The sequence below is a fragment of the Tsukamurella sputi genome, from assembly GCF_007858445.1.
Lineage (GTDB): Bacteria > Actinomycetota > Actinomycetes > Mycobacteriales > Mycobacteriaceae > Tsukamurella > Tsukamurella sputi.
The window spans coordinates 1,016,211-1,059,543 of the sequence record NZ_VIGV01000001.1 but is presented as its reverse complement, the minus strand read 5'-3'; the positions used below and the strand labels follow the sequence as shown (position 1 = coordinate 1,059,543).

Sequence of the window (43,333 nt, the reverse complement as noted above, 5' to 3'; positions counted from 1 at the left end):
CGGTCACGACGTCGTCGAGCGCGGCCATGAGGACCCGCATGGCCTCGTCGTCGATCTTCTTGGCGATCGTGTTCGCGAGCTGTGTGGTCTGCTGGTCGAGGTAGTCGACGTCGTTGCGGGTGCGGCGTTCGTCCTCGATGCGGAACTTGGCGCCCCAGTCCTTGACCTTGGCGAGCTTGACCTCGGGGTCGACGCCCTGCAGCTGCTTGTACTCGCCGCCGGGGGCGCGCTCTTCGAGGTCGCCGTCGAGGTACTGGTCGGTGGCGCGGGTGACGCTGTAGAGGATGCCGCCTCCGGTGACGCCCTGGCCGCCGGCGGGCCGGTAGAAGGCCGGGGCGACCATGAGGTTGTCGGCGAGCGTGGCGATGCGATCGCGGATGATGGTGGGCCGCGCGAGGGCCTGGTCGACGGTGAGTGTGCGGCCGTCGAGCGCGGGGACGAGCGTCGGGTTCTGTACGGGCATAGTCGTTTTCCTTACGCGAGGGGCTTGATCTCGGCGAACTTGCCGGAGGTGGTGGACGAGACGGCGAAGCCGATGACCTTGCCGGTGGTGGCCTTGACGACGGTGCCGCCGGCTCCGACTTCGACGTCGTCGCCTGCGGTGATAGCGCCGCCGGCGATGACGCGGAGGACGCCGCCGCTGTAGGCGACGACGAGGTCGCCGGTCTTGGCGTCGGATCCGGCGACGCCGAGGGTGCGGCCGCCTGGGGTGGCGTGGGCGACGGCGATGTTGCCGTTGCGGGGCCCGGAGACGCCGACGAGGTGCCCGAGGGTGATGTCGGCGGTGGCGCGGCAGGTGATTTCGTCGCCGTCGTCGTAGACGTACGGCTGGTACAGGGTGGTGCTGGGCACGGGGTGCTCCTTCTACTGGTGGTGTGCGCGGCGACGGCGTCGGGCGCGGGCCGCGGCCACACGGCGCGCGGTGGTCTGGGTGCGGCTGGCGGTGACCAGTTCGCGGATCTCGTCGAGGTTCCCCATCGCCGGGGTGGTGGCGCCGAGGAGCGCGAGCCCGTCGAGGACCCACGGCCAGCGGGTGCCGTCGGCGTCGATGTACCCGCGCACTGCCTCGATGGACCGGGACGGGTACGCGGTGGGCATGGCGTCGGCGAGCCATTGGGGTACGCCTGCGAGGTCGCCGACGAGGCAGGCGCCGCCCTCGGTGAGAGCGAGGTTCTCGATCCAGCCGAACGACGGCGCGCCGTCGTTGACGGGGTCGGCGTGGCCGATCTTGAGGACGGGCCGGCGGGCAACGTTCGCGGTGTAGGCGTCGAGCATCGCTGCGAGGTCGGCGGCGGTGAACGCGACAGGCCCGGTGGATGCGTCGAACTGGCCGACGCGGGCCAGCTCGACCCCCGGGATGGTGACGCGGCTACCGGGCGCGGCGTTCGGCGCGGCGAACCACGTCCTGCGCGGGGTAGAGCCAGCGTTCGCCGACGCGGTACGCGGGGACGGTGCCGCGGCGGGCGAGGGCGCGGGCGGCGTGGGGCTTGATCCCGAGAATCCTTGCCGTTTCGGCGCTGTCGAGGAGGTCATGCGGTAACGGTGTGCCAGATCCGCCGCTGTCGATGCTCTTGGTGACGCCCGCGTCACGTGTTGGTGACTCGAATCGGGCTGCCGCGTCACAGATTCGGGCGGTGAGGAGCTGCGCGGGCGGTGACCACGCCGCGTTCATCCGCGACGTGGCCGCCCGGAGCATCCCGGCGAGGAGTGTCACGTCGGCCTCGTCGAGGAGGACGCCGTCGAGGTCAAGGCGTTGCATCGCCAGCCGCCTCACGGACCGTGTGCCGTAGCGGGCTCGACACGCGGAGGTCGCGGCCGAGGTGGTGGACGATCTTCGACACCTGCTGCCGAGTGAAGACTCCCGACAGGCTGCTGCGGATACCCGTGGACTCGTCGACGCGGTGGAACGTGATCTCGATCTTGCCCTCGCGGGTCGGCCGCGATTCGATCCTGCAGGTCACTTCGTTGTTGTCGCTCATCGGACGGCCTCCGCTCCGTTCGGCTGCGCGGCAGGTCGCCGGACGGTCGTCTGGGTGGTCTTGCCGGCGCGCTGGGAGCGGATCGCGGCGCGGTGGCGCGCCTTCTTGCCGCGGGCGCGGCCCTTGTGGGTGGGCCACAGGTTCGGCGATTTCACTGGTCGGTCCCTTCGGGTCGGCCGCGGTCTGCGGCGGGGTAGGTCTGGGCGAGCTGCTCGCGCAGGGTGTCGATGCCGGCGTTGTGGACCATCGGGGTGCCGGCGCCGAGCACATGCAGAGCTTCGACGAGGGCAGGCACCGCTTCGAGGAACGTCATGTCGGGGTACGCGGTGTGGAGTTCGGCGAGCACATCGCCTTCGCCGGCGCCTGGCTGGAACGCAGCGAGGACGAACGCGGTCAGCAGGTGGCCGCGGCGGAGGTCGACGGGATGGTCGGTCATGCGGATTCCTTGGTGTAGTTCGGGTCGAGGGACCACTCCGTAGCGATGGAGGCCCCGCGCTTCAGGATGTGTGCGGCCAGGGCGGCGGACTTGATCGCCGAGCGGCCGTAGCGTTCGGAGCCTGCGGTGTAGACCTCCGAGGCCGGTACCCAGCCGCCGCGCTCACGGAGGTAGGTCACAATCCACTCAGGGCACGGCACGTACGTGGATTGCACGCCGTCTCCGATGGCCCATGTGACGCCGTCGGTGCGCTTCTCCGCGATCGCGATCAAGGGGCTCTTGGAGGCGACCTTGCGGAGGTTCTGGATACCCCAGCCGGCGGCCTCACCGAGCGGGTACACCACGGCGCTGTCGGCCGTCATGTGGCCCTCAGCGATGAGTCCACGGACGTGACGTTCGAACCACTCACGACATGTTCGTGGCGGGCCAGGGTGTTCGTCGGGTACGGCGTGTAGAGCCCGCGCCGGAGGTGTTTCGTTCTCCGAAGCGTTCTCCAGAGGACTAACAATTGGGTTTACCCCTGATACCCCTGATACCCGCTGTTCAGAGGGTATTTCGGTAGCATCTGCCACCCCTGCTACGACAGGATCGACCGCGGCGGCGTGACTGGCGGTATCCAGGATGGGCAGCTGCTCGGAAATACCGTCTGAGCTGGGCGTATCAGGGGTATCAGGGTTCTTCTCAATTGTTAGTGCTTTGGAGGGTTCTTCGCCTCGCTGACGGATACCTCGGTACCCCGTCTTCTGCGCTCCCCGTGGCCCGGACTTCGCGGCCTGCAGTCGATAGCCCTGCATCGGTGCGGCCGCGACGAGATCCCGGGCGAACACGTTCCGGCTGCCGGGTGACTCCCCGGCGACCTCGCACCACGCTCGCCACTTGCCGTAGAGCATGTCGGTGGACATCCAGCCGGTCATGTCAGGCTCGAAGCCCTCGTCGAGGAACATCGAGATCGGCGACGCCAGCGCAGTCAGTGCGTCCCGCTCAGCCTTCGATCCGTCGGACTCGGTGAACCGGCCCGCCGCGATCAGACTCTCCAGCCCCGCCAGTGCCCAGTTGAAGATCCCGGGCAGCTCCGCGTGCAACCGGGCCTCGAGCCCCTTGTCCTCCTTGCCCAGGAACGACTGCGTGGTGCGGGCTACGAGGAACCGGGAGGCGATCGCACCGGAGGCGTCACCGAACCGGGGCAGCTCGTTGGACAAGATCATGAACCGCGCGCCGATCTTCCCCGTCCACGCCTCCTTGTACTTCACGTCCACGGTCAAGTTGTCCTCACCCGTGATCGTCAGCAAGCGCTCGACAACCTGGCGTTCACCGCCGCGGCCCACTCGGGCGTCGCCGATGACGGCGAGGGGCTTGCCGATGATCGGGGTGATGCCGAAGTGTGTGCCGATGTCGGCCATCGTCGGCGCTGCCACATGGCGGCGGCCTCCGAGTAGCTCGATGAGGACACGCACGATGGTGCCCTTCCCCGATCGGGGAGGTCCGGGGATCATCATGGCCTTCTGGAAGTCCGTGCGACCGGAGAGGACGTACCCGAACCACTGCTGCAGCATCGTGATCGTCGCGGTGTCGTGCCGCCACACCGAGCCCAGGAACCGCAGCCAGTTCGGTGCCTGCGCGGCGGCGTCGTAGTCGAACGGGATGCTGATGGTGTTGAACATCGCCGGGGTGTGCGCGATGATCTCGCCCGTGGGGATGTGCAGCAGGCCGTTGCGCATGGAGATGTACTCCCGGGCCGGGTGGCGATCTCCGGGGGTGATCCAGGTAGGGGCGTCCCGGTCCTCACGGAGGTAGACCGCTGAGCGCATGGCATCGAGGACGTCACCGACCTTGCGGGTGGACGGCGCCCAGTCGACGATGCCGTCCTTCTTGTGCTCGAACTTCGCGCTACGGAGCGTGTCGTACAGGCTCGCGCGGATCGAAGACTGCGGCACCACCGACCACACACCCGCGTGCCAGGCGTAGAAGTCGCCACGGTGATGCGTGAGGGTCTTGCCCTGCGCGGTGGTGTGCACCTCCTTGATGAACCGGTCCGCGACATCGAGCGGCGCGGACGGCGGCGGCCACATCTTCTCGTCGGTCACGCTGCAGAACTCCTTCGTGCTGGGGGATACAGAAACGGCGCCTGAGCGGCCTCAGCGGCTACGTGCCGGGCGCTCGACGCGGGTGTGGGCGTGGTGTCTCGAACGCCTTCCGCAACGGCCTGGGAGGCGTCGGACAAGGCGTCCTGCCGGACCTCGGTGTGCAAGGCCCACAACAGGGCGGCAACGAGGACGCCGACGAAGCGAACCTGCTCGTCGGGCTCGTCGATCCACTGCGGGCTGAATGCCGGCGGTGGGGCGCTCGGGCAGTTCTCGAGGAACGGTGCGATCCACCGCAACGCGATCGAGAACGACACCTCGCGCGAGCCGGCGCGGGCCGAGCCCGGGGTGGGCAGGAGGTTGTTCTCTGCTGCCCACGCCCGGATGCTCTCGACAGTGACCTTCTCCATTTACGCCGTCTTCCTGGCACACACCGGGCCGATACCACGCACCCGGGATGCCTTAGCGGTCAGTGGTGCACCGCAGCGTGAGCACAGCGGCACCAGGGCCCAGCCGTTGCCCATTGCCTCGAAGATCTGCGCATCGGTCGCGGCTATCCGGCCGGCGGGAAGATCGTCGTCCTCGATCACGGCGACTACACCTCCGCCCGGGTGAGCTTCTCGGCCTCGTCATCGAAGACCTCCATCGCTCGCGTCAAGGCGGCGATGAGGTCTGCGGCCTGCTGCCGCATACCCTGCAGGTCATCGCCGTCGAGGAACTCACGGAGGGTTTCGAGGCTCGGCGTCAGGGCTCGCAGCGTCCACTCAGCGGTGGGCGCGGTGCCGTCGTCGGGCCGGTAGTCGAACCGCTCCGGGACGAGGGACACATCGCCAGCCCGGACCGTCGCGAGGACTTCATGCCGACCGGTGCCGGGATCGACGAGGGGCAGCGACTCGGCCGGCGTACGCACCTTGTCCGGCACCTCGACGGCCACCGTGCTCGGCGTGCCAACCGTCCACGTGGCGTGCCGTGCCTGGTCCTGCAGAGCGGTGGCTCCCGCTTCGATGAGGTGCTGCCCGAAGTAGATCGCGGCCTCCGGGTCCAGCGTCATGTTCCCGTAGTCGCGGCCAGCGCCCCATTGGAAGAACACGTCGTACGACAGGGAGGGTTTCCCGAACCGGCTCTCGTTGTTCGCTGCCCGGGTCAGCGTGAGGTAGGTGTTGGAGTCTTGCGGGCGGTCGTTGACGGAGATTCCGTGCATCCAGCCCGACTCGACGGTGTGGTACCACTCGCCTTCTCCGGTGGTCGGCAGCGCGGGGATCTCGGCGAGCTTCTTGAGCCAGTCCGTATGCGCGTTGTTGGAGATGGGGCGACGGCGCGGTGCGCGTTCTGTATCGTTAGACATGATCGTTTCCTCGCTGGCTGGTGATGGTTCGGTCAGAAGTCCCGGTGCTGGTCTTGGCGGAGCGCACCGGGGCTTTCTGCTGTTGAGGGGTCGGATTTGAGATCGGACCCCGGTCTGTCGGGCGGGTGTAGCGTCGGGGGCCTTCGAACTCATCGGTGCCGAGGCCGGCGTCGGCGTGGTCTTCGAGCCGTCGGTAGCGGTTGTCCACCTCGGCGGCGACTGCGGCAAGCCACAGCGCGGCGAGGAAGCCGAGGAACATCGGGTACGTCATGCTGCGTCACCACCGACGGACTGCGCGTTCTCCCACGCGATGACGTCGGACAGCTTGTAGCGGCAATGGCGCCCGAACTTCGAGAAACGTGGTCCGAAGCCGCGCACAGCCCACGTAGCGAGGGTCTGTACGGGGACGCTGAACCGCTCGGCGACCTCCGCTCGGGTTAGCCAGATTGGCGTGTTCTCGGCACGCGGTTCGGGCTGACGATCCTCTACGGCACGTTCGGCAGCGGCCTCTGCTGCGAGCGCCTCGATCTGGGAAGTGGTGGACATAGGACCTCCTGACACTTATCGGAATCCAGTCAGAACCTGACGGATACTCGTCACGCTACACGACGCTGACGGATTTACAACTATGCTTGACGACATGGCGACAGACTGGGCCTCTGAACAGGCCAAACGTGTGGGCAAGAAGATCAACGATCTCCGAGGGAAGCGGTCGGCGCAGTGGTTGTCAGACCGGACTGACGAGCTGGGCATGCGGGTCGCGCGGACGACGATCAGTGAACTGGAGACCGGGCGACGGAAGCATGTCACGGTCGCGGAGCTATCCATCCTCGCTGCGGCACTAGACACGGCGCCGGTCGCCCTGCTCTACCCGGGTCCATACGACGCTCCCGTCGACGTTCTCCCGCAAGTTAAAGTCACTGAACTGGATGCAGCGCAATGGTTTTCAGGAGTGCGGACCATTAGCTACACACGGGACTTGTACGCAGACGAGGACGCCGCCGAGGCGGCCCGCAGACTCATCCTCGGCGACGGATCCAGCCTCGAAAACGCGATGCAGAACTTGCGACTGCTCCAACGCTGGCGCGACCTGGACGACGCGCGATCGGCCAAACTCCGCGGCCTGCGCGAGCTGATGAGGGCCAAGGATGACCTCAAGGCTCGGAAGGTGGCCGGTGACTCCATCCGCCACAGCGAGGAACTCATCGAGACCCTCGAAAGCGAGCTGCTCGATGGCCGGTAGGCCGCCGCTACGGATCGGCGCTCACGGCAAGATCACCCGCACGCAACTCGCCCCGGGGAAGTGGCGCGCGTACTGCCGATACCGCGGCACCGACGGCGTCACCCGCCCCGTTGAGCGCCGCACGCCCGACGGTGTCGACGACGAGTACGGCAAGGTCGCCGAGGATGCGCTCCTTGATCACCTGCAGCAAGTCGGCAGCCGGAACACCAGCTCGATCACCACCAGCACGCTGGTGCCGGCGCTCCTCGATTCCTACCTCGCTCGTGCGGAGACCTCCGGCGACTACGCGCCCCGCACCATCGACACCTACCGAGACGGCGTCAGGATCCTCAAGCGCGTAGCGGCCGGCGTCCGCGTCGGAGAGCTCGACGCGGCACTCGCGCACGATCTCCTGCAGGGCATCGAGCGGGACCACGGCGCCGCTCGCGCGAAGCAGTGCAAGATGCAGCTCCGCGCGATCATCCAGGACGCGGTCCTGGCGCGTGCGATCCCCACGAACCCGATCAACGACCTGCCGGCGGTCCGTAAGTCCCGGCGCAAGACGAAGCAGACGAAGGGGGCGCGCCCCGTCGACGGTGCCGACCTGCCGCGGCTGCTCAAGCGCGTCCGTACCTCGCACCGCTGCCGCCGCTGGGACCTCGCCGACGTGATCGTCCTCGCTGCGGCGACCGGCGCGCGCACGGGCGAGCTTCTCGCGCTCCGCTGGTCCGACATCGACCTCGAGCAAGCGGCCGTCACGATCGAGGGTCACATCTACCGCGCGACCGGCCAGGGGCTCACCTGGGAGGCCGGGACGAAGGCCGGCACCGGGCGACCGCTCGCCCTCCCGACGTTCGCCGTCGCGATGCTCAAGGCCCGCAGGGAGCGCGAGGGTATGCAGTACGGGTGGCTGTTCCCGTCGGCCGTCGGCACGCTGCGGGATCCGTCGAACGTCGCCGGGCAGTTCCGGGACACTCGGCGGTACCTCGGGCTCGCCGACGACGTGACGCTGTACTCGCTGCGCAAGACGGTTGCGACGGCCGTGGACAGCGCCGGGCTGTCAGCTCGAATTGCCGCTGACCAGCTCGGACACGCGAAGCCGTCGATGACGCAGAACGTCTACATGCAGCGGAACACGATGCACCGTGAGGTTGCCGCCGCACTGGATCGAGCCGCAGGCGTAGCCGCAGAATAAACGCAGAGTCGCCGGTGCCCGGGCAGGTGTTGCCCGGTATTCGTAATGGTCAGAGTGCCCCCGACAGGAATCGAACCTGCGACCTGATCTTTAGGAGAGATCCGCTCTATCCGACTGAGCTACGGGGGCGTGCGGCACGATTCTAGCCACGCGCGGCCCGCCGGGTACATTCGGATGTCCGAGTTCGCGTTCTCACAGGGGGTCCGTCGCGTGCCCAGCGGCATCATCGTCGTCCTGGTCCTCGTCCTGACGGCGCTGGCCGTCGTGCAGTGGCGCGTGGTGCGCCGGTGGCCGTCGCGCCCCGCACGGATCGCGGGCACCGCCGGTGTCGGCCTCGCCGCCGTGCTGACGCCCGCCGCCTTCGTGGGTCTCCTCGCGGGCGCGGGCTACATCGACCCCGACCGGGTGCGCTGGATCAGCGCCGTCGGCCTCACCTGGCTCGCGACGGTCTTCTACCTGCTGCTCACCCTGCTGGTGCTGGGTGTGCTGTGGGTGCTCACCCGTCTTGTCCGGCTCGCCCGGCCCGGGTTCGACGGTGCGCCCCTGCTCCGCGTCGTCGCCGTCGTCGGGGCGGTGGCCGCCGTCGGGACGACGCTGTACGGGCTGGTCGAGGCCGCGACACCGCGGGTCACGCACACGCAGGTGAAGCTCGCGTCGATGCCATCCGTGTTGGGAACGGTCCGGGTCGCTCTGATCACCGACATCCACGCCGGGCCGGTGCGCACCCGGGCGTTCGTGCAGGACGTCGTGGACCGGACCAACGCGGAGCAGCCCGACCTGGTGATCCTCGGCGGCGACCTCATCGACGGCACCGTCGCCCGCATCGGCGACGATCTGACACCGTTGCGGCAGCTCCGCGCCCCGATGGGCGTGCTGGCGGTGACCGGCAACCACGAGTACTACGCCGGCGACGCCGTGAACTGGGTGCAGCGCTGGCGCGACGTGGGAGTGCGGCCGCTGACCAACGGGTCGGTCCGGCTGTGGCGCGACGGCGCGAACGGTGGCGCCGCGATCACGGTGGTCGGCGTGAACGACCGCAAGGGCAGCCCGCCGCTGGCCGCGGACTACGACGCGGCCTTCCACGGCGTGCAGCGGTCGGAGTTCGTGCTCGCCGTGGCGCATGAGCCGCTGCAGGGGCGCGAGTTCGCCGAGCGCGGCGCGGCTCTACAGCTCGCCGGGCACACGCACGGCGGCCAGCTGTGGCCCTTCCGGTACTTCGTCACGCTGCAGCAGCCGGCGGTCGCCGGGCTCGAGCAGGTCGACGGGATGCCCGTCTACACCAGCCGCGGCGCCGGTGCGTGGGGGCCGCCGGTGCGGGTGGCCTCGCCGCCCGAGATCGCCATTCTGGAGCTGAGCGCGGCCTGACCGGCGCATGATCGGGGCATGGCCGGTCGGATGAAGGTGCGCGCGAGTACCGATGTCGGCCCTCTGCGCGTGAGCGTGGCCCCGGCGGCGCGGCGGCGCGCGCCCGCGACGAACGCCTCCCGCCGCGTGCCGGTGTTGACGCTGCCCACCGCCGTTCCCGCGCGGCTGCCTCTGCCCCGCAGGGCGGAGCTGCCGCCGCCCGTCGCGCCCGCGGGCTGGTACCCCGATCCGGCCGGCTCCACGCGGATGCGCTGGTGGGACGGCGCGAAGTGGACCCGACGGTTCGCCGCGCCTCAGGCCGCGAGGGTCACCGCCCGCGTGGCCGATGCGCCGCCGAAACTGCGTCCGGCCCGCCGCGGCCGCGTTCCGAAACTCGGGTTCTTCGACGGTCCGAAGCCGAATCCGGCCTCGGTGCCCCGCAGAACCCGACGTTCGGAACGGGGCTAGGAGTCGCGCGCCTCCTGGGCGCCGCGCGAGGCGAGCTGGTCGGCGAGTTCGTTGCCCTCGTTGCCCGCGTGCCCCTTCACCCAGCGCCAGTCGATCTCGTACTGCGCGGCGGCCTGTTCCAGGCGCTGCCACAGCTCGGCGTTCTTCACGGGCTGCTTGGCGGAGGTCTTCCAGCCGTTGCGCTTCCAGCCGGCGATCCACTTCGTGATGCCGTTCTTCACGTACGAGCTGTCGGTGTACAGCACCACCGGCATCGGCCGCGTGATGGCCTCGAGCGCCGAGATCGCGCCCATCAGCTCCATGCGGTTGTTCGTGGTGTCCTTCTCGGCGCCGTACAGCTCCTTCTGGTGCTCGCCGAAGCGCAGCACCGCGCCCCAGCCTCCGGGCCCGGGATTCCCCAGGCACGCGCCGTCGGTGTAGATCACGATCTCGTCCGCCACGAGGAGCCATCCTAGCGGGGCGGTCTACGGTGAATCCGTGGCGAACAATCACTACCACCACCTGGTCTTCGGCGACGACGCCCTCGAGCGGCAGCGCCGCAACGGCAGCTACGTGGCCTACGGCCGCCAGCTCGAGCGCGACGACGACGGCCCGCAGGCCCTGACCGACCGCGAGCTGCTCATGATCTCGCGCGCCGACCAGTTCTGCCTCGCCACCGTCACCCCGCACGGCTGGCCCTACCTGCAGTACCGCAGCGGCCCGGCGGGATTCGTGCAGCACGACCCGGAGACCGGGCGGCTCGGCTTCATCGACCTGCCGGGCAACAACCAATTCGTCACGCTCGGCAACCTGGCCGAGGACGACCGCCTCGCGATGTTCTTCGTGGACTACCCGCGGCGCGTGCGGCTCAAGGTCTTCGGGCGCGGCACGGTCCGCGAGAGCGAGCAGCGGCGGGTGATCGAGGTGTCCGTCGAGGCCTTCGACTGGAACTGCCAGCGCAGCATCATCCCGCGCTTCGACCGCGAGTACATCAAGCAGCTGGGCGAGGCCTATCAGAAGGTCGCCGCGGAGCGGGAGGCCGAGTTGCAGGCCGAGATCGATCGCCTGCGCGCCCGCGTCGCCGAGTTGGAGGGCTGAGTCACAGCGGCTCGGTGGGGGAGTCGTAGCGCGGGTCGTAGCGGGGGATCGCCTCGGTCTCGGGCTTCGGCGAGACCTTCACCGGGCGCGGCGGGCGCTTGACGATCTGCGTGTGCTGCTCCGAGGGCACCACGGGCCGGGACTCCGGCTGCGGCGGCACGGCCGACGGCCAGTTCCGGTCCCAGTCCGGCTGCGGCCGGCGGCGGGCCACCGGGGCGACCGCCGTCCGGGTCTGCGCCTCGGGCACCGCGTCGGGCGCGGGCGTGGGCGGCGGCAGCGCGACGGGCCGGGCCCAGACCTGCTCGACGGGCGGGAACCGCTGGTCCGACGGTGCGTGGGGCGGTACCGAGGTGCCGGATGCCGGAGCGGCGTGGGGCGGGGGAACAGGCAGGAACGGCGATACCGGCGGGTGCGGTGTCTGCGGCGTGGGTTGCGCGACGGAGCCGGCGGTGGACCGTAGGGCGAGGAGCGGGACGAGGGATCCGAGCACGGCGACTGCGGCGGCGGCCAGGGCGACGAACTGGCCGGGGCCGCCGGTGGTGGTGACGGTGAACTCGGCGGCTCCCACCCGGGTGGTGTTGGTACCGACGGGGACGACGAGGGCATAGCCGGCGACGCCGGCTGCGAAGGCGCCGCACGCCGCAGCGATGAGAGTCAGGGGCCGCCGCAGTCGCACGGGCCCGAACGCGGCGAGTCCACCAGCTACGAGCAGCGCCGCACCGAGCACCACGATCGTCCACCCGGCCCAGGCCGCGTCGGACGAGACGGCCACCGAGCCTTCCCGCTCAATAGCGCCGGCCGCCGGACCCGTCGCGGTGAACGCTACTGATCCGGTGCCGGTGACCTCGGCGTGCACATCGAGATTCTTGCCGAACAGGCTCGCCAGGTCGGGCTTGACGGTGAACCAGGTCAGAAACACCGAGGCGATCAGGCCGGCGGCACCGACGACGGCGAGCACGAGCCCGGCGATGCGCGGCACGGTGCCGGATCGCGGCGTGGCGGGCGTGGAATCGGGCATTGCGGTCCTCCTACGGCGTGATGTCGGCAACGCTAGGACCGGGCGGTTGGCGACCGCTGAAGTCCCGCTGAATCGATGGCTACCGACGGGTACACTGGGCGGATGACACAGCGACGCGTTTTCTGTCCCACGGGGACGGCGGAGTGACCGCGGCGCTACAGGCGACCGACGATCCGAAGGGTCGCGCGAAGACCCGGCGCAGGCTGATCCGCGCGGCGTACCTGGTGTTCGCGCAGCACGGCTACGGCTCGACGAACGTCACGATGGTGTGCGAGGCGGCGGGCTTCACCCGCGGTGCCTTCTACTCGAACTTCACCAGCCTCGAGGAGCTGTTCATCGAGGTCTGGCGCTTCCACGTGCAGTGGATCATGGACGTGATGGCCAAGGTCGTCGACACCTACGTGGTGCAGGGCGCCGACTACGGCAAGCTCATCGAGATGGCGGTCCGCGCGATCCCGGTCAACGAGCGCTGGCAGCGCGTCAACGGCGACTTCGTGGCGCTGTGCACCCGCACCCCCGAGCTCAACCAGACGGTCCGCGACGCGCAGCAGATGCTCCTCGCGAACATGATCCCCACGGTCATGCACGTCCTCGAGGCCGCCGGGCGCCGGGTGACCAAGCCCGAGGCGCTGGGCTACGCCCTGCTCGCGGTGCACGAGGGCACCGCGTCGTACTGCGTGATCGACCCGGACAGTGAGGTTCTCAAGCAGAACCGCATCGACCTGCTCACCGCCACGCTGAACATGTACAGCGAGCCGATCGCGTGACCCGCACCGCGCTGGTCATCGGCATCGGCGCCGGCGACCCGGGGCACATCACGGTGGGCGCGATCGACGCGATGCGGGAGGCGGACGCCCTCTTCGTCCTCGACAAGCCGACCGCGGGCACGCTCACCGGGATCCGGCAGGAGATCGTGGACCGGTACGCGCCCGGTGTCCCCGTCGTCCTCGTCCCCGATCCGCCGCGGGACCGTTCGGCCGAACGCGGCGCCTCCCGGCCCGACGGTGCCTACGCCACCAACGTCGCGGCCTGGCACGACGCCCGCGCCGCCGCGCTGGCGCAGGCGATCGCCGAGCACGTCCCCGGCGGCGGCGCGGCGGGCTTCCTGGTGTGGGGCGACCCGTCGCTCTACGACTCGACGCTGCGGGTGCTCGAGCGGGTGTCCGCGACGATCCCGCTGGCGCCGAGGGTGATCCCCGGGATCACGAGCGTGCAGGCGCTCACGGCCGCGCACGCGATCCTGCTCAACCGGGTGGGCGAGCCGATCCACATCACCACCGGTCGTCGCCTGCACGAGGACGACGGCCGCAACACCGTGGTGATGCTCGACGCCGATTGCACCTTCCGCGAGACCGCCGAGCCGGACGATCACATCTACTGGGGCGCCTACCTCGGCACGCCCGCCGAGATCCTCATCGACGGTCCCGTCGGCGAGGTGGGGGAGCGCATCGCCCGCACCCGCGCCGAGGCGCGCGAGCAGCACGGCTGGATCATGGACGTCTACCTGCTCCGTCGGCCGTAGACTCCCCGCGGCCGCTCGCCGTCAGGCGGTCAAGACGCCGTTGAGCAGGCGGGCCAACCGGGCGCCGCCGAGGCGCAGTTGCTTCTCCAGGACGGGCGTGTACTTCGCGACGTACGCGGAGTCGATCGTGGACGACGCCGGGTACACCGTGACGGCGATGTCGCAGCTCGCCTCGGCCCAGGCCACAGGGTCGGTGCTGCCGGGATCCGGTGCGGGCAGGGCGGCCACCGCGGCCGGCGTGGCGGCGGTGAGCAGGCCCGAGTCCCACAGCGCGTGCAGGTTCGTCGACTTCCCGTTGTAGGTCACGACGGTGCTGTTGCCGCCGCGATCCTTGGCGTAGCCGGTGTGCAAGGGCTGCTCGATGTCGCCGACGAAGTGGACGAGGTACTTCAGGGCGTTCGCACGGTCGGTGCGGGACTTGCTCCGGTCGGCGAGGATCGCGGTCTGATTCCGGATGGCGTCGATGACGTTGCTGCCGCCGTTGCCGTTCACCCCGGCGTTGTACTTGCAGCCGTTCTCGCCCATGTTGATGTAGTGCCAGGGTGCGGTGGCGGCCGATCGCGTGTCGTCCGCCCACGACGCGACGCTCGCGAGGTTCCCGCCGTCGAGGAGGGACGTGGCCTGCGCCGCAGCGGTCGGGGTGAGTTCGGCCTGGGCGACGTCGGCGACGATCCGGTGGCCCTCGACGCCCCACGCGGAGGCGGGCCCGGCGGCGACGGTCGCCGTCCCGGCGACCAGGACGGCGGCGACGGCTCCCACAGCGATTCGTTTCATGGCGTAACGATCTCGCATCGGCGCGTCCGCGGCAATCGGAGCCGCACGGGTTCGCCGATCCGTCACACAGCCTTCACCTCGTGGTCAGGCCGGCCAGGCCTCGAGGCGTTCCCACGTTCCGAAGGCGGGCGCACTCGCTCGCCGGATCACGAGCCCCGTCGTGCCGACGAGGCTGCGCGGGTCGTAGTCCTCGATGTCGCAGCGCGCGGCGCCGGCGTCGACCGGTACGTCGTCGGGGAAGTGCCCGTCGACGATCACCAGCGGCGCGAGGTCGGTGAGGTCGTTGCGGACGCTGGTGCGGGCACCGTCGCTGCGCCGGAAGACGCCGGAGTTCTCTGCGGAGGTCACGATGCTGTCCTACCAGCCTTCCGGGCGGGCGGCAGCGCATGCGACCGAGACGCGCGCGGAGAGCGCGATCAGTTCAGCGCTGCGAGCACCTTCTCGGCCAGCTCCGGGCGGCAGACGACCAGGTCGGGGAGGTACGGGTCGGGGTTGTTGTAGGTGAGCTCGGAGCCGTCGAGGCGCGAGCAGTGCAGCCCCGCGGCCCGCGCGACGCCGACCGGCGCGCACGAGTCCCACTCGTACTGGCCGCCCGCGTGCAGGTACACGTCGACCTGCCCGGTGACGACGGCCATCGTCTTCACGCCCGCGGAGCCGAGCGAGACCGGAGTGAGCCCCAGCTGCTCGGCGACCCGGAACATGCCCGGCGTCGCGCGACTGCGCGACAGCGCGAGATTGCCCGTCAGGGCGCCGGTGGGCGCGGTGACGGTGTCCGAGCGGAACACCCGGCCCATCGCGGGCAGCGAGACGGCGCTGTGCACCGGCCGGCCGTTCTGTGTGAGCGCGACGTGCACCGCGTAGTCCGGGCGGTGCGCCGAGTAGTCGCGGGTGCCGTCCAGGGGATCGATGACCCACACGCGCTCCGCCGACAGGCGCGCCGCGGAATCCTCGGCCTCCTCCGAGAGCACCGCGTCCTGGGGGCGGTACCGGCGCAGGACGCGCGCGATCCAGGCCTGCGCGAGGCGGTCGCCCGTGTCGCCCAGCACCCCGTCGTCGAGCAGGGAACCGTGCCGGATGGCCTGCAGGATCCGCCCGGCACCGTCGGCGATCTCGGCCGCGAGCTCGATGTCGGACAGGGCGCCACCGTCGGAACGGCCGAAGAAGGTCATACCCCCACATTAGATTGGAGCCATGCCGGAGCTTCCCGAGATCACCGCGATCGCGGACTACGTGGGCGCCAAGGCCGTCGGCACGCAGGTCCGGCGGGTCGACGTGGCCGCCCTGTCCGTGCTCAAGACCTACGCGCCGGGCCCGCACGATCTGGTCGGGGCCACCGTCACCGGCACCCGCCGGATCGGCAAGTACTTCATCCTCGACCTGCGCAAGGCCGACGAGGCCCTCGCCCTCGTCGTGCACCTCTCCCGGGCCGGCTGGCTGCGCTGGTCCGACAAGCTCTCGCCGACCCCGCTCAAACCCGGCGGCAAGTCGCCGATCGCGCTCCGCGTGCACGTCGGGCCGGAGGGCGAGGGGTTCGATCTCACCGAGGCGGGCACGCAGAAGCGGCTCGCGGTGTGGATCGTGCACGATCCGCAGGAGATCGAGATGGTCGCGACGCTCGGGCCCGACGCGCTGGCCGTCACCCGCGACGAGTTCGGCGCGATCCTCGCCGGCTCGCGCGCCCAGCTCAAGACCCTGCTGCGCGATCAGCGCACCATCGCCGGCATCGGCAACGCCTACTCCGACGAGATCCTGCACACCGCCAAGCTGTCGCCCTTCGCCGCGGCGAAATCGCTCGACGAGGCGCAGGCCGATGCCCTGTACGCCGCCATGCGATCCGAGCTCGAGGACGCCGTGCAGCGGTCCGTGGGGCAGCACGTGGCCACGCTCAAGGCGGAGAAGCGCTCGGGGATGAAGGTGCACGCCCGCACCGGCAGCCCGTGCCCCGTCTGCGGTGACACGGTGCGCGAGGTCTCCTTCGCGGACCGGTCCTTCCAGTACTGCGCCACCTGCCAGACGGGCGGCAAGGTGCTGGCGGACCGTCGGATGTCCAAACTGCTGAAATGAGCCCAAACCGCCCTGAGGGTAGGCATCACTTTGTGGTCTGCCATAGGCGTGCCTTACCTTCTAGGGATGAACTGGGGTGATGCCGTCCCGAACTTCCTCATCGGCCTGCGTGAAGGTCTGGAAGCGGGACTGATCGTGAGCATCCTGCTCGCCGCCGTGAAGAAGTCGGGCGGTTCGCGGGTGCCGGTGTGGTTGGGCGCGCTCGGCGCGGCCTCGTTGTCGGTGAGTTTCGGCGCGGTGCTGACCTTCACCACGTCGGAACTGTCGGCCACGGCGCGCGAGGTCGTCGCGGGCACGCTGAGCGTGCTCGCGGTGCTGCTCGTGACGATGATGATCTTCTGGATGCGGCGCACCGCGGCGTCCCTGTCCAAGGGGCTGCGCGGCGACGTCGAGACCGCGATGGCGCTCGGCGCGGGTGCGCTGGTGCTCACCGCCTTCTTCGCCGTCGCGCGCGAGGGGCTGGAGACCACGCTGTTCCTGTGGACCGCCGCGCGCGCCTCGGGCGATGCGGTGGGCCCGGCCGTCGGTGCGGCCCTGGGCCTCGCGGTCGCCTTCGGGATCTGTGTACTGCTCTACCGGCAGGCGGTGCGCCTGAACCTGGGCACCTTCTTCCGGTACACGGCGATCCTGCTCATCGTGGTGGCCGCGGGCGTGCTCGCCTATGGCCTCGGTGATCTGCAGAACGCCGGAATCCTCCCCGGCCGCTCGTGGATCGCCTTCGACCTGACGCGCAGTATCAGCACCGACTCGTGGTGGGTCGCGCTGATCGGCGGCATCACCAACCTGGCGCCCAAGATGACGGTGCTCCAGGTGTTCGCGTGGCTCGCCTACCTGGTGATCGTGCTCGGACTGTTCCTCGGCACGAAGCCCGCGCCGGCGACGCCGGAGGAGAAGGGCCGGTTCGAGGCCTGGGCCGCGCGCCTCGCGGGCACGCGCACCGGGCTCGCGGCCGCCGTCGTCGTGCTGGTGCCGCTGCTGGTGGCGGGCCTGATCATCGCGATCCTCCCGGCCAAGCCGGCCGCCGCGGGCGCCGTCACCGTCACGGAGGCCACCTGCGCCAAGGGCTTCACGGGCGCCTCCGCCGGGCAGCAGCGCATCACCGTCACCAACAAGTCCGGCAAGTCCGGCGAGATCACGCTCGTCGACAGCGGCGGCGCCGTCGTCGGCGAGATCGAGACCCTCGGACCGGCCACCACTGCGGACCTGTCGGCGACTCTGGGGGGCGGCGGCTACCAGTTCGTCTGTTACCTCGCCGGCCAGAAGGAGACCCGTTCCGAGCAGTTCACCGTCTCCGGTGGCGGGGCCGACGCGCCGAAGCCCGTCGCGCGGGTCACCAAGGGCGATCTCGACGGCGCGAATGCGAAGTACCAGGACTACGTGCTGACGGTGCTCCCCGCCGTCGAATCGGCGCTCGCCCGCGTCAAGGGCGCGCTCGGTGGCGGCGACACCGCGGGCGCGAAGGCGGCCTGGCTCGACGCGATGACCGCCTGGGAGAAGGTCGGCGCCTCGTACAACAGCTTCGGCGCGGCGGGCACCGCCGTCGCCGGCCTGCCCGACGGCTTCGCCGACGGGGTGCGCGATCCGGAGTTCTCCGGCATCCGGCGGATCGAGCACGGACTGTACGGCGGCGAACCGTCGGCGGCGCTGACGGCACAGGTCGACAAGACCCTGGAGGCGCTGGCCACGGTGCGCAAGGACCTGCGCACCGACGAGATCGCGGGCGATCCGATCACGCTCACCAAGCGTGCGCAGGAGATCCTCGAGGACGCCCTGCGCGATCACCTCACGGGCGTCAGCGACCAGGGCGCGCACGCCGGTTACGCGGCGACCGCCGCCGATGTCGAGGCCACCCGCGCCGTGCTCCGCGTGCTCGAGCCGCTGCTCGCGCCGCGCGTGCCGGACCTGCTGCCCACGGCCCGTCGCGAGCTCGACGACATCGTGAAGGCCCTCGACGCGGTGAAGCGGCCCGACGGTTCCTACCCGCCGCTCGAACAGCCCGCGCTGGCGCTGCGGCAGAAGATCAACGGCACCGTCGGACAGGCTCTCGAGACCCTGTCCGCCGTGCCCAACCTCCTGGAGATCCCCAAGCATGAGCGATAACGATCAGCGTCCGGCGGAGGAGTCCGGAACCGGCCGGCGGAGGTTCCTGCAGGGCGCGGCGGTGGGCGCCGTGGGCGTCGCCGCCGTCGGCGGTGTGCTGGCCGGGGGCGCGCGCAGCGATGCCGCACAGTCCTCCGGTCCGACGGTGCGCGATTCCTACCCGTTCGAGGGCGAGCACCAGTCGGGCATCCTGACGCCGCCGCCGGCGGAGAAGCAGGCGGCGCTCATGGTCGCGGCGTTCGACGTGATCACCGACCGCGCAGGGCTGGAGCGGCTGCTGCGCACCATCACCGACCGTGCGCGGTTCCTCACCGCGGGCGGCACTCCGGCGAACCTCGGCGTGGGGAAGGCGCCGTCGGACAGCGCGGTGCTGGGGCCCGTGGTCCCGGCCGACGGGCTGACGATCACCCTCGGCGTGGGCGCGTCGCTGTTCGACGACCGCTTCGGACTCGGCGGGAAGAAGCCGGCGAAGCTCAAGCCGATGACGGTCTTCCCCAACGACCAGCCCGATCCCGCGCAGATGCACGGCGACCTGGTGCTTCAGTTGTGCGCCAACAACCCCGACACCGTGCACCACGCGCTGCGCGACATCGCCAAGCACACGCGCGGCTCGATGCAGCTGCGGTGGAAGATGCAGGGCTACGGCGCGCCCCCGCGGCCGGAGGGGTCTTCGCGCAACCTGCTGGGCTTCAAGGACGGCAGCGCCAATCCCGTCGGCTCGCAGGCCGAGGAGCTGATCTGGGTGACCGGTGGCGGAGAGCCGGCCTGGGCGCACGGCGGCACGTACTTCGTGGTGCGGCTGATCCGGATGCTGGTCGAGTTCTGGGACCGCGTCTCGATCGCGGAGCAGGAGGGCATGTTCGGCCGCCGGCGCGATTCGGGCGCCCCGCTCGACGGTGCGGCCGAGGCCGACGAGCCCGACTTCGCCGCCGACCCCGAGGGCGACGTGATCCCCATGGACTCGCACATCCGTCTGGCGAACCCGCGTGAGGGCGAGAAGACGGAGAAGCAGCGCCTGGTGCGCCGGTCGTACAACTACGACCTGGGGCTGGACATGAACGGCAACATGGCCTGCGGCCACGTCTTCCTCTGCTTCCAGCAGGACGTGGAGGCGCAGTTCGAGGCGGTGCAGAAGCGCCTGATCGACGAGCCGCTCACCGATTACGTGACCCCCTTCGGCGGCGGCTACTTCTTCGCCGTCCCCGGGGTGCGCGGTGACTCGGATTTCCTGGGCGCCGGCCTGTTCCGGTAGTACGACGACGCCGCCGGACCCAGGGTGAGGGGTCCGGCGGCGTTCGACTTCTCGCGGCCGGTGAGTGCCGCGGCGGCGGGGACTACTTGATGAGCTTGTCCGCGCCGTCGTTCTTGCCCGTCTCCGGGTCGTAATCGCCGAGGATGACATCGCCCTCCGCGGACTCCTTCTCGATCTCCTCCGAGACGGCCTCGGCCTGCGCGAGTGCGGCGTTGCGGCGGGCGATGGTGATCGCGCCGCCGGCGACGGCGCCGCCGAGCGCGACCACGGCGAGCCACGGCTTGTTCAGGCGATCGCCCAGCAGGTGGTCGACGGAGTACTTGCCGGGGCCGGTCAGAGCCAGCGCGGCGGCGGCGACACCGAGGGTGATCGGGTACTCGTTGCCACCGCTCTGCGCTGCGAAGCCCTGCGGGCGGTGCACCTCGGCGGCGACGAGCATCGCGCCCACGCCGCCGGCCGCGGCCAGCGGGGTCGCGGCGCCGAGCGCGAGCGCGGCACCGGCTAGTTCGCCCGCGCCGGCGAGGGCGGCGTTCGGCTTGCCGGGCGCGAAGCCCATCGACTCGAAGCCCTGGCCGGTGGCCTCGAGGCCGTGGCCGCCGAACCACCCGAACAGCTTCTGCGAGCCGTGGTACGCGAGCGCGCCGCCCACGGCCGTGCGCAGGGCGAGAAGTCCGAGGTCACGTGCGGTGTTGTTCTGTCCCATGGGGGTGGTCCCTTCCAGCGGAGGTCGTCGGTTCTGCACGCTACAACCGGACCGCGGTCCCAGTGATTCCGGGGAGTGGCGAATGTGTCCGACGTCACTGCGGGTCGACAGGTGCGGAGCGGTGGTAGTTCCGGACGTGGCGGTAGCTGAGAGCCATCGCGCCGTTCGCGGCGACCGTGTACACCCCGAACGCCACGACGTCGAGCATCGTGGGTCCGCTGTGACGCAGGAACACTCCGGCGGTCAGGACCGCCAGTATCGCGGCGCCGATAGCGGGCCCCGTGGCGACGCGACGCGGCGTAATGAGCGCGACGAACGGCACCCATGTGCCGTCTCGGTTCATCGCGTAGTAGGTGGGTCGGCCGTCGCGCCGGCTTCCTGTTCCGATCGCCTGTGCAACGCATCCCGCCGTCGAGACGACGAAGAGGCCGATGAGGACGGCGGTGGTGGTGGCGCGCGATGCGGGGCTGACTGCCCAGGTCCAGGTGATCGCGGCGGCGTAGGCGGCGTACACCGTCAACGTGGTGTAGACGATCCACGTCGCGGAGCGGCTCCCGGGAGGAGGGCCGTAGTACTGCACCAAGGATCCGAAGGTCACGGGGACAATCTACGGTCTGGAATCCGGCGCGGAGTGATCGATCTGCGCGGCATGTTCGAGATCTGCTATCTACGGGCGACTATTTTTAATCCATGAGGGTGAAATCCGCGGTCGTGCTGTTGGTAGCCGCATTGATCTCGGCGTGTACGCATGACGCCGTTGTTGACTACGGGACCCCGCCCTCGGCATCCTCCACGGCGTCCTCGCTGTTTTCGCCGGCGGCGGATCTGGACCGCGTCCGGGACCTCGTCGTGGGGACCTGGGTGCGCACCGAGTCGCCGTCAGAGATCTGGGATCGATACCTCATCGATGGCACTGCGCAAACTCTGGACTTCTCCGGGCGCGTCCTCGGGTCGCACCGCTGGGAGCTGGTCTCGGTGACCGAATCGGACGGGGTGACCGTGGCTGCGGTGCAGACCGAGGGGGACCCGCGCACCCGCATGCTCATCGGCGCGATCGACTGGACGGCGATGACGCTGACGATCCCGAATCGCGGGACCTCGTACCACTATCTCCGCGTGCAGCCCTCGCTCCTCGCCGGGTGGTACGGCGGCCACGGCCGCGGTCTTACCGTCCGCGCGGACGGCACCGGTACCGGCTATTACCGGACTTTGTGCGACGACGCCGGCGCGAACTGCGCGAGCGATGTCACGTACGACTTCGTGATCAGGCACGAGACCCGCGGCGAGGGTTTCGCCACAGGGACGCAGGTCATCACCGCCGCGCGACCGCCGAGTGCGGTGTCCCTCGTGCCATCGGACGTACTCCGGCTGGACTCCGCTACGGACATCGTCTCGACCTCGGCATCCGGCGAGGGCGCAGCCTTCTGCGGCGCCCGCGCCCGCCCCTCCGCGTGCGGCGCGTAGTCACACCACGAGCTGCCGGTCCAGGTCCGTGCCGCCCGTCGCCCCGCCCGTCGCCGAACGATAGGCCGCACCCACGAGTTCGATCGCGCGCTCGAGTTGGTCGGCCGGCAGCGTGTACGGGACGCGGAGGTTGCGCTCCAGGGCACCGTCGACCCCGAAGGCGGAGCCGGCGGCGATGCGCACGCCGAGCCCCGCGGCGGCGGCCGCGGTGGCCGTCCCGACGGGGCGTGGCAGCGTGACCCACAGGCACAACCCGCCGACGCCGGGGGAGACGGTCGCGCCGGGCAGGTGTTCGGCGACGGCCCGCAGCGCGACGTCCCGGGAGGCCCGCAGCGAGTCGAGCCGCGCCGGCAGGAAGTCGGCGAGGTGGTCGAGGGCGTAGCCGGCGGCGAGCTGCTCGAAGACCGCGCCCGCGAGGTCCATGTCGTAGCGGGCCGCCGTCATCGAATCGGGCGCGGACTCGGTGCGGATCCACCCCACCCGCAGGCCCGCCCAGATGGTCTTGCTCGCCGAGCCCAGCGTGATGATCCGAGCACCCCGAGGGGCGAACGCGGCGACGGGCGGGGGCGCGGGCGCGTCGAGGGCCAGCTCGGCCATCGTCTCGTCGACGACGACGGGCACGCGGTAGCGCGCGGAGATCTCGCAGAGCCGGCGCCGCCCGGCCTCGTCGAGCAGCAGTCCGGTGGGGTTGTGGAAGTCGGGGATGGTGAAGATGATCCGCGGATTCTGCTGTTTGACCACCGCCTCGAGCTGGTCGAGGTCCCAGCCGTGCTCCGGGTGCAGGCCCACGGCGACGGGCCGCGCGTTGTGCCGGCGCAGGGCCAGGATGGTCCCGTGGTGCGTCGGCTGCTCGACGATCACGCGGTCGCCGGGGTGCACCACCGTGTCGAGGACGACGCGCAGCGCGTGCTGCGCTCCGGAGGTGACCAGCACCTGCTCGGAGTCGGTCGGCAGGCCGCGGTCGGTGTACCGGCGCGCGATCGCCTCGCGCAGTGCGCGCACCCCGTCGGGGTAGAGGCCGATGCCCGCGAGGTACGGCGGCGCGCACTCGAGGGCGTGCCGGTAGCCGTCGTGGACGATCTGATCCGGGGCCGACGGTGCCGCGATGTTCAGCCGGATCAGGTCGGCCTCGGGCCCGGTGTCCGAGGGCTCGGCGGGCACGACGTGCGGCAGCGTGAGCACGCTGCGCGCCCCCTGCCGGGACTGCAGGTGACCGCTGTCGCGGAGCTCGGCGTAGGCGGCGGTCACCGTCGTCCTGCTGACCTGGAGGTGGGCGGCGAGGGCGCGCTCGCTCGGCAGTGCGGTCCCGACGGGGACCCGCCCGTCGAGGACGAGCAGGCGCAGGGCTTCGGCGAGCGCGAGGTAGGCGGGGCGCGGACCGTCGGGCTTCCAGGAGCCGAGCTGACGGGTCAGGGCGGCCGCGCCGACAGTGCCAGTTGAGGGGAACACCAGGCCAGTATGTCAGAACTGGCTATGGATCATCAGTCCACTGGGCGTCACAGTGGACGACATGATGATGCGACTCGTGAAGCTCTTCGCCGGACTGTGGCTGTACGGCACCGCGATGGCGGCGATCGTGCGCGCGGGCCTGGGCAACATGCCCTGGGACGTGCTGCACCAGGGGATCGCCCGCCACCTCGGCGTGTCGGTGGGCGCGGTCATCATCGTGGTGGGCCTGCTGGTGCTGCTGGCCTGGATCCCGCTGAAGGAGCGACCGGGCTTCGGCACGATCGCCAACGTCTTCGTGATCGGGATCGCCTTCGACGTCATGTCCCCGTTCTTCCCGGCCTCGCCGGCACTGCTGATCGCAGTACCGATCCTGCTGGCCGGGATCGCGGCGAACGCCTTCGCGACGGTCCTCTACATCGGCGCCGGAATGGGGCCGGGCCCGCGCGACGGCCTCATGACCGGGTTGGTGCGGCGCACGGGCCTGTCGGTGCGTCTCGTGCGCACGTCCATGGAGATCGCCGTGGTCGCGATGGGATTCCTGCTCGGCGGCAATCTGGGATTCGGCACCCTGCTGTACGCGGTGGGGGTCGGCCCCCTGATCCAGATCTTCGCGCGCACGGGTCTCGGCGGCCCGGCGCTGGCCGCCGGCGGCGACGCGCACGGCACCGTCGAAGGCGGCGACGGAACCCACGGTGTGGATAGGGTGGGGGAATGCGGATCCTCATCACCGGAGCCAGCTCCGGTCTCGGCGAAGGCATGGCTCGGACGTATGCGGAGCGCGGCGAGGACGTAGGGCTCCTGGCCCGGCGCCTCGACCGGCTCGAGGCGCTCCGTGCCGAACTCACGCCGCTGCCGGACGCGGGCGCCGTGGAGATCGGCCGGCTGGACGTCACGGACTTCGACGCGGTGCCCGTCGCGATCGCCGACGTCGTCGAGCGGCTCGGTGGTCTCGACCGCGCCATCGTCAATGCCGGCATCGGCAAGGGGGCGCCGCTCGGCACCGGGAAGGCGCACGCCAACCTCGAGACGATCCAGACCAACCTGACCGGCGCGGTGGCGCAGGTCGAGGCGGTGCTCGAGGTCTTCCGCGCGCAGGGCCGTGGCCACCTGGTGCTGATCAGTTCCATCGCGGGACAGCGCGGCATGTCGAAGGCGCAGGCGGCCTACTCCGCGAGCAAAGCCGGGGTCACCGCCTTGGGGGAGGGGCTGCAGGCGGAGTTCGCGGGCAGCGACATCAGGGTCACCGTCATCAAGCCGGGCTTCATCGACACCGACATCAACAAGGACGTGAAGACCTCGATGAAGTCCTCCCTCGACGCCGGTGTGAAGGCGCTGGTCAAGGCGATCGACCGCGAGCCCAAGGAGGCCGCCGTCCCGTCGTGGCCGTGGACGCCGCTGGGCGCGGTGCTGCGCCACGCGCCCGACGAGCTCACTCGCAGGTTGGTCTGACGGCCGCCCCCCACCCGGGCGGGGTAGGGGCTCAGCCCTGAGGCGATTCCGCAGAACCCGGGGGTTCGGCCCGGATGTGCCGTCGCCTCGTCGTCCCTAGCGTTATCGGGGACGAAAGGTGGTGCGAAATGCGCACATTCATCAAGACGGCCACGATCGCCTCCGCAGCCGGAATCGCTCTCATCGTCGCGGCGGCTCCCGCCCACGCCGACCCTGATGTCAGTGATTACGCCCGCGGGAGCATCGGCGAGAGCTGCGCCGGATACCCGACGGGCAAGCTGGCCCTCGAGCGCAGCCAGGGCTTCGTGCTCAGCTGCAACTCGGACGGCACGTGGCAGATCCCGAAGTCCTCGTGATTCCTCCCGAGTGTCGTGGACCTAGCCCGCACCCGGCGTCCGCTCGGCGATGAATCGCCGGGTGACGGCCATGTCGCGCTCGCCCAGCCCGGCGTCCACGATCTCCTGGAACTCCGCCAGCAGCGCGGGGAGCAGCGCCGCCTCCGTGCCGGTGGCGGCCGCGACCTCGGCCCCGGACTTCAGGTCCTTGAGCAGGTACTTCGCCATCCCCGACGGCGCATCGTCGCCGGAGACGAGCTTCTCCTTGCGCGTGTCCAACAGGCGCGAGGCTGCGTAGCCCCCGCCGAGCAGGTCCCACATTGTTCGCAGGTCGATGCCCGATCGGTCGGCCAGCACCGTCGCCTCACCCAGCGCGGCGATCGTCGCGGCTACGACGAGCTGGTTGCAGGCCTTGGCGACCTGCCCGGCCCCCAGCGGTCCGAGCCGCACCGGGGTGCCGCACGGCGCCAGGACCGTCGCGGCCAGGGCGCAGTCCTCCTCGGTGCCGCCCATCATGATCGACAGCGTGCCGGCGATCGCGCCGTCCTCGCCGCCCGAGACGGGCGCGTCGACGACGCGCACGCGGCCGCCGGTCTCCCGGTCCAGACGGTCCGCGAGCGCCCGCACCCCGGGTGCCGACGAGGTCGAGCCGATGAGGAGCAGCAGGGGGCGGTCGCCGTCGAGCAGCCCGCCCGCGAGCACCTCCTCGACCTCGGGCAGGTCCGGCAGCATGAGCAGCACCACGTCGGCGACCGCCACGAGCGCGGCGGCGTCGGCGTGCTGGACGGCACCGTCGGCGACCAGATCGGGACGCGGCCGCCGGGCCGTGATGTGCACGGCGCCGTGCCCGCGCAGCAGGTGCCGCGCCATCGGGGCGCCCATGGCGCCCAGCCCGATCACCCCGACGACGGGGCGCTGCGTCGTCATGCGGTCAGACGGCCCGGCCGCGCTGGGTGCGGTACCAGCGCACCTGCGCATCGGTCGACGAGTCGAGGTCCGCGGCGGGGGCCTCGTCGGACGCGATGACGGGGAGCAGCTCGCCCGCCTGTACCTTGCCCAGCTCGACGCCCCACTGGTCGAAGGCGTTGATGCCCCACACGGCGGCCTCCGTGAAGACCTGGTGCTCGTAGAGCGCGATGAGCTGGCCCACGACCGAGGGCGTGAGCTTCGGCGCGAGGATCGTGGTGGTGGGCCGGTTGCCCGGCATCACCTTGTGCGGCACCACCTTCGGATCGGTTCCCTCGGCGGCGATCTCATCCGCCGTCTTACCGAAGGCGAGCACCTTGGTCTGCGCGAACAGGTTGCTCATGAGCAGGTCCTGCATCGTGCCGACGCCGTCCGTGGTGGGCAGGTCGTCGGTCGACTCCGCGAAGCCGAGGAAGTCCGCCGGGACCAGCCGCGTGCCCTGGTGCAGCAGCTGGAAGAAGGCGTGCTGGCCGTTGGTGCCGGGCTCGCCCCAGAAGATCTCGCCGGTGTCCGCGGTGACGGGAGTCCCGTCGATCCGCACGGACTTGCCGTTGGACTCCATCGTGAGCTGCTGCAGGTACGCGGGGAACCGCGCCAGATCCTGGGAGTAGGGGAGCACGGCGCGGGACTGCGCGCCGAAGAAGTCCGAGTACCAGAGTCCGATGAGGCCCAACATGATCGCCGCGTTCTCCGCGATCGGCGCGGAGGCGAAGTGCTCGTCGACGGCGCGGAAGCCGGCGAGGAACTCGCCGAAGCGCTCGGGGCCGACGGCGATCATCACGGACAGTCCGATCGCGGAGTCCACCGAGTAGCGGCCGCCCACCCAGTCCCAGAAGCCGAACATGTTCGCGGTGTCGATGCCGAAGGCGGCGACCCGGTCGGCGTTGGTCGAGACGGCCACGAAGTGCTTGGCGACCGCCTCCTCGCCGGTGCCCAGGCCGTCGAGCAGCCAGCGCTTGGCGGCGTGGGCGTTGGTCAATGTCTCCTGGGTGCCGAAGGTCTTCGACGCGACGATGAACAGCGTCGTCGCCGGATTCAGGTGCGCCAGCGTCGCCGTCACGTCCGCCGGGTCGACGTTGGAGACGAAATGACAGGTGATGCCGCGCTGCACGTAGGAGCGCAGCGCCTTGTAGACCATCGCGGGCCCCAGGTCGCTGCCGCCGATGCCGATGTTCACGACGTCGGTGATCGGCTCGCCCGTCGCGCCGCGCCAGCGCCGCGAGCGCACCTCCTCGCTGAAGGCGCCCATCTTCTCCAGCACGTCGTGCACGTCGCCGGTCACGTCCTGCCCGTCCACCCGCAGATCCAGGCTCGACGGTGCGCGCAACGCGGTGTGCAGGACGGCGCGGTCCTCGGTGGCGTTGATGTGCTCGCCCGCGAGCATCGCATCGCGGCGGGCGGCCACACCGGCCTCGTCCGCGAGCGCGGCCAACAAGCCCAGCGTTTCGCGGGTGACGCGGTGTTTGGAGTAGTCGATGTACAGGTCGCCGACCCGGAAGACGAACTCCGAGCCGCGCTGCGGATCGGCGGCGAACAGCTCCCGCAGGGAGGTGCCGGCGATCTCACGGTGATGGTCGACGAGGTTCCGCCAGGCGGTGGACGCGGTGATGTCGCTGTCGCTCATGGCGTCAGCCTAGTGTCCTGTCCGCCTCCCGCGGGCGGTTCGCGCACGACGTCACAGCAGGCCCGGGGAGAACGCCGTGCGCGTACGCGCGGCGCGGAGCTAGGGTGGCGGTATGGCAACCGAGCAGCGTATCCGTGACCTCCTCGACCGCATCCCCACCGGGATCTTCGTGAACGGTTCCTTCCGCGATTCGAGTTCGGGCGCAAGCTTTCCGGTGCACGACCCGGCCACCGAGGAGGTGCTGGTCGAGGTCGCCGACGCCACGCCGGAGGACGGCGCCGCGGCGCTGGATGCCGCCGTCGCCGCGGGTCCTGCGTGGGCCGCGACGCCCGCCCGCCAGCGCGCCGAGATCCTGCGCGCCGCCTACGAGGGGCTCATCGCCCGGACGGACGACTTCGCCCTGCTGATGACGCTCGAGATGGGCAAGGCGCTGCCGGAATCGGTGAACGAGGTCCGCTACGGCGCCGAGTTCTTCCGGTGGTTCTCCGAGGAGGCCGTCCGGATCGCCGGCCGGTACACGCCCGCGCCCGCCGGCACCGGCCGGATCCTGGTGAGCAAGGCCCCCGTCGGGCCGTGCCTGGCGATCACGCCCTGGAACTTCCCGCTCGCGATGGGTACCCGCAAGATCGGTCCCGCACTGGCCGCCGGCGCGACGATGCTGGTCAAGCCCGCCGGCCTGACCCCGCTGACGATGCTGCTGCTCGCGGAGGTGCTGCGCGACGCGGGCGTCCCCGACGGCGTGATCTCGGTGCTGCCCACGTCGAGGTCCGGGGCGCTGACGGGGCCGCTGCTCGAGGACCGGCGGCTGCGCAAGCTCACCTTCACCGGGTCGACGGAGGTGGGCGCCGCGCTGATCGCCCAGTCGGCGCCCGGCATCCTGCGCACGTCGATGGAGCTCGGCGGCAACGCGCCGTTCGTGGTCTTCGACGACGCCGACGTCGACCAGGCCGTCGCCCAGGCACTGCTCGCCAAGCTGCGCAACGGCGGCGAGGCGTGCACCGCGGCGAACCGTTTCCACGTGCACGAGTCGGTGGTCGAGGAGTTCACCGCCAAGCTCGTCGACGGGATGGCTCAGTACGTGCTGGGCCCCGGAGTGCAGGAGGGCGTCACGATCGGCCCGCTGGTCTCCGCGGACCAGCAGGCCATCGTCTCCGAGCTGGTGCAGGACGCGGTCGCCAAGGGCGCCTCGCTGCGGCTCGGTGGGGTCGCGCCCGAGGGGCCCGGCCACTTCTTCCCGCCGACGGTGCTCGCCGACGTCCCCGCCGACGCGCGGATCCTCACCGAGGAGGTCTTCGGTCCCGTCGCGCCCATCGTCTCCTTCGCCGACGAGGACGCGGGCGTGGCGGCGGCGAACGCCACCGAGTACGGACTGGCCGCGTACATCTTCACGAAGGATCTCGATCGCGCGCTGCGCGTGGCCGACCGGATCGAGGCGGGCATGGTGGGCGTGAACCGCGGCGTGATCTCCGATCCCGCCGGCCCGTTCGGCGGCGTCAAGGCCTCCGGCTTCGGCCGCGAGGGCGGCAGCGAGGGCATTGAGGAGTACCTGGAGACCCGCTACATCGCCCTGCAGTGACGGACGTCACTCTCAGCTCATTGTGAGTGCAAATCTCGCAGGAGCACGGTGAGCTGTGGCAACGTCGAGGTGTGGTGGAGAAGCAGGCGGGTACCGGCACCCGGGAGAACGTGATCCTGGTGCACTGGCACGACCTGGGCCGACACCTCACCTGTTACGGAGCCGAGGGCGTGGTCAGTCCGAACCTCGACCGCCTCGCCGCCGAGGGCATCCGGTTCACCGACGCCCACGCCACCGCCCCGCTCTGCTCGCCGGCCCGCGGCTCGCTCTTCACCGGCCTGCACCCGCATCGCAACGGTCTCGTCGGGCTGGCGCACCACGGTTTCGAGTACCGCGACCACGTGCGCACCCTGCCCGCGCTGCTCGGTGCGGCGGGCTACCGCAGCGCGCTGTTCGGGATGCAGCACGAGAGTGCCGACCCGACCCGCCTCGGATTCGACACCGTGGACGTCTCGGACTCGCTGTGCGACTACGTCGTCGCGCAGTCGCAGGCCTGGCTGACCGACCACGTCGGCGGCGGCGACGGGCGGCCCTTCTTCCTCACCGCCGGTTTCTTCGAGACGCACCGCCCGTACCCGGCTGACCAGTACACGCCCGCCGATCCCGGCGCGATCGGTGTGCCCGGTTTCCTCCCCGACACCCCGCAGGTGCGTGACGACCTGGCCGGGCTGCACGGCAGCATCACGCAGGCCGATGCGGCGGTCGGGCGGCTGCTCGACACCGTCGACGAGCTGGGGCTGGCCGAGACCACGTGGATCCTGTTCATCACGGACCACGGCCTGGCCTTCCCCCGGGCCAAGTCCACGCTCTACGGCGAGGGCACCGGCGTCGCTTTCATCGTGCGTCCCCCGCGGTCCCTCGGCCTTGCGCCCCGGGTCTACGACGACCTGTTCTCCGGTGTGGACCTGACCCCGACGGTGCTCGACCTGCTCGGCCTGCCGCTGCCGGAGGACGTCGACGGCGAGACCCACGCCGCGGAGCTGCTGGAACCGACGGGCGAGCAGGTGCGGGCCGGGCTGTTCACCCAGAAGACCTATCACGACGCCTACGACCCGATCCGCGCCGTGCGCACCAAGCAGTTCAGCTACATCGAGAACTACGCCGACCGGCCCGCGCTGTTACTGCCGCTGGACATCGCCGACAGCTCGTCCGCCGCCTCGCTCGACCCGTACGAGACCGCCGCGCCCCGCGCCCGGCGCGAGCTCTACGACCTGGTCGTCGACCCCTACGAGCGGCACAACGTGATCGACGAGCCCGCCTACCAGTGGGTGGCCCGCCGGCTCGCCGGGGTGCTGGCGAACTGGCGCGAGGAGACGGGCGACGTGCTGCCGTCCGAGGCCGAGGGGACGGCGATCGCCGAGGCTTTCATGGCCGCCTTCTTCGCGGGCCGCGCCGAGCCCGACGCCGACGAGACCCCGCTGCCCTCGCGTCGTCCGCAGGGCGCCCGCCGCGAGCTGGCCGCCCACGGGTCGGCCGAGCACGTCCCCGGTTCCGACGCCGTCAACGCCTGACCTACACGCGCACCTGCTGGAACTCGGGTGCCACCTCGGCGATCTGCTCGTAGTCGCCGTCGTGATGGACCACGATCGCACCGTGGCGGAGGGCGATCGCGGCGATCATCGTGTCGACGGGGCCGGCGGCGCGAACCTTGCCGGCGTGCCAGAGGCGACGTTGCAACTCCACGGAGACGGCGTGGGTTTCGATGCCGGGGTGGAGCACATCGAGGAACTCCCAATTCAGCGCGTACTCGGAATCCCATTCGCTAGGTGAGCGCGTGGAGCAGAGGGCCTCGAGGAGCTGCGGTGTACATGTTGCAAGAAGATTCCCTCCCGTCGTGAACGACTCCAGCGCGGTGATGGTGATCTCGCCGGTCTGGATTCTCGACCACACGGAGTTGTCGACGATGTGCGGAACGGGGCGCTCGACGGGCGAAGGCGTCACCGCCTCGCCTCCGTGAGGAACTCGGGATCGGCCAGCGCGGCGTAGGGACCGTCCGGATTCGACGCGATCCGTTCGATCATCGCCCGCTGGAGTTTCTGCTTGAGCGCCAGTTACACGAGGCTGACCACCATGTCCTGATTGGATGCGTAGCGCAACTCCTCCCGCGCCCGGTCGAAGCGGCCCTCAGGTGCACGCAAGGAGGTGAGTTTCAGCGGTACGTCGCGGAATTCGGGCAGCGTTACGGACATGTCGCACCTCCGGCGTATATCGAATCTATGGAATCGCGATATCAGAATCGGACACGGTGCGGAATCCGATGTTGCTCGCGGAGGACGACGGGGTGTTGTGGCTCCGGGCAGCCGTGCGATAGCGGTAGCAGTAGGAGTCGTGGCACAGGTGGCTACCGCCGCGGAGCACCCGGGCGGTCCCGCGGTCCGGTCCGGTAGGGGAGTGTTCGGGCGAAACCCGGTAGTAGCGGGCGGAGTACCGGTCGGCGCACCACTCCCACACGTTCCCCACCGCCTGGTACAGGCCGTAGCCGTTGGGTGCGTACGAGCGCGCCGCGACGGTGCCGACCGCACCGTCGGGCTCGGGGAAGTCCCCGACGAAGATGTTGCAGTCCCGTCCCGGTGCGGGGTGCTCATCACCCCAGGGGTAGCGCGCGCCGTCCAGGCCGCCGCGCGCCGCGTACTCCCACTGCGCCTCCGTCGGCAGCGCCCGCCCGGTCCAGGCGCAGTAGGCCAGCACATCCGCGTGCGAGACGTGCACGACGGGATGGTCGTCGAGGGCGACGGTGCCCGGACCGCCGGGCGTGCGGAAGGTCGCGCCCGGCACCGTCAGCCACCACGGGGTGCCCGGCACCGGCACCCCGCTCGACGGATCAGCCACGGACGCGTGGAAGACGGCCGACGAGCCGAAGCGCTCGGCGTCGGTGACGTACCCCGTGGCGTCGGCGAACGCCGCGAACGCGACGACGGTCACCGTCGTCGCGTCGATCTGGAACGCCGGCAGCGCGACGCGGTGCACGGGCAGCTCACCGTCGGCGCGGTAGCCGTCGCCGCGGGCGTCACCCATCGCGAAGGCCCCGGCGGGGATCTGCGCCTGCGCGATCGGGTGCACGCCCGGCGCCGCACCGCCGCCCGGCGCCGCACCGGCGTGCGGCGGCAGGTCCGGGCCCTCGGGCGTGCAGCAGCTCACTCCTCGAGTATTCCCCGTTCCACGAGCAGCGCGATCACCCGCTGCGCGAGCTCGTCGGTGTCGGCGCCGGTGGTGTCGAAGCGCAGGTCGGGATCGTCGGGCTTCTCGTAGGGGCCGTCCACGCCCGTCAGTCCCCGCAGCTCGCCGCGGTCCGCCCGGGCGTACAGGCCCTTCGGATCCCGCTTGCGGCACTCGCTGACGGGTGTGGAGACGTGCACCTCGAGGAAGTCGATGTCGGCCGCCAGGTTCAACTCCCGGGCGATCTCCCGGTCGGAGCGCAGCGGCGAGACCAGGGACGCGATGGCGATCACTCCGGCGTCCGCGAAGAGGCGCGTCAGGTGCCCCACCCGGCGGATGTTCTCGGCGCGGTCGCCGGGGGAGAAGCCCAGATCGTCGGAGATGCCGTGCCGGATGTTGTCGCCGTCGATCAGGTACGCCACGCGTCCCCGCGAGACCAGCGCGCGCTCCAGGGCGACCGCGACCGTCGACTTGCCCGAGGCGGGCAACCCCGTGAACCAGACGGTGGCCCCGCGCTGGCCGGTCTTCGTCCAGCGCTCGGGCCGGCCCAACGAGCTGGGGTGCCAGCGGATGTCGTTGCGGGTGGCCTTGCCGGGGATCACCTCGCGGGCCTCGCTGATCGTTCCCGCGCCGACGGTGTCGTTGCTGGACTCGTCGATGAGGATGAGCGCGCCGGTGTCCCGGTTCTGCACGTACGGGTCCGCCACCACCACCGACGAGGTCCGCAGCGTCACCGTCCCGATGTCGTTGAGAGCCAGCTCGCTGGGGCCGACCTGCTCGATCAGCGTCTCCGGGTCCAGGCGCCGCTCCAGCGACTGCACCGTCGCCCGGACCGTCGATGTGGCGTGCTTGAGCGCGACACGGTCGCCGGCGCGCAGCGGCTTCTCCGCGAGCCAGCAGACCGTGACCTCGAGCTCGCGCGCGTTCACCGGTAGGTGGGCGTCGGCCGCGCCCGAGACCAGCACGTCGCCTCGGCCCACGTCGATGTCGTCGGCCAGCTCCACGGACACCGACAGCGGCGCGACGGCCGTCGTCCGGTCGTCGTCGAGGGTGTCAAGGGCGGTCACCGTGCTCCGGCTGCCCGACGGGAGCACGAGCACCTCGTCGCCCACGGCGAGGGTGCCCGCCGCGATGCGGCCCGCGTACCGGCGCCGGAGCTGCGCGGTGGGCCGGGAGACCCACTGCACGGGGAGCCGCAGCTCGGTGGCCCGCGCCGACGGCGCCCGCAGCTCGACGCCCTCGAGGTAGTCGAGCAGCGTCGGGCCGCCGTACCAGGGGGTGTGCGCCGAGCGGTGCACCACGTTGTCGCCGAGCTTGGCGGCCACCGGGATCGCGGGGATCGTCTCCAGCCCGAGCTGCGTCGCGAGCTCGGCGAGCTCCGCCTCGACCGCGGTGAACCGGTCCGCGGAGAAGTCGACGAGGTCGATCTTGTTGACCGCGGCGATCACGTGCGGCACGCCGAGCAGAGTGGCGATCCGCGCGTGTCGCCGCGTCTGCCGCAGCACGCCCTTCCGCGCGTCCACCAGCAGGATCGCGACGTGCGCGTTGGAGGCGCCGGTGAACATGTTGCGGGTGTAGCGCTCGTGTCCCGGAGTGTCCGCCAGCACGTAGCTGCGGGACTCCGTGGAGAAGAAGCGGTAGGCGACGTCGATCGTGATGCCCTGCTCGCGCTCGGCGCGCAGGCCGTCGGACAGCGCCGCGAGGTCCACCTCATCGCCGTCGGTGACGGCGTCCAAGTGGTCCGTGGGCAGGCTGCCCGTGTCGTGCAGCAGGCGGCCGATGAGCGTCGACTTGCCGTCGTCGACGGAGCCCGCGGTCGCGAGCCGCAGCAGCTGGCGGGTGGTGTTCCTGGTGAGTACCTCGGTCATCAGAAGTACCCCTCCTTCTTCCGGTCCTCCATGGCCGCGGCCGACGTGCGGTCGTCGGCGCGGGTCTCGCCCCGCTCCGAGACGGTGGCGGCGGAGATCTCCTCGATCACGGTGGCGATGTCGGTGGCGCGACTGCGGACCGCGCCGGTGATGGTCAGGTCGCCGACGGTGCGGTAGCGGACCCACTCGCGTCGCGCGGTCTCGCCGTCGCGCGGCTGCGTGAACTCGGAGACGGCGAGCAGGATCCCGTCGCGCTCGAAGACCTCGCGCTCGCTCGCGTAGTAGATCGGCGGGAGTTCGAGGCCCTCGAGCTCGATGTAGCGCCAGATGTCGAGCTCGGTCCAGTTGGACAGCGGGAAGACGCGGACCGATTCGCCCCGCCGGATGCGGCCGTTGTACAGCGACCAGGGTTCGGGGCGCTGGGCCCGTGGATCCCACTGGCCGAACTCGTTGCGGAAGCTGAAGACGCGCTCCTTGGCGCGGGCGCGCTCCTCGTCACGGCGGGCGCCGCCGAACGCGGCGTCGAAGCGGCCGGCCTCGAGGGCGTCCAGCAGGGTCCGCGTCTGCAGCCGGTTGCGCGAGCCGGAGGACTCGGTCGATTCCGCGACGCGCCCCGTGTCGATCGACTCCTGCACCGAGGCGACGATGAGCTCGATGCCGTCGGGGTTCTCGGCGGTGGGCGCCACGCGCCGGTCGCGGAAGTCGATCACCTCGGGGAAGTTGTGGCCCGTGTCGACGTGCAGGATCGGGAAGGGCAACGGCGCGGGCCGGAAGGCCTTCTCCGCCAGCCGCAGCAGGACGATCGAGTCCTTGCCGCCGGAGAACAGCAACACGGGCCGCTCCAACTCGGCGGCGACCTCCCGGATGATGTGCACGGCCTCGGCCTCGAGGACGCGCAGCTCGTCGATAGCGGTCACGGTGCTCATAGCGGGTATCCGTTCTCGGCGGCGTCGGCGCGGTAGCGCTCCGCCCACTCCTTGGAGCGATCGTTGGACTGGGGTTTCAGCGGCGGCGGGGGCGCGAGCTGCGGGTCCTGACCGATCGCGTCCAGGACGCGGGCCGTCGTCTTCTGCGGGTCGGCGATGAGCTCGTGGAAGTCGATCTCGAGCGGCGTGATGCCCTCGAACGCGAACCACGCCCGCCACGACCGCTCCTGCTCGCGGAGGATCCCGGCCAGGTGGGCGATCCCGTCGGCCCGGTAGACGGCGCGCTCGTCGCGCTCGCGGTCGTGATCGGGGTCGTCGCGCCACACCCGGGTCTGTACGGCGCGCCACATGGAGACGGCCTGGGCGACCACGTCGGGCCGATGGACGTGCACGTACAGGGGGTCGGCACCGTCGAACAGGGACCGGATCGCGGTCCGGACCGAACCCGACGCGATCCGCGTGCGGGTCACGAGGACGGGCGTCTGGTTCCACATGAGCTTGCCGCCCCATACCCCGTTGGGCGTCCGGCCCTCGCTCAGCACGTCGTCGCGCCACTGCTCCGGCGTCCGGGGGTCGACGGTGCCGGGATCGATCGGGTCGAGGAGGTCGAGCAGCGACGGATCGTCGACGCCGGCGAACCACTCGCGCGGCTGCGGGGAGAGCGAGCTGGACGGGTAGTACTGGAAGAACTCCTGCGGCCGCCCGGCGACGCCGGTGGCCGCGAGCGACTCCACGAGGAGGGTGCTCCCGCTGCGCTGGCTGGCGCAGACAAGATAGTCGTGAGGGCTGGGCATGCCCGCTAGTCTTGCGGAAACAGGCCCTTCGACCTGGGGTTCGGTGGCACCGTGAACGTGATCCTTGACGGATCGCAGCAGCTGTGGTGCGGCCGTCAGAGGGCCGCGACACCCGTCAGCAGCAGGTCCAGCCCGGCGAGGAACTGGGCGCGGTCGTCGTGGTGGGCCATCGTGGCGGCGATCCGGTGCAGGTACGGGAACTCGTCGCGGTCCAGCAGTTCGATGCGGTCGGCGACGGCGCCCAGCAACTCCTCGCGGCTCCGCCCGCTGCGCGCGAGATCCGAGCGGGCGTTGGCCGCGTTCTGCGCCGCGGCGCCGAGCACGTAGCCGACGATCGCGGTGGCGGCGTCGAACAGGGCCGCCTCCGGCGTCCCCATCGCCAGGACGGCACTGCCGATCCGCTCGCTGAGGAGCAGGTTCGCCGGGCGGCCCGGATCGGCCATCGCCTGCGCGGCGAGCCAGGGATGGGCGTCGATCGTGTCGAACAGCGCGAGCGCCAGTGCGCGGATCGACTCCCGCGGGTCGTCGTCGCCGGGCGCGGCGAGGATCGGGCGCAGGACGGCGTCGGCCGCGGCGGCGAGGAGCTCGTCCTTGCCGGCGACGTGGTGGTAGATCGCGCCGCTCCCGGTGCTCAGCGAGCCCGCGAGGGCGCGGAAGGTCAGTGCGTCGGCGCCGCTCTCGTCGAGCAGCTCGATCGCGGCGTCCACGATGCGGTCGCGGGTGAGGGCGTCGGTGCGGCGGCTACGGGGTGGCACGCCTCCATCTTGACACGAATGGAACTGTGTTCCAAACTGTTATGGAACATCGTTCCAAACATGTGAGGAGATCGCCATGACGACACCCATCGCCATCGTCGGCGCGGGGCTCGGCGGACTCGCCCTGGCCCGCGTGCTGCACATCCACGGCATCGACGCCGTGATCTACGAGGCGGAGCCGACGCCCATGTCGCGCACCCAGGGCGGCCAGCTCGACATCCACGAGGCCGACGGTCAGGCCGCGATCGAGGCGGCCGGGCTGACCGCGGAGTTCCGCGCGCTGATCCACGAGGGCGGCGAGGCGACCCGCGCCCTCGGCCGGGACGGCACCGTCCTGCTCGACCTCCCGGACGACGGGAACGGCGGCCGCCCCGAGGTGCTCCGCGGTGAGCTGCGCCGCCTCCTCATCGACGCGCTGCCGAAGGGCGCGATCCGCTGGGGCGCCAAGGTCGTGGCGGTGCGCGCGCTCGGCGCCGGCCGGCACGAGCTGACGTTCGCCGACGGGACGGTGGTCGCCACCGGCCTGCTCGTCGGGGCCGACGGTGCCTGGTCCAGGGTGCGTGCCCTGGTGACGGACGCGAAGCCCGCGTACTACGGCACCACGTTCGTCGAGACCTACCTGCACGACGTCCCGCGCCGGCATCCGGGCATCGCCGAGCTCGTGGGGGAGGGCGCGATGTTCGCGCTCGCGCCCGGCCGCGGGATCAGCACCCACGCCGAGGCCGGCGGCATCGTGCACACCTACGCCCAGCTGCACGTCGACGAGGCCTGGGCCGACGGGATCGACTGGTCGGCACCGTCGGCGGCCGAACATGTGGTCGCGGAGTACCCGGGCTGGTCGCACGAGGTGCTCCGCCTGATCAGGGAATCCGATACGCCGCTCATACCGCGGCGGCTGTACACACTGCCCGTCGGCCTCCGCTGGGGGCACGTTCCGGGCGTCACGCTGGTCGGCGACGCCGCGCACGTCAGCCCGCCGGCCGGCGAGGGCGCCAACATCGCGCTGTTCGACGGTGCCGAGCTGGCCAGGCACCTCGTCGAGAACCCCGGCGACCCCGAGGCGGCGCTCGTCGCCTACGAGAGTGAGATGTTCGTCCGTGCGGAGCGGTCCGCGGCGTCCGCGGACGAGATGGCGACCATGATGCTGGGCGACGGCGCGCCGAACGCCCTCGTCGAGTTCTTCACGGGGATGCCGGCCCGCGGCTGATCGCGAACTGTCGGGCTAGCGGCCCAGCGGGCCCCGGCCCAGGCGGAGCAGGAGCATCGCGAGGGTGTGGCCCTCGCGGCCGAGCTCGGAGAACCGCTCGAGCACCTTCATCTCGCGCGAGTGCACCAGGCGCGTGCCGCCCGAGGCCATGCGCGTGCGGCCGATGATCTGGGAGACCTCGCTGCGGCGCTTGACCGCGGCCAGGATCTCGGCGTCGAGGCGGTCGATCTCCTCGCGGAGGGCCTGGATCTCCTCGTCGGCGAGCGGCGTCTCGGCGCCGGTGTCGTCCGGTGTGCTCATGGCTTCAAGTTTTCCACAGTCGCGGGACCTACTATCGGGGACCGTGCTCAGTGGCTCCCGACTCCCCGCTCCGCGGCGACGGCTGTGGATCGGCGCGGCGGTCCTCATCGCCCTGCAGCTGCTCGTCCGGGGCTACGTGCTGGCGCGCGGGGGCTTCTACTGGGACGACGTGGCGTTCATCGGCAGGGCATCGCGGCCGCTCGCGGATCTCGGCGCCTGGTTCGTCGACTACGACGGCCACTTCATGCCGGGCACGCTGTTCACCGCGGCGGCGATCACGAAGGTCGCGCCGCTGAGCTGGCCCGTCGCGGCGGGTTCGGTGCTGGTACTGCAGCTGCTGGCCTCGCTGCTCACGCTCCGCGCGCTGGTCGTGATCGCCGGGAGGCGCCCGGCGGTGCTGGTGCCCTTCGTCTTCTTCCTGTTCAGTCCGCTCACCCTGACGGCGATGGCCTGGTGGGCCTCCGGGCTCAACGCGCTGCCGCTGCAGATCGGGCTGGCGGTCGTCGTGGCGGAGACGGTGCGCTTCGTGCGCGGCCGCCGGCGATCCGGCGTGTACGCGGTCCTCGCGCTGCTCGCCTCGCTGTTCTTCTTCGAGAAGGCACTGGTCATCCCGTTCGTCGCGCTCGCGACGGCGTGCCTGCTGCCCTACCTGCGCGGGCGGCCCCGGCCGGTCCGTTCGGTGCTGCGGCGCGGGCGGTGGCTGTGGGCGGCGTTCGCTGTGGTGGTCGTGGCCTGGGTGGTCCTGTGGCTGACGGTCACGGCGTCGCGGCCGGGGACGCACACCGTCTCCTTCACGGCCCGGACGCTGTGGCGATCGGTGAACGCGGTCCTCGCGCCCGCGGCCGTCGGCGGGCCGTGGACCTGGACCCGTACGAACCCCGGACCGCCGCTGGTGGTCACCGGCGTCGTGCTCACCGTCGTGGGATTGCTGGCGATCGCGGTGATCCTCGCCGTCACCCGGGCGTGGGCTCCGCGCGGTCTCGCCGCCTGGGGCGCGGCGGGGCTGTACTTCCTGGGCGTCTCGTCGACGGTGTTCTTCCTGCGCAGCTCCGAGTTCACGTCGCCGCTGCTCCCGCTGTCACTGCGCTACTTCGCGGACTTCGCGTGGGTGCTGACGGTGGCCGGGGCGCTCGTGCTGCGCAGTGGAACCGGTGGGGTCGCGGGGCGCGAGCCGCTGTGGGGCCGCGTGCGGTCGAGAACGGCCGGTGTCGTGGGGGATCGGCGGTTGTGGATGGCGGTGGTGATCGCCTTCGCGCTCAGCGGAACCTTCTCCGCGGTCCGGTTCGCGCCCGTCTGGCGCGACAACCCGACGGGCCCCTACCTGCAGAACCTCCGCGCTGGCGCCGCTGAGTACGCCGGCCGCGAGATGCTCGACCAGGAGATCGACGGCGACGTTCTCAGCCGGTTGTCCGGCCCGAACAACCGGCTCTCGCGGATCCTCGCCACGCAGCCCGCGCACCCGCGCTTCGCCGAGTACGCGGGGGAGGCCACCGTCGCCGACCGGTCCGGGCGGTTCCAGCCCGGCCGGGTCACGCGGGTGCGCAGCCTGCCGCTCGGGCCCTTCCCGTGCGGCACCCGCGTCGACGACGGTGCGCCCGCCGCCCTCGCCTACGAGGGGCCGCTCGCGTTCTGGGACTGGGTCGTGGAGCTGCACTACCTCGCCTCGTCCGACGGTGTCGTTGTCCTGCAGCAGCAGCGCGGCGCCACGCCCGTGCGGGTCGCGGTGCGCAAGGGCGCGCACACCGTCTACGCCCGGGTCACCGGGACGGGCGACGGCCTGATCGCGCGGGCGGAGACGCCGGGGCTCGTCGCGTGTGTGGGGAGCGGTCCCGTCGGGTTGCTGGTTCCGGAGTCGGTGCCACGCTGACCGTGCGACCCTGCTGACCTGCGAACGCGCCTGACCTGCGATTACCCGCACTGTGGATTTAACGGTGCGACATATCAACATGAAATGTCGCAGAGGTTCGTCGAAACCGGACGTAAATCCACGGCGTGGGTTGTATGGTGCGCTGGTCCGATCGCTCGTGATCGGCATCACTCGAGCCGAAGGGTGCTTGCCTCCATGCATGCCGCTGTCCGTCGTTCCGTCCCGCGCCGCTACGCCGGCGCCTCCCTCGCCATGGTGACCGCGGCCGCGATCGCCGTCGCGCCGATCACCGCCTCCGTCGGCGCCGTCACCGTGCCCGCGTCCACCGTCCTCGTGAACCCCGCGAAGCTCGTGAACCTGCAGACGCAGGTGGCGGGCTCCGTCGCCGGGCTGCTGCCGCAGGCCGTCGCGCCCGCGACCGTCGCCACCGCGGCGGCCACGGCTCCCGCCTGGGGCTGGGGCGATGTGACCTTCCTCGCGGACACGCTGCGGGACGCGCTGAAGGCGACCTTCGAGTCCGCAGCCGGGACCGGCGACTACGCCGGCGGCGGCTTCCCGAAGGCGCTGCAGACCGCGCTCGAGGCCATCAAGAACGGCAGTCTGTCCGGCGCGTACAGCCCGATCGGCAGCCAGATCGAATCGACGCTGTTCATCGGGCTGATGAGTGCGCTGTTCCCGATCGCCGACCGGTTCAACCCCAAGCTGGGCAAGCTCGGCGCCGCGCTCGATGCCGCGCTCAACGACGGCAGCATGATCGCGCTCGGCCAGGCGGCGCTCGGCCTTCCGCTGCGCCTCCCGACGGAGCTGCTCAAGGCCGGCGAGGGCATCGTGAAGGCGATCATGACGGGTGACGTCACGAAGGTGGGCGCAGCCGTCGGTGCCGGGGTGAACAACGTGGGCAAGTTCCTCGAGGCCTACGTCACGAACTCCGCGACCGGCCTGATTCCGAACCTGGTGAAGGTCGGCAGTGCGCTCCTCGGCGCCGTGATCCCGTCGCTGCCCGCCTCGTCGTCGGCCAAGGCTCAGGCGGTTTCCACGCAGGCCGCTGTCGCGACGTCCGCCGCGCTCGCGGCATCGCCGTCCGCCGTGCCGTCGTTCCCCGATCTGGGCGAGCTCGCCAAGACATGGGTGGATGTGTTCAAGGGGCTCGGTGAGTCCTACTTCGGCGAGAACGGCATTCCCCGTGTGCTCAAGGCGTACATGAACTCGATTCCCAAGGGGCAGTTCGTTGATCCTTTCCAACTCGCGCACGCGACGCTGATCTCGCCGCTCCTTGGTGTGGGGGCGACGCTCACCGACACCATCGCGAAGTTCACCCCGTTCCTCGGTCCGCTCGGCAAGGGGCTCGACGGCACGCAGGGGCCGCTCATCTCGATGTTCGCGGCCGCGTACGGCACGACGATCAACTTCGGCACCGAGTTCTTCAGGACGATGGAGAACGTCGTCAAGGCGCTCGGATCGGGCGATCCCGTCGCCGCGGCCAAGGCCCTGGCGACCGGCGCGGCCGCGACGTTCAACGCCGGTCTCGACGTCTTCTTCAAGCAGGACGAGTACCTGCCCGGGCTGGTGCCGGCGTTGTTCAATGTCGGCAAGGGCTTCATCGACGGGCTGTCCGGCAAGACGCAGCCGGAGCAGTTCGGCACCGCCTCGACCGCCGCCGCGCCGGTCACCAGCTCGAAGCCGGACGTGCCGGTCAGCGGTTCCGGTGCGGCGGCGACGGACACCGAGCGCACCCGGGGCGGCGCCCCCGTGGTGACCCCGGCGCCGGCCGGGACGCCCGTGTCCACACCGCCGGCAACCGTCGAGGTGCCGGCCAAGGAGGTGTCCACTACTCCGGCGACTGACGCCCCCGCGAAGGATGCTCCGGTGAAGGAGACCCCCGCCGCCGACGCCCCCGCGAAGGATGCACCGGTGAAGGACGCTCCCGCGAAGGATGCACCGGTGAAGGACGCCCCCGCCAAGGATGCGCCGGAGAAGGATTCGTCCGCCTCGGACGCGTCTGCGGGAGGCGCAGCCGCGTAGCCGAGCTTCACCCCGGACTCGAGCCCGGTCCGTTCGCGCACACGCGCGTACGGGTCGGGCTCGACCTGTTGGGGAGAGCGCCCACCGTCTGACCAGCGAGGTTCAGAAACGTGCAGTCCGCATTGAGACAAATAGACGTGTGATGTCGCAAAGCTTCTTCGAAAGCGATCCGAATATCCACGATGTGGGCGTATGTTCCGTTCGTCCGGTTCGATTGTGATCCGGCTCACTCCAGTTGAAGGGTGTTTCTCCATGCTCGCTGCAGACCTTCGTTCCCCTCATCGCCGCTACGCCGCACCCGCGGTCGCCATGGCCGCCGCGGCGGCCGTCGCCGTCGCTCCCGTCGCCACGTCCATGGGCGCGGTGACGGCTCCGTCGCTACCCCCGATCGTCCAGGACCTCGGTGGTGCCGCGAGCGCTGTTGCGAACTGGGCGACGGCGATGGGGCTGAAGTTCGTCACCGATCCGGTCACCGGCCTGACGAAGCTCGTACAGGATCAGCTCGGCAATGCCGGTGTGATCGCCGGCGCGGCCGGCGACGCCGGAAAGGCGTTCTTCACGTACCTCGAAGACAATCTGCTGACCAACCTCCAGCAGATCCAGGCCGATCTCGCCGCGGGGAAGGTGGGCGATGCGTGGACGACCTTCGCGACGACGATCACCGGCGCGATCCTCACGCCCGGAATCAGTCTCCTCCCGGTGATGAGTGTGATCGGCGGTCAGCTCGGGCCGATCGGTGATGGTCTGACGGCCGCACTCGGGCCACTCCTCGGGCTCGCCCTCGGCCCGCTCCAGGCCGGCGTCGAGATCCCCGGCCTGTTGGCCGACGGCGTCGTCGCCGCGCTCAAGGCGCTGAGCACCGGCGGTCCCGCGGCGGCGCTGACCTCGCTCTTCACCACGGCCTCCGCTGTGAACGGCAAGGCGATCAACGCTCTGTTCGGGGAGTACGGTGCGATCCCCAGCTTGGTCAACCTGATTCCGACGGTCCTCGGTGC

General features: G+C 70.8%; 51 protein-coding genes and 1 tRNA gene (1 of these 52 running past the window's edge). 19 read left to right on the top strand and 33 right to left on the bottom strand.

Features of this window, described 5'->3' with window-relative positions:
- The 13 genes from FK268_RS05220 to FK268_RS05165 form a co-directional block, all read right to left on the bottom strand.
- Positions 1 to 463, bottom strand: a 463-nt coding sequence (locus tag FK268_RS05220) for a major capsid protein (RefSeq protein WP_306461483.1), incomplete at its 3' end; no start/stop codon positions are given.
- Between the two features lie 11 nt (positions 464 to 474).
- Positions 475 to 852, bottom strand: coding sequence for a DUF2190 family protein (locus FK268_RS05215; RefSeq protein WP_146431727.1), 378 nt, complete (start codon positions 850 to 852; stop codon positions 475 to 477).
- Positions 853 to 864: 12 nt separating this feature from the next.
- Positions 865 to 1,275, bottom strand: coding sequence for a hypothetical protein (locus FK268_RS05210; RefSeq protein ID WP_146431725.1), 411 nt, complete (start codon positions 1,273 to 1,275; stop codon positions 865 to 867).
- Between the two features lie 94 nt (positions 1,276 to 1,369).
- On the bottom strand, positions 1,370 to 1,759 hold the full coding sequence (locus tag FK268_RS05205; protein ID WP_146431723.1) for a helix-turn-helix domain-containing protein: 390 nt from the start codon (positions 1,757 to 1,759) through the stop codon (positions 1,370 to 1,372).
- Positions 1,746 to 1,979, bottom strand: a complete 234-nt coding sequence (locus FK268_RS05200) for a hypothetical protein (RefSeq protein WP_146431721.1) — start codon at positions 1,977 to 1,979, stop codon at positions 1,746 to 1,748. Before FK268_RS05200 ends, FK268_RS05205 begins: the two co-directional genes overlap by 14 nt.
- Complete coding sequence (locus FK268_RS24135; RefSeq protein WP_158636045.1) at positions 1,976 to 2,134, bottom strand: hypothetical protein; 159 nt, start codon at positions 2,132 to 2,134, stop codon at positions 1,976 to 1,978. Before FK268_RS24135 ends, FK268_RS05200 begins: the two co-directional genes overlap by 4 nt.
- Entirely contained in the window at positions 2,131 to 2,415 is a 285-nt protein-coding gene (locus FK268_RS05195; RefSeq protein WP_146431719.1) for a hypothetical protein, read from the bottom strand. Before FK268_RS05195 ends, FK268_RS24135 begins: the two co-directional genes overlap by 4 nt.
- Positions 2,412 to 4,499 carry a DNA primase family protein gene (locus FK268_RS05190; RefSeq protein WP_146431717.1) on the bottom strand — a complete coding sequence of 696 codons (2,088 nt, stop codon included), beginning with the start codon at positions 4,497 to 4,499 and terminating at the stop codon, positions 2,412 to 2,414. Before FK268_RS05190 ends, FK268_RS05195 begins: the two co-directional genes overlap by 4 nt.
- Complete coding sequence (locus FK268_RS05185) at positions 4,496 to 4,906, bottom strand: DUF2742 domain-containing protein (protein ID WP_146431715.1); 411 nt, start codon at positions 4,904 to 4,906, stop codon at positions 4,496 to 4,498. Before FK268_RS05185 ends, FK268_RS05190 begins: the two co-directional genes overlap by 4 nt.
- On the bottom strand, positions 4,907 to 5,086 hold the full coding sequence (locus FK268_RS05180; protein WP_146431713.1) for a DUF6011 domain-containing protein: 180 nt from the start codon (positions 5,084 to 5,086) through the stop codon (positions 4,907 to 4,909). It abuts the gene before it with no gap.
- A gap of 5 nt (positions 5,087 to 5,091) precedes the next feature.
- The gene (locus FK268_RS05175; RefSeq protein ID WP_146431711.1) at positions 5,092 to 5,841 is read right to left on the bottom strand and encodes a hypothetical protein; all 750 of its coding nucleotides are present in this window, start codon (positions 5,839 to 5,841) and stop codon (positions 5,092 to 5,094) included.
- Complete coding sequence (locus tag FK268_RS05170) at positions 5,834 to 6,112, bottom strand: hypothetical protein (protein WP_146431710.1); 279 nt, start codon at positions 6,110 to 6,112, stop codon at positions 5,834 to 5,836. The genes FK268_RS05175 and FK268_RS05170 overlap by 8 nt, the downstream gene beginning before the upstream one ends.
- Positions 6,109 to 6,387: a helix-turn-helix transcriptional regulator gene (locus FK268_RS05165; RefSeq protein ID WP_146431708.1), complete on the bottom strand. Its 279-nt coding sequence runs from the start codon at positions 6,385 to 6,387 to the stop codon at positions 6,109 to 6,111. The genes FK268_RS05170 and FK268_RS05165 overlap by 4 nt, the downstream gene beginning before the upstream one ends.
- Before the next feature lie 94 nt (positions 6,388 to 6,481).
- On the opposite strand from FK268_RS05165, the gene FK268_RS05160 reads away from it, so the two are divergent.
- Positions 6,482 to 7,084: a DNA-binding protein gene (locus tag FK268_RS05160; RefSeq protein WP_146431706.1), complete on the top strand. Its 603-nt coding sequence runs from the start codon at positions 6,482 to 6,484 to the stop codon at positions 7,082 to 7,084.
- The gene (locus FK268_RS05155) at positions 7,074 to 8,258 is read left to right on the top strand and encodes a site-specific integrase (RefSeq protein ID WP_158636044.1); all 1,185 of its coding nucleotides are present in this window, start codon (positions 7,074 to 7,076) and stop codon (positions 8,256 to 8,258) included. Before FK268_RS05160 ends, FK268_RS05155 begins: the two co-directional genes overlap by 11 nt.
- Positions 8,259 to 8,313: 55 nt before the next feature.
- Here the strand turns inward: FK268_RS05155 and FK268_RS05150 are convergent.
- Positions 8,314 to 8,387, bottom strand: a tRNA-Arg gene (locus FK268_RS05150).
- An 81-nt stretch (positions 8,388 to 8,468) separates the two neighbouring features.
- On the opposite strand from FK268_RS05150, the gene FK268_RS05145 reads away from it, so the two are divergent.
- Together FK268_RS05145 and FK268_RS05140 are read left to right on the top strand one after the other, a co-directional pair.
- Positions 8,469 to 9,623 carry a metallophosphoesterase gene (locus FK268_RS05145; RefSeq protein ID WP_158636043.1) on the top strand — a complete coding sequence of 385 codons (1,155 nt, stop codon included), beginning with the start codon at positions 8,469 to 8,471 and terminating at the stop codon, positions 9,621 to 9,623.
- 18 nt (positions 9,624 to 9,641) lie between these two features.
- Complete coding sequence (locus FK268_RS05140; protein ID WP_205124444.1) at positions 9,642 to 10,070, top strand: DUF2510 domain-containing protein; 429 nt, start codon at positions 9,642 to 9,644, stop codon at positions 10,068 to 10,070.
- On the opposite strand, the gene rnhA is transcribed toward FK268_RS05140, so the two are convergent.
- The gene (gene rnhA, locus FK268_RS05135) at positions 10,067 to 10,510 is read right to left on the bottom strand and encodes a ribonuclease HI (RefSeq protein ID WP_068528191.1); all 444 of its coding nucleotides are present in this window, start codon (positions 10,508 to 10,510) and stop codon (positions 10,067 to 10,069) included. The two genes, FK268_RS05140 and rnhA, sit on opposite strands and share 4 nt — an antisense overlap.
- Before the next feature lie 37 nt (positions 10,511 to 10,547).
- On the opposite strand from rnhA, the gene FK268_RS05130 reads away from it, so the two are divergent.
- Positions 10,548 to 11,147 carry a pyridoxamine 5'-phosphate oxidase family protein gene (locus tag FK268_RS05130; RefSeq protein WP_146431702.1) on the top strand — a complete coding sequence of 200 codons (600 nt, stop codon included), beginning with the start codon at positions 10,548 to 10,550 and terminating at the stop codon, positions 11,145 to 11,147.
- Position 11,148: 1 nt separating this feature from the next.
- Here FK268_RS05130 and FK268_RS05125 read toward each other — a convergent pair whose 3' ends face one another.
- Positions 11,149 to 12,165 (bottom strand): hypothetical protein, encoded by a 1,017-nt coding sequence (locus FK268_RS05125; RefSeq protein ID WP_146431701.1) that lies wholly within the window; start codon positions 12,163 to 12,165, stop codon positions 11,149 to 11,151.
- Positions 12,166 to 12,308: 143 nt separating this feature from the next.
- On the opposite strand from FK268_RS05125, the gene FK268_RS05120 reads away from it, so the two are divergent.
- Both FK268_RS05120 and cobF read left to right on the top strand, forming a co-directional pair.
- A complete protein-coding gene (locus tag FK268_RS05120; protein WP_158636042.1) occupies positions 12,309 to 12,932 on the top strand; it encodes a TetR/AcrR family transcriptional regulator in 624 nt (207 codons plus the stop codon).
- A complete protein-coding gene (cobF, locus tag FK268_RS05115) occupies positions 12,929 to 13,687 on the top strand; it encodes a precorrin-6A synthase (deacetylating) (RefSeq protein WP_146431698.1) in 759 nt (252 codons plus the stop codon). The genes FK268_RS05120 and cobF overlap by 4 nt, the downstream gene beginning before the upstream one ends.
- Before the next feature lie 21 nt (positions 13,688 to 13,708).
- On the opposite strand, the gene FK268_RS05110 is transcribed toward cobF, so the two are convergent.
- From FK268_RS05110 to FK268_RS05100, 3 genes are all read right to left on the bottom strand, one after another.
- Entirely contained in the window at positions 13,709 to 14,461 is a 753-nt protein-coding gene (locus FK268_RS05110) for a S1/P1 nuclease (protein WP_146431696.1), read from the bottom strand.
- 84 nt (positions 14,462 to 14,545) lie between these two features.
- Complete coding sequence (locus FK268_RS05105; RefSeq protein WP_146431695.1) at positions 14,546 to 14,809, bottom strand: hypothetical protein; 264 nt, start codon at positions 14,807 to 14,809, stop codon at positions 14,546 to 14,548.
- A 68-nt stretch (positions 14,810 to 14,877) separates the two neighbouring features.
- Positions 14,878 to 15,630 (bottom strand): 3'(2'),5'-bisphosphate nucleotidase CysQ, encoded by a 753-nt coding sequence (locus FK268_RS05100; RefSeq protein WP_146431693.1) that lies wholly within the window; start codon positions 15,628 to 15,630, stop codon positions 14,878 to 14,880.
- A 22-nt stretch (positions 15,631 to 15,652) separates the two neighbouring features.
- Between FK268_RS05100 and FK268_RS05095 the strand changes: the two genes are divergently transcribed.
- The 3 genes from FK268_RS05095 to FK268_RS05085 all read left to right on the top strand — a co-directional run bounded on the left by FK268_RS05095 (position 15,653) and on the right by FK268_RS05085 (position 19,877).
- A complete protein-coding gene (locus FK268_RS05095; protein ID WP_146431691.1) occupies positions 15,653 to 16,525 on the top strand; it encodes a DNA-formamidopyrimidine glycosylase family protein in 873 nt (290 codons plus the stop codon).
- A gap of 66 nt (positions 16,526 to 16,591) precedes the next feature.
- A complete protein-coding gene (gene efeU, locus FK268_RS05090; protein ID WP_146431689.1) occupies positions 16,592 to 18,625 on the top strand; it encodes an iron uptake transporter permease EfeU in 2,034 nt (677 codons plus the stop codon).
- Positions 18,615 to 19,877, top strand: coding sequence for a Dyp-type peroxidase (locus FK268_RS05085; protein WP_146431688.1), 1,263 nt, complete (start codon positions 18,615 to 18,617; stop codon positions 19,875 to 19,877). The genes efeU and FK268_RS05085 overlap by 11 nt, the downstream gene beginning before the upstream one ends.
- An 82-nt stretch (positions 19,878 to 19,959) precedes the next feature.
- On the opposite strand, the gene FK268_RS05080 is transcribed toward FK268_RS05085, so the two are convergent.
- Both FK268_RS05080 and FK268_RS05075 read right to left on the bottom strand, forming a co-directional pair.
- Positions 19,960 to 20,580, bottom strand: a complete 621-nt coding sequence (locus FK268_RS05080; protein WP_146431686.1) for a DoxX family protein — start codon at positions 20,578 to 20,580, stop codon at positions 19,960 to 19,962.
- Positions 20,581 to 20,674: 94 nt separating this feature from the next.
- Positions 20,675 to 21,178, bottom strand: a complete 504-nt coding sequence (locus tag FK268_RS05075; protein WP_146431685.1) for a hypothetical protein — start codon at positions 21,176 to 21,178, stop codon at positions 20,675 to 20,677.
- Positions 21,179 to 21,270: 92 nt separating this feature from the next.
- Between FK268_RS05075 and FK268_RS05070 the strand changes: the two genes are divergently transcribed.
- On the top strand, positions 21,271 to 22,044 hold the full coding sequence (locus FK268_RS05070) for a hypothetical protein (RefSeq protein ID WP_146431683.1): 774 nt from the start codon (positions 21,271 to 21,273) through the stop codon (positions 22,042 to 22,044).
- On the opposite strand, the gene yczR is transcribed toward FK268_RS05070, so the two are convergent.
- A complete protein-coding gene (gene yczR / locus FK268_RS05065) occupies positions 22,045 to 23,493 on the bottom strand; it encodes a MocR-like transcription factor YczR (RefSeq protein WP_146431681.1) in 1,449 nt (482 codons plus the stop codon).
- Between the two features lie 61 nt (positions 23,494 to 23,554).
- On the opposite strand from yczR, the gene yczE reads away from it, so the two are divergent.
- The 3 genes from yczE (at position 23,555) to FK268_RS05050 (ending at position 25,298) form a co-directional block, all read left to right on the top strand.
- Positions 23,555 to 24,286, top strand: coding sequence for a membrane protein YczE (yczE, locus tag FK268_RS05060; protein WP_146431679.1), 732 nt, complete (start codon positions 23,555 to 23,557; stop codon positions 24,284 to 24,286).
- Entirely contained in the window at positions 24,205 to 24,942 is a 738-nt protein-coding gene (locus tag FK268_RS05055) for an SDR family oxidoreductase (RefSeq protein ID WP_146431678.1), read from the top strand. The genes yczE and FK268_RS05055 overlap by 82 nt, the downstream gene beginning before the upstream one ends.
- 128 nt (positions 24,943 to 25,070) lie before the next feature.
- Complete coding sequence (locus FK268_RS05050) at positions 25,071 to 25,298, top strand: hypothetical protein (protein WP_146431676.1); 228 nt, start codon at positions 25,071 to 25,073, stop codon at positions 25,296 to 25,298.
- A gap of 21 nt (positions 25,299 to 25,319) precedes the next feature.
- Here FK268_RS05050 and FK268_RS05045 read toward each other — a convergent pair whose 3' ends face one another.
- Both FK268_RS05045 and pgi read right to left on the bottom strand, forming a co-directional pair.
- On the bottom strand, positions 25,320 to 26,204 hold the full coding sequence (locus FK268_RS05045) for an NAD(P)-dependent oxidoreductase (RefSeq protein ID WP_146431674.1): 885 nt from the start codon (positions 26,202 to 26,204) through the stop codon (positions 25,320 to 25,322).
- Between the two features lie 4 nt (positions 26,205 to 26,208).
- Positions 26,209 to 27,867 carry a glucose-6-phosphate isomerase gene (pgi, locus tag FK268_RS05040; protein WP_146431672.1) on the bottom strand — a complete coding sequence of 553 codons (1,659 nt, stop codon included), beginning with the start codon at positions 27,865 to 27,867 and terminating at the stop codon, positions 26,209 to 26,211.
- A gap of 112 nt (positions 27,868 to 27,979) precedes the next feature.
- On the opposite strand from pgi, the gene FK268_RS05035 reads away from it, so the two are divergent.
- The gene (locus FK268_RS05035; protein ID WP_146431669.1) at positions 27,980 to 29,443 is read left to right on the top strand and encodes an NAD-dependent succinate-semialdehyde dehydrogenase; all 1,464 of its coding nucleotides are present in this window, start codon (positions 27,980 to 27,982) and stop codon (positions 29,441 to 29,443) included.
- A 74-nt stretch (positions 29,444 to 29,517) separates the two neighbouring features.
- Entirely contained in the window at positions 29,518 to 30,954 is a 1,437-nt protein-coding gene (locus FK268_RS05030) for a sulfatase family protein (protein ID WP_146431926.1), read from the top strand.
- A 1-nt stretch (position 30,955) separates the two neighbouring features.
- Here the strand turns inward: FK268_RS05030 and FK268_RS05025 are convergent, their stop codons facing one another.
- The 7 genes from FK268_RS05025 to FK268_RS05000 all read right to left on the bottom strand — a co-directional run bounded on the left by FK268_RS05025 (position 30,956) and on the right by FK268_RS05000 (position 36,942).
- Positions 30,956 to 31,384: a PIN domain-containing protein gene (locus FK268_RS05025; protein ID WP_158636041.1), complete on the bottom strand. Its 429-nt coding sequence runs from the start codon at positions 31,382 to 31,384 to the stop codon at positions 30,956 to 30,958.
- A 110-nt stretch (positions 31,385 to 31,494) separates the two neighbouring features.
- Positions 31,495 to 31,632: a hypothetical protein gene (locus FK268_RS24130; protein WP_158636040.1), complete on the bottom strand. Its 138-nt coding sequence runs from the start codon at positions 31,630 to 31,632 to the stop codon at positions 31,495 to 31,497.
- Positions 31,633 to 31,657: 25 nt separating this feature from the next.
- The gene (locus FK268_RS05020) at positions 31,658 to 32,581 is read right to left on the bottom strand and encodes a formylglycine-generating enzyme family protein (protein ID WP_146431665.1); all 924 of its coding nucleotides are present in this window, start codon (positions 32,579 to 32,581) and stop codon (positions 31,658 to 31,660) included.
- The gene (gene cysC / locus FK268_RS05015; protein ID WP_146431663.1) at positions 32,578 to 34,467 is read right to left on the bottom strand and encodes an adenylyl-sulfate kinase; all 1,890 of its coding nucleotides are present in this window, start codon (positions 34,465 to 34,467) and stop codon (positions 32,578 to 32,580) included. The genes FK268_RS05020 and cysC overlap by 4 nt, the downstream gene beginning before the upstream one ends.
- Positions 34,467 to 35,393, bottom strand: coding sequence for a sulfate adenylyltransferase subunit CysD (cysD, locus tag FK268_RS05010; RefSeq protein ID WP_146431661.1), 927 nt, complete (start codon positions 35,391 to 35,393; stop codon positions 34,467 to 34,469). Before cysD ends, cysC begins: the two co-directional genes overlap by 1 nt.
- Complete coding sequence (gene stf0 / locus FK268_RS05005; RefSeq protein ID WP_146431659.1) at positions 35,390 to 36,187, bottom strand: trehalose 2-sulfotransferase; 798 nt, start codon at positions 36,185 to 36,187, stop codon at positions 35,390 to 35,392. Before stf0 ends, cysD begins: the two co-directional genes overlap by 4 nt.
- Positions 36,188 to 36,282: 95 nt before the next feature.
- Positions 36,283 to 36,942, bottom strand: a complete 660-nt coding sequence (locus tag FK268_RS05000) for a TetR/AcrR family transcriptional regulator (protein WP_146431657.1) — start codon at positions 36,940 to 36,942, stop codon at positions 36,283 to 36,285.
- Between the two features lie 76 nt (positions 36,943 to 37,018).
- Between FK268_RS05000 and FK268_RS04995 the strand changes: the two genes are divergently transcribed.
- The gene (locus FK268_RS04995) at positions 37,019 to 38,149 is read left to right on the top strand and encodes an FAD-dependent oxidoreductase (RefSeq protein WP_146431655.1); all 1,131 of its coding nucleotides are present in this window, start codon (positions 37,019 to 37,021) and stop codon (positions 38,147 to 38,149) included.
- 15 nt (positions 38,150 to 38,164) lie between these two features.
- Here the strand turns inward: FK268_RS04995 and FK268_RS04990 are convergent, their stop codons facing one another.
- The gene (locus tag FK268_RS04990) at positions 38,165 to 38,449 is read right to left on the bottom strand and encodes a chorismate mutase (protein WP_126194936.1); all 285 of its coding nucleotides are present in this window, start codon (positions 38,447 to 38,449) and stop codon (positions 38,165 to 38,167) included.
- Positions 38,450 to 38,492: 43 nt separating this feature from the next.
- Between FK268_RS04990 and FK268_RS04985 the strand changes: the two genes are divergently transcribed.
- Positions 38,493 to 40,316 carry a hypothetical protein gene (locus FK268_RS04985; RefSeq protein WP_146431653.1) on the top strand — a complete coding sequence of 608 codons (1,824 nt, stop codon included), beginning with the start codon at positions 38,493 to 38,495 and terminating at the stop codon, positions 40,314 to 40,316.
- A 1,157-nt stretch (positions 40,317 to 41,473) separates the two neighbouring features.
- Here FK268_RS04985 and FK268_RS25300 read toward each other — a convergent pair.
- Entirely contained in the window at positions 41,474 to 42,592 is a 1,119-nt protein-coding gene (locus tag FK268_RS25300; RefSeq protein WP_146431924.1) for a pentapeptide repeat-containing protein, read from the bottom strand.
- Between FK268_RS25300 and FK268_RS04975 the strand changes: the two genes are divergently transcribed.
- A protein-coding gene (locus tag FK268_RS04975; RefSeq protein ID WP_146431651.1) for a hypothetical protein crosses the window boundary here: on the top strand, positions 42,591 to 43,333 show its start. The gene runs 1,081 nt beyond the window's last position; the window shows 743 of its 1,824 coding nt (coding positions 1–743); it begins with the start codon at positions 42,591 to 42,593; its stop codon lies beyond the right edge, outside the window. The genes FK268_RS25300 and FK268_RS04975 overlap by 2 nt on opposite strands.

What these genes read in the sequence shown, in the direction of transcription:
- FK268_RS05050 (WP_146431676.1), top strand. Translation starts at nt 25,071, where the DNA reads ATGCGCACATTCATCAAGACGGCCACGATCGCCTCCGCAGCCGGAATC.
- FK268_RS05080 (WP_146431686.1), bottom strand. Translation starts at nt 20,580, where the DNA reads ATGGGACAGAACAACACCGCACGTGACCTCGGACTTCTCGCCCTGCGC.
- FK268_RS05210 (WP_146431725.1), bottom strand. Translation starts at nt 1,275, where the DNA reads ATGCTCGACGCCTACACCGCGAACGTTGCCCGCCGGCCCGTCCTCAAG.
- FK268_RS05195 (WP_146431719.1), bottom strand. Translation starts at nt 2,415, where the DNA reads ATGACCGACCATCCCGTCGACCTCCGCCGCGGCCACCTGCTGACCGCG.
- FK268_RS04995 (WP_146431655.1), top strand. Translation starts at nt 37,019, where the DNA reads ATGACGACACCCATCGCCATCGTCGGCGCGGGGCTCGGCGGACTCGCC.
- FK268_RS05200 (WP_146431721.1), bottom strand. Translation starts at nt 1,979, where the DNA reads ATGAGCGACAACAACGAAGTGACCTGCAGGATCGAATCGCGGCCGACC.
- FK268_RS25300 (WP_146431924.1), bottom strand. Translation starts at nt 42,592, where the DNA reads ATGGAGAAACACCCTTCAACTGGAGTGAGCCGGATCACAATCGAACCG.
- FK268_RS05110 (WP_146431696.1), bottom strand. Translation starts at nt 14,461, where the DNA reads ATGAAACGAATCGCTGTGGGAGCCGTCGCCGCCGTCCTGGTCGCCGGG.
- efeU (WP_146431689.1), top strand. Translation starts at nt 16,592, where the DNA reads ATGAACTGGGGTGATGCCGTCCCGAACTTCCTCATCGGCCTGCGTGAA.
- FK268_RS24130 (WP_158636040.1), bottom strand. Translation starts at nt 31,632, where the DNA reads ATGTCCGTAACGCTGCCCGAATTCCGCGACGTACCGCTGAAACTCACC.
- yczE (WP_146431679.1), top strand. Translation starts at nt 23,555, where the DNA reads ATGATGATGCGACTCGTGAAGCTCTTCGCCGGACTGTGGCTGTACGGC.
- FK268_RS05205 (WP_146431723.1), bottom strand. Translation starts at nt 1,759, where the DNA reads ATGCAACGCCTTGACCTCGACGGCGTCCTCCTCGACGAGGCCGACGTG.
- FK268_RS05185 (WP_146431715.1), bottom strand. Translation starts at nt 4,906, where the DNA reads ATGGAGAAGGTCACTGTCGAGAGCATCCGGGCGTGGGCAGCAGAGAAC.
- FK268_RS05100 (WP_146431693.1), bottom strand. Translation starts at nt 15,630, where the DNA reads ATGACCTTCTTCGGCCGTTCCGACGGTGGCGCCCTGTCCGACATCGAG.
- FK268_RS05175 (WP_146431711.1), bottom strand. Translation starts at nt 5,841, where the DNA reads ATGTCTAACGATACAGAACGCGCACCGCGCCGTCGCCCCATCTCCAAC.
- FK268_RS05140 (WP_205124444.1), top strand. Translation starts at nt 9,642, where the DNA reads ATGGCCGGTCGGATGAAGGTGCGCGCGAGTACCGATGTCGGCCCTCTG.
- FK268_RS05160 (WP_146431706.1), top strand. Translation starts at nt 6,482, where the DNA reads ATGGCGACAGACTGGGCCTCTGAACAGGCCAAACGTGTGGGCAAGAAG.
- FK268_RS05045 (WP_146431674.1), bottom strand. Translation starts at nt 26,204, where the DNA reads ATGACGACGCAGCGCCCCGTCGTCGGGGTGATCGGGCTGGGCGCCATG.
- pgi (WP_146431672.1), bottom strand. Translation starts at nt 27,867, where the DNA reads ATGAGCGACAGCGACATCACCGCGTCCACCGCCTGGCGGAACCTCGTC.
- FK268_RS05170 (WP_146431710.1), bottom strand. Translation starts at nt 6,112, where the DNA reads ATGACGTACCCGATGTTCCTCGGCTTCCTCGCCGCGCTGTGGCTTGCC.
- FK268_RS05035 (WP_146431669.1), top strand. Translation starts at nt 27,980, where the DNA reads ATGGCAACCGAGCAGCGTATCCGTGACCTCCTCGACCGCATCCCCACC.
- cysC (WP_146431663.1), bottom strand. Translation starts at nt 34,467, where the DNA reads ATGACCGAGGTACTCACCAGGAACACCACCCGCCAGCTGCTGCGGCTC.
- FK268_RS04990 (WP_126194936.1), bottom strand. Translation starts at nt 38,449, where the DNA reads ATGAGCACACCGGACGACACCGGCGCCGAGACGCCGCTCGCCGACGAG.
- FK268_RS05165 (WP_146431708.1), bottom strand. Translation starts at nt 6,387, where the DNA reads ATGTCCACCACTTCCCAGATCGAGGCGCTCGCAGCAGAGGCCGCTGCC.
- FK268_RS05125 (WP_146431701.1), bottom strand. Translation starts at nt 12,165, where the DNA reads ATGCCCGATTCCACGCCCGCCACGCCGCGATCCGGCACCGTGCCGCGC.
- stf0 (WP_146431659.1), bottom strand. Translation starts at nt 36,187, where the DNA reads ATGCCCAGCCCTCACGACTATCTTGTCTGCGCCAGCCAGCGCAGCGGG.
- FK268_RS05095 (WP_146431691.1), top strand. Translation starts at nt 15,653, where the DNA reads ATGCCGGAGCTTCCCGAGATCACCGCGATCGCGGACTACGTGGGCGCC.
- FK268_RS05055 (WP_146431678.1), top strand. Translation starts at nt 24,205, where the DNA reads ATGCGGATCCTCATCACCGGAGCCAGCTCCGGTCTCGGCGAAGGCATG.
- cysD (WP_146431661.1), bottom strand. Translation starts at nt 35,393, where the DNA reads ATGAGCACCGTGACCGCTATCGACGAGCTGCGCGTCCTCGAGGCCGAG.
- FK268_RS05155 (WP_158636044.1), top strand. Translation starts at nt 7,074, where the DNA reads ATGGCCGGTAGGCCGCCGCTACGGATCGGCGCTCACGGCAAGATCACC.
- FK268_RS05085 (WP_146431688.1), top strand. Translation starts at nt 18,615, where the DNA reads ATGAGCGATAACGATCAGCGTCCGGCGGAGGAGTCCGGAACCGGCCGG.
- FK268_RS05070 (WP_146431683.1), top strand. Translation starts at nt 21,271, where the DNA reads ATGAGGGTGAAATCCGCGGTCGTGCTGTTGGTAGCCGCATTGATCTCG.